This window comes from Sandaracinus amylolyticus, assembly GCF_000737325.1.
Lineage (GTDB): Bacteria > Myxococcota_A > Polyangia > Polyangiales > Sandaracinaceae > Sandaracinus > Sandaracinus amylolyticus.
In genome coordinates this window covers 5337802-5395472 of the sequence record NZ_CP011125.1, presented here as the reverse complement: position 1 = coordinate 5395472, position 57671 = coordinate 5337802, and the positions used below count along the sequence as shown (strand labels likewise).

General features: G+C 72.9%; 45 protein-coding genes (2 of these 45 only partly in view). 20 read left to right on the top strand and 25 right to left on the bottom strand.

Annotated features, from left to right (window positions below; all coding sequences use genetic code 11):
- A protein-coding gene (locus tag DB32_RS22890; RefSeq protein ID WP_053234770.1) for an NAD(P)/FAD-dependent oxidoreductase crosses the window boundary here: on the bottom strand, nt 1-527 show its 5' portion. It extends 871 nt beyond the left edge of the window; the window shows 527 of its 1398 coding nt (coding positions 1-527); the start codon lies at nt 525-527; its stop codon lies off the left edge, out of view.
- Between the two features lie 456 nt (nt 528-983).
- Between DB32_RS22890 and DB32_RS22885 the strand changes: the two genes are divergently transcribed.
- The 4 genes from DB32_RS22885 to DB32_RS22870 all read left to right on the top strand — a co-directional run bounded on the left by DB32_RS22885 (nt 984) and on the right by DB32_RS22870 (nt 5364).
- A complete protein-coding gene (locus DB32_RS22885; protein WP_169791520.1) occupies nt 984-1469 on the top strand; it encodes a response regulator in 486 nt (161 codons plus the stop codon).
- A 332-nt stretch (nt 1470-1801) separates the two neighbouring features.
- Nucleotides 1802-3628, top strand: coding sequence for a hybrid sensor histidine kinase/response regulator (locus tag DB32_RS22880; RefSeq protein ID WP_053234768.1), 1827 nt, complete (start codon nt 1802-1804; stop codon nt 3626-3628).
- A 99-nt stretch (nt 3629-3727) separates the two neighbouring features.
- Nucleotides 3728-4576 (top strand): helix-turn-helix transcriptional regulator, encoded by an 849-nt coding sequence (locus DB32_RS22875; protein ID WP_169791519.1) that lies wholly within the window; start codon nt 3728-3730, stop codon nt 4574-4576.
- Nucleotides 4576-5364, top strand: a complete 789-nt coding sequence (locus DB32_RS22870; protein WP_053234766.1) for a hypothetical protein — start codon at nt 4576-4578, stop codon at nt 5362-5364. Before DB32_RS22875 ends, DB32_RS22870 begins: the two co-directional genes overlap by 1 nt.
- 66 nt (nt 5365-5430) lie before the next feature.
- Here the strand turns inward: DB32_RS22870 and DB32_RS22865 are convergent, their stop codons facing one another.
- Together DB32_RS22865 and DB32_RS22860 are read right to left on the bottom strand one after the other, a co-directional pair.
- The gene (locus tag DB32_RS22865; RefSeq protein WP_157069303.1) at nt 5431-6279 is read right to left on the bottom strand and encodes a DUF6159 family protein; all 849 of its coding nucleotides are present in this window, start codon (nt 6277-6279) and stop codon (nt 5431-5433) included.
- A gap of 81 nt (nt 6280-6360) precedes the next feature.
- Nucleotides 6361-7596: a beta-ketoacyl-[acyl-carrier-protein] synthase family protein gene (locus DB32_RS22860; RefSeq protein ID WP_053234764.1), complete on the bottom strand. Its 1236-nt coding sequence runs from the start codon at nt 7594-7596 to the stop codon at nt 6361-6363.
- A 51-nt stretch (nt 7597-7647) separates the two neighbouring features.
- On the opposite strand from DB32_RS22860, the gene DB32_RS22855 reads away from it, so the two are divergent.
- Both DB32_RS22855 and DB32_RS22850 read left to right on the top strand, forming a co-directional pair.
- A complete protein-coding gene (locus DB32_RS22855) occupies nt 7648-9282 on the top strand; it encodes a serine/threonine-protein kinase (protein WP_157069302.1) in 1635 nt (544 codons plus the stop codon).
- Between the two features lie 64 nt (nt 9283-9346).
- On the top strand, nt 9347-9730 hold the full coding sequence (locus DB32_RS22850; RefSeq protein WP_157069301.1) for a hypothetical protein: 384 nt from the start codon (nt 9347-9349) through the stop codon (nt 9728-9730).
- Nucleotide 9731: 1 nt separating this feature from the next.
- On the opposite strand, the gene DB32_RS22845 is transcribed toward DB32_RS22850, so the two are convergent.
- On the bottom strand, nt 9732-10508 hold the full coding sequence (locus tag DB32_RS22845) for a tetratricopeptide repeat protein (protein ID WP_157069300.1): 777 nt from the start codon (nt 10506-10508) through the stop codon (nt 9732-9734).
- An 8-nt stretch (nt 10509-10516) separates the two neighbouring features.
- Nucleotides 10517-12115: a hypothetical protein gene (locus DB32_RS48460; RefSeq protein WP_053234760.1), complete on the bottom strand. Its 1599-nt coding sequence runs from the start codon at nt 12113-12115 to the stop codon at nt 10517-10519.
- Nucleotides 12116-12197: 82 nt separating this feature from the next.
- Between DB32_RS48460 and DB32_RS48455 the strand changes: the two genes are divergently transcribed.
- A complete protein-coding gene (locus DB32_RS48455) occupies nt 12198-13400 on the top strand; it encodes a beta-ketoacyl synthase N-terminal-like domain-containing protein (RefSeq protein ID WP_053234759.1) in 1203 nt (400 codons plus the stop codon).
- A 346-nt stretch (nt 13401-13746) separates the two neighbouring features.
- Nucleotides 13747-13992 (top strand): hypothetical protein, encoded by a 246-nt coding sequence (locus DB32_RS22830; protein ID WP_053234758.1) that lies wholly within the window; start codon nt 13747-13749, stop codon nt 13990-13992.
- On the opposite strand, the gene DB32_RS48450 is transcribed toward DB32_RS22830, so the two are convergent.
- Complete coding sequence (locus tag DB32_RS48450) at nt 13974-14306, bottom strand: four helix bundle protein (RefSeq protein ID WP_169791518.1); 333 nt, start codon at nt 14304-14306, stop codon at nt 13974-13976. The two genes, DB32_RS22830 and DB32_RS48450, sit on opposite strands and share 19 nt — an antisense overlap.
- 410 nt (nt 14307-14716) lie before the next feature.
- Nucleotides 14717-16909 carry a hypothetical protein gene (locus DB32_RS22820; RefSeq protein WP_053234756.1) on the bottom strand — a complete coding sequence of 731 codons (2193 nt, stop codon included), beginning with the start codon at nt 16907-16909 and terminating at the stop codon, nt 14717-14719.
- A 134-nt stretch (nt 16910-17043) separates the two neighbouring features.
- Between DB32_RS22820 and DB32_RS22815 the strand changes: the two genes are divergently transcribed.
- Both DB32_RS22815 and DB32_RS22810 read left to right on the top strand, forming a co-directional pair.
- On the top strand, nt 17044-17931 hold the full coding sequence (locus DB32_RS22815; protein ID WP_053234755.1) for a hypothetical protein: 888 nt from the start codon (nt 17044-17046) through the stop codon (nt 17929-17931).
- 243 nt (nt 17932-18174) lie between these two features.
- Nucleotides 18175-19416 carry an aminotransferase class I/II-fold pyridoxal phosphate-dependent enzyme gene (locus DB32_RS22810; protein ID WP_053234754.1) on the top strand — a complete coding sequence of 414 codons (1242 nt, stop codon included), beginning with the start codon at nt 18175-18177 and terminating at the stop codon, nt 19414-19416.
- A 423-nt stretch (nt 19417-19839) separates the two neighbouring features.
- On the opposite strand, the gene DB32_RS22805 is transcribed toward DB32_RS22810, so the two are convergent.
- Entirely contained in the window at nt 19840-20913 is a 1074-nt protein-coding gene (locus DB32_RS22805; protein WP_053234753.1) for a hypothetical protein, read from the bottom strand.
- Nucleotides 20914-21869: 956 nt separating this feature from the next.
- Here DB32_RS22805 and DB32_RS22795 point away from each other — a divergent pair.
- Nucleotides 21870-22235 (top strand): hypothetical protein, encoded by a 366-nt coding sequence (locus DB32_RS22795; RefSeq protein WP_053234751.1) that lies wholly within the window; start codon nt 21870-21872, stop codon nt 22233-22235.
- Between the two features lie 21 nt (nt 22236-22256).
- Here the strand turns inward: DB32_RS22795 and DB32_RS22790 are convergent, their stop codons facing one another.
- A complete protein-coding gene (locus DB32_RS22790) occupies nt 22257-23600 on the bottom strand; it encodes a hypothetical protein (protein ID WP_157069297.1) in 1344 nt (447 codons plus the stop codon).
- A 151-nt stretch (nt 23601-23751) separates the two neighbouring features.
- Between DB32_RS22790 and DB32_RS22785 the strand changes: the two genes are divergently transcribed.
- Nucleotides 23752-24870 (top strand): tetratricopeptide repeat protein, encoded by a 1119-nt coding sequence (locus DB32_RS22785; protein WP_053234749.1) that lies wholly within the window; start codon nt 23752-23754, stop codon nt 24868-24870.
- Here the strand turns inward: DB32_RS22785 and DB32_RS22780 are convergent, their stop codons facing one another.
- The 7 genes from DB32_RS22780 to DB32_RS22750 form a co-directional block, all read right to left on the bottom strand.
- Nucleotides 24871-26673 (bottom strand): serine/threonine-protein kinase, encoded by a 1803-nt coding sequence (locus DB32_RS22780; protein WP_157069296.1) that lies wholly within the window; start codon nt 26671-26673, stop codon nt 24871-24873.
- 275 nt (nt 26674-26948) lie between these two features.
- Nucleotides 26949-30155: an alpha/beta fold hydrolase gene (locus DB32_RS22775; RefSeq protein WP_053234747.1), complete on the bottom strand. Its 3207-nt coding sequence runs from the start codon at nt 30153-30155 to the stop codon at nt 26949-26951.
- Nucleotides 30156-30239: 84 nt separating this feature from the next.
- On the bottom strand, nt 30240-32588 hold the full coding sequence (locus DB32_RS49630) for a VCBS repeat domain-containing M23 family metallopeptidase (RefSeq protein ID WP_053234746.1): 2349 nt from the start codon (nt 32586-32588) through the stop codon (nt 30240-30242).
- The gene (locus DB32_RS46970; RefSeq protein WP_053234745.1) at nt 32588-33310 is read right to left on the bottom strand and encodes a TolB family protein; all 723 of its coding nucleotides are present in this window, start codon (nt 33308-33310) and stop codon (nt 32588-32590) included. Before DB32_RS46970 ends, DB32_RS49630 begins: the two co-directional genes overlap by 1 nt.
- Nucleotides 33311-33459: 149 nt before the next feature.
- Nucleotides 33460-34983, bottom strand: a complete 1524-nt coding sequence (locus DB32_RS22760) for a nidogen-like domain-containing protein (RefSeq protein WP_053234744.1) — start codon at nt 34981-34983, stop codon at nt 33460-33462.
- A gap of 63 nt (nt 34984-35046) precedes the next feature.
- Nucleotides 35047-36273 carry a DUF790 family protein gene (locus DB32_RS22755; RefSeq protein WP_053234743.1) on the bottom strand — a complete coding sequence of 409 codons (1227 nt, stop codon included), beginning with the start codon at nt 36271-36273 and terminating at the stop codon, nt 35047-35049.
- A gap of 1 nt (nt 36274) precedes the next feature.
- Nucleotides 36275-37672 (bottom strand): DEAD/DEAH box helicase family protein, encoded by a 1398-nt coding sequence (locus DB32_RS22750; RefSeq protein WP_053234742.1) that lies wholly within the window; start codon nt 37670-37672, stop codon nt 36275-36277.
- 184 nt (nt 37673-37856) lie between these two features.
- Between DB32_RS22750 and DB32_RS22745 the strand changes: the two genes are divergently transcribed.
- Nucleotides 37857-38846, top strand: a complete 990-nt coding sequence (locus DB32_RS22745; protein ID WP_053234741.1) for a DUF4476 domain-containing protein — start codon at nt 37857-37859, stop codon at nt 38844-38846.
- A 61-nt stretch (nt 38847-38907) separates the two neighbouring features.
- Here the strand turns inward: DB32_RS22745 and DB32_RS22740 are convergent, their stop codons facing one another.
- Nucleotides 38908-40524 (bottom strand): DUF7507 domain-containing protein, encoded by a 1617-nt coding sequence (locus tag DB32_RS22740; protein ID WP_157069294.1) that lies wholly within the window; start codon nt 40522-40524, stop codon nt 38908-38910.
- A gap of 232 nt (nt 40525-40756) precedes the next feature.
- Here DB32_RS22740 and queE point away from each other — a divergent pair, with 232 nt between their 5' ends.
- From queE to DB32_RS46965, 3 genes are read left to right on the top strand one after another with little or no spacing between them, the layout of a single operon-like run.
- Nucleotides 40757-41410: a 7-carboxy-7-deazaguanine synthase gene (queE, locus tag DB32_RS22735; RefSeq protein WP_053238917.1), complete on the top strand. Its 654-nt coding sequence runs from the start codon at nt 40757-40759 to the stop codon at nt 41408-41410.
- The gene (queD, locus tag DB32_RS22730) at nt 41410-41766 is read left to right on the top strand and encodes a 6-carboxytetrahydropterin synthase QueD (RefSeq protein ID WP_053234739.1); all 357 of its coding nucleotides are present in this window, start codon (nt 41410-41412) and stop codon (nt 41764-41766) included. Before queE ends, queD begins: the two co-directional genes overlap by 1 nt.
- Nucleotides 41767-41817: 51 nt before the next feature.
- The gene (locus tag DB32_RS46965; protein ID WP_053234738.1) at nt 41818-44265 is read left to right on the top strand and encodes a hypothetical protein; all 2448 of its coding nucleotides are present in this window, start codon (nt 41818-41820) and stop codon (nt 44263-44265) included.
- Between the two features lie 7 nt (nt 44266-44272).
- Here the strand turns inward: DB32_RS46965 and DB32_RS22720 are convergent, their stop codons facing one another.
- Together DB32_RS22720 and DB32_RS22715 are read right to left on the bottom strand one after the other, a co-directional pair.
- A complete protein-coding gene (locus DB32_RS22720; RefSeq protein ID WP_053234737.1) occupies nt 44273-45595 on the bottom strand; it encodes a sensor histidine kinase in 1323 nt (440 codons plus the stop codon).
- Between the two features lies 1 nt (nt 45596).
- On the bottom strand, nt 45597-46256 hold the full coding sequence (locus DB32_RS22715) for a response regulator transcription factor (protein ID WP_053234736.1): 660 nt from the start codon (nt 46254-46256) through the stop codon (nt 45597-45599).
- Nucleotides 46257-46377: 121 nt separating this feature from the next.
- Between DB32_RS22715 and DB32_RS22710 the strand changes: the two genes are divergently transcribed.
- On the top strand, nt 46378-46677 hold the full coding sequence (locus DB32_RS22710; RefSeq protein WP_083457645.1) for a PepSY domain-containing protein: 300 nt from the start codon (nt 46378-46380) through the stop codon (nt 46675-46677).
- Nucleotides 46678-46718: 41 nt separating this feature from the next.
- Here the strand turns inward: DB32_RS22710 and DB32_RS22705 are convergent, their stop codons facing one another.
- Entirely contained in the window at nt 46719-47204 is a 486-nt protein-coding gene (locus DB32_RS22705; protein WP_053234734.1) for a GNAT family N-acetyltransferase, read from the bottom strand.
- Nucleotides 47205-47276: 72 nt separating this feature from the next.
- Here DB32_RS22705 and DB32_RS22700 point away from each other — a divergent pair, with 72 nt between their 5' ends.
- Entirely contained in the window at nt 47277-47837 is a 561-nt protein-coding gene (locus DB32_RS22700; RefSeq protein WP_157069293.1) for a hypothetical protein, read from the top strand.
- 18 nt (nt 47838-47855) lie between these two features.
- On the opposite strand, the gene DB32_RS22695 is transcribed toward DB32_RS22700, so the two are convergent.
- Both DB32_RS22695 and DB32_RS22690 read right to left on the bottom strand, forming a co-directional pair.
- Nucleotides 47856-48569 carry a hypothetical protein gene (locus DB32_RS22695; RefSeq protein ID WP_053234732.1) on the bottom strand — a complete coding sequence of 238 codons (714 nt, stop codon included), beginning with the start codon at nt 48567-48569 and terminating at the stop codon, nt 47856-47858.
- Nucleotides 48566-50800, bottom strand: a complete 2235-nt coding sequence (locus DB32_RS22690; protein ID WP_083457644.1) for an ArnT family glycosyltransferase — start codon at nt 50798-50800, stop codon at nt 48566-48568. Before DB32_RS22690 ends, DB32_RS22695 begins: the two co-directional genes overlap by 4 nt.
- A gap of 224 nt (nt 50801-51024) precedes the next feature.
- On the opposite strand from DB32_RS22690, the gene DB32_RS22685 reads away from it, so the two are divergent.
- Entirely contained in the window at nt 51025-53115 is a 2091-nt protein-coding gene (locus DB32_RS22685) for a dickkopf-related protein (protein WP_053234730.1), read from the top strand.
- Nucleotides 53116-53145: 30 nt separating this feature from the next.
- Here the strand turns inward: DB32_RS22685 and DB32_RS22680 are convergent, their stop codons facing one another.
- From DB32_RS22680 to DB32_RS22670, 3 genes are all read right to left on the bottom strand, one after another.
- Nucleotides 53146-53910 (bottom strand): DUF1963 domain-containing protein, encoded by a 765-nt coding sequence (locus tag DB32_RS22680; protein ID WP_083458547.1) that lies wholly within the window; start codon nt 53908-53910, stop codon nt 53146-53148.
- 152 nt (nt 53911-54062) lie between these two features.
- On the bottom strand, nt 54063-54554 hold the full coding sequence (locus tag DB32_RS22675) for a VOC family protein (protein WP_053238916.1): 492 nt from the start codon (nt 54552-54554) through the stop codon (nt 54063-54065).
- A 233-nt stretch (nt 54555-54787) separates the two neighbouring features.
- Nucleotides 54788-56479, bottom strand: coding sequence for a hypothetical protein (locus DB32_RS22670; protein ID WP_053234728.1), 1692 nt, complete (start codon nt 56477-56479; stop codon nt 54788-54790).
- Nucleotides 56480-56577: 98 nt separating this feature from the next.
- On the opposite strand from DB32_RS22670, the gene DB32_RS22665 reads away from it, so the two are divergent.
- Nucleotides 56578-57671 carry the 5' portion of an alkaline phosphatase PhoX gene (locus DB32_RS22665; RefSeq protein ID WP_083457642.1) on the top strand. It continues 280 nt past the right edge of the window, so the window shows 1094 of its 1374 coding nt (coding positions 1-1094); its start codon is at nt 56578-56580; the stop codon falls past the right edge of the window.

The window sequence follows — 57671 nt, the reverse complement described above, 5'->3', positions numbered from 1 at the left end:
CCCGCGAGCTCGACCCCGGTCGGGCCCGCGCCGATCACGACGAACGTCGTCAGCTCGCGGCGACGCGCGGGATCGGGCTCGCGCTCCGCGCGCTCGAACGAGCGGAGGATGTCGTTGCGGACCTCGATCGCCTCGCCGAGCGACTTGAGACCGGGCGCGTGCGCGGCCCACTCGTCGTGGCCGAAGTACGCGTGCGTCATGCCGGTCGCGACGACGAGGTAGTCGTACGCGAGCTTCGAGCCGTCCTCGAGCCAGACCTCGTGCGCCGCGGGATCGATGCGCGCGACCTCCCCCATGAGCACGGTCGCGTTGCGCTGGTGCGCGAGCAGGCGGCGGATCGGCGACGCGATGTCGGGCGCCGCGAGCGCCGCGGTGGCGACTTGATAGAGGAGCGGCTGGAAGAGGTGGTGGTTGCTGCGGTCGACCAAGGTCACGCGCACCGGAGCGCGCCGGAGCGCGCGCGCCGTCGCGAGCCCGCCGAAGCCTCCACCGAGGACGACGACGTGAGGTTCTTCCTTGCGCAGCATGGTTTCTCCTCGGTTTCCGGCCCGTAAATGGACCCGACGACGCGGTGCGTCAAGCGCGCGTCATCGCCGGTCCTCTCCCAACATGGCAAGCGGTCCCCGGAGGCGCGAGCCGTCTTGCGCGAACCGCGCCAGCGCAGGCCGAACGCCTCATCGTAGCCGCTCGAAGAGCGCGAGCGGAGGGTCCCACGACACGCGTGCTCGCACGCGAAGAGCCTCGAATGGTCGCGCCGCTGCAACAAGAGCGGACGCGTGCAGTCGATCGCAAGAACGGACAAGCACCGCGACCGGGCTCGTGGCACCCGTGGGATGCGCATCCGCCGGGGGGCGATGCGCGAGCACAAGATCGAACAAGCGATGCGACGAGCGCGTGGCGACTTGCCGTCCTGGACGACGCGGTGGGCGCCTCTCGCGGGACGCGAGGAGGAGACCCGTCTGCGCGAGCAGTTGGGGGGTGACATGAGCCAGCGGAACGCACGTGGACTGAGCGTCGCGCTCTCGCCGAGCGACGCCGCGCCGAGCGAGGCATCGTCGGCGCCGCGCGGTCTGACGCGCGCGACCGCGCGTCGCGCGCGCGTGATGATCGTCGACGACAACGCCTGGCTGCTGCGGACCATCGCGGACGTGCTCGCGCGTGCGGGGCTCACGGTGGTGCCGCTGAGCGATGCGCGCGTCGCGCTCGAGCTCGCGTCGCGCGTCTCGTTCGACGTCGTGCTGGTCGATCTCGAGATGCCCGACGTCGACGGTGCGCGCGTGCTGCGCGACCTCTGCCGCGTCGCGCCGTCGACGAAGCGGTTCCTGATGACGAGCTCGAGCGACGAGGCGCGCATCGCCGAGCTCACGCCGTTGGTCAGGCGTGTGCTGCGCAAGCCGTTCACGCCGGATGCCCTGCTCGGGGCCCTTCACGAAGAGGGAGTGGTGCGCGAGGTCGGGACCAGGGCATGATGCGCCGAGCGAAGGGCGCGCGTCGGGGGGCGCCGCGGTCTTCGCGAGGGTCGAGGGAGAGAACGACGAGGATGCGCGTACGCGGGTGATCGGGGGATCACCGCGCGTACGGCGAACGCTGCGGGGGCGTGGGGGCGCGTCCGCAGCGAACGTCCGGCGATGCGAGCGAGGTGGGGCCTCGCGAGGATCGTCGGGTCGCGATGCCGGCCGGGGCCTGGGGGGGAACCGGCCGGCATCGCGAGCGCGGAGACACGTACCAGGGGGACCTCCGCCACGGGCGCGGGAGCGCTGGCTCCCGCGCCCGTGCGCGGCGGATTGGACAGGAGACACACGTGCATCGATCCCGAACCGCGTCGAGCTCGTCGCTGCGCGTCGTCGCGCGCGAAGAGGCGCAGTCGACCGCACCGAGCGCGGCGCTCGCGCAGCTGGTGTCGGACGCCGTGAGGATCGAGCGCGCGCCGCACGATCGCGCGCGATCGCTGAGCCGGATGCCGTGGACCGAGTCGTCGTTCGCGTCGGTACGGAGGAGCCGCGGCGCGGCGCTCACGCGCAGCAGCGAGATCGAGATCGACGTCCGGATCGAGAAGACCGCCGTTCACCCGGTGTGCCCCGCGCCCTCGTGCCCGCCGCGCAGCGAGCGACGGCGCGTGCAGGCGATGGCGAGCGCAGGCATCGCCGTGTTCGAGTGGAGCCCGAACGGCGACCGCCTCCACGTCGAAGGCGCGCTGCACGAGGGCGTCGAGGGCGCGACGTGCCGCGACGCGCTCGTGTCGTGCTTCGATCCCGCGCAGCGCGCGGCGCTGGCGCGCGCGCTCGAGGACGCCGCGCGCTCGCAGCAGCGCATCGAGATGGAGCTGCGCGTGCACGGTCGCGACGAGTGGCTGCTGCTGCGCGGTGAGGGGCGCGCGGAGCCGACGCCTCACGTGATCGGCGCGCTCGTCGACGTCACCGACGCGAAGCGGCGCAGCGAAGCGCTCGCGCAGGCGCTCGAGGCCGAGCGCGCGTCGCGGCACGAGGCCGAGCGCGTGAACCGCGCGCACGAGGAGTTCGTCGCGATGCTCTCGCACGAGCTGCGCGGGCCGCTCTCGGCGGTCCTCGGCTGGGCGCAGATCCTTCGCTCGGGGGCGTGCGATCAGCCGACGCTCGCGAAGGCGATCGAGGTGATCGAGCGCAACGCGCGGGCGCAGGAGCGCATCGTCTCGGACCTGCTCGACGTCGCGCGCGCGCTCGCGGGCAAGCTGCTGCTCGATCGCGGGCGCCTGCGCGTCGCGGATCCGGTGCGCGTGGTCGTCGAGGGGCTCCGCGCCGCGGCCGAGCGCGCGCAGGTGGAGCTCTCGTTCGGGCCGATCGCGCGGGATGCGTTCGTGCTCGCGGACGTGTCGCGCGTCGAGCAGATCGTCTCGAACCTCGTCTCGAACGCGCTGAAGTTCACGCCGCCCGGCGGGCGCGTGCGGGTGTCGGTCGAGCGCACCACGGAGGTCGCGCGCATCGTCGTGGAGGACACCGGGCGCGGGCTCGACGCCGAGGTGCTGCCGGTGCTCTTCGTGCGGTGGCGTCAGGTGCGGCGGAGCGACTCGAAGCGCGGCGGGCTCGGGCTCGGGCTCTCGATCGTGAAGCAGCTCGTGGAGCTGCACGAGGGGCGCGTCAGCGCGACGAGCGAGGGAGTCGGGCGCGGGAGCACGTTCGTCGTCGAGCTCCCGCTCGTCGGGGTGACCGAGAGACCGGACGCCGTGCTCGCGCCGATGGAGGCGAGCACCGCGCTCGCGGGTCGCCGCGTGCTCCTCGTCGACGAGGATCGCGACGCGGTCGAGCTCGCGTCGCGCGCGCTGCGCGCGTCGCACGCGGAGGTCGTGGCGACGTCGTCCGAGGACGATGCGTGGCGCGAGCTCGAGAGCGGCGGCCCGTGGGACGTGCTCGTCGCGGAGCTCGGCGCGCCCGACGAGCGCGGCCGATCGCTCGTGCATCGGTGGCGTCTGCGCGAGCGCGAGACGGGCGCGCCGCACCTGCCCGCGCTCTGCGCGTCGGTGTACGCGCGCGCGGTCGATCGTCAGCGCGCGCTCGATGCGGGGTTCGACGAGCACGTCGTGAAGCCCGTCGCGTCGCACGCGCTCGTCGCGGCCGTCGCATCGCTCGTGTCGGGAGCGCGGGTCCCTCGATGAAGTCCGCCGCTCTCGGGCCTTTCGCCGCGCTCCGCGCGCATAGGTGCTGAAGGACGCGGGGGGCAGATGCGACCGATCGGCAGTGTACGCGTCGAGTACGTGAGGGACGGGCGCGGCGTCGAGCTCGCGCGAGTCGAGCTCGGAGCGCCGAGCTGGTGGGTGAGCATGGCGGAGGGGCTCGTGCTGCTCCTCGTCGTGCGAGGGGAGGGCACGGCGCGCTGCCGCGGCGAGCGCATCGTGCTGCACGAGGGCCTCGCACGACTATGCATGCCGCACGAGGTCGCGGTCGTGGAGACCGAGCGCACTCCGATCGCGCTCGCGTTGTTCCAGGTCCCGCGCGCGCTCTTGCGGAGCGCGGCGGAGCGTGCGGAGCGCTTCGAGGTGAGCCCCACGCTCGCCGCGCTCGCCTCCGACGTGGCCTCGCGCTGGCAGCGCGATGCGCGTGACGGCATCGACGACGCGCTCACCGAGATGCTCGCGCTCCTCCCGAGCGCGCGCACGATCGCGGCGGAGCGACCGCGTCGCTCGGTGCTCGAGCCGGGCGCGGTGCGTCGCGCGCGGCTGTACCTCGAGAGCCGGTTCCGCACGACGCCGACGCTCGACGATCTCGTGGCCGAGAGCGGGGCGAGCAAGTTCCACCTCGCGCGCTCGTTCCGCGCGTACCACGGCGTGCCGCCGCACACGTACCTCAACTACTACCGGCTCGCCGTCGCGCGCACGCTGATCGCGAGCGGCGCGCGCGGCTCGGACGCGGCGGTCGCGACGGGCTTCGCCGATCAGAGCCACTTCAGTCGCTCGTTCCGCAAGCTGATCGGCGTCTCACCGCTCGCCTACGCACGCGTCGGCGATACGCGCACGACGGGTCGGGGCTCGTCGGTGCGGCGCGTGCCCGACGCGCGAAGCGGCGACGGCGGCGGACCACGCGCCTCGTCGGAAGAGGGCGCCTGATGGGCCAGCGGATCGCGCTCTCGGCGGGCGTGGCGGAGGTCGTCGCGCGCGCGTGCGAGCTCGGCGAGCTGCTCGCGGAGTCGGAGCGCGTGCACGCGCTCGCGCTCGTGGAGCGAGTCCGTCGAACGATGCGGCGCCGCGCGTCGAGCGATGCGCTCGCGTCGCTCGCGTGCGCGCTCGTCTGGGGCGGACAGCTCGGCGTCCCGCCGGAGCGGGCCGCCGTCGCGAGCCTGCGCGCGACGCGCGCGCGCATCGACACCGCGTGCGTCGAGCTCATGGCGATCGGCGCGGCCGAGGGCGCGGGCTCGGCGGCGGTGTCGCTCGCGAGGCGATCGGTGGCGCGCGCGGTGGTGCGCGCGCTCGAGCTGCCGGTGATCGCGGAGCGACGCGTCGACACCGTGCTGGCCGGCGCGCTGGTGCGCGAGCTCGTGTGGTGGCGGGCGCGCGCGGGCGTTCGCCCTCGTGCGCGGCGGCGCCCGGCGCGAGCGGCGCACGTCGTCGTGATCTCCGCGGACGCGTCGGTGCGCGATGCGCTCGCGATCCACGTCGAGAGAGCCGGCGCGAGGGCGTCGACGGCATCGGCGATCGCCGACGTGCACGTGCTGCTCGACGCGCTCTTCGTCGACGCGATCGTGTGCGGCGACGACGCGCTGCACGACGCGCTCGCGTCGGGGTGCGCGATGCGCGACGGCGCGCCTCCGATCGTCGCGGTGCGAGCGCGCGAGCTCGACGCGGTGCGCGACGCGATGATCATCGCGCAGATGGTCCGGACCTCCGGCGAGGGCTGAGCGCCCGAAACGCACGAAGGCCGCGCGGTCACCCGCGCGGCCTTCGTCGTTCGAGCTGTCGCGCGTTCAGTACGCGCCGGCCTCGAGCCCGCCGATGACGTTGCGCAGCGGCGCGGGCGCGAGCTGCGGGCTCGCGCTGCGGTTGCGCTCGCACTCCACGGCCCAGAGATAGAAGCACGTGTAGTAGACGCCCTTGAGGTAGCCCGAGACCGCCCAGAACGTGTTCGTCAGCGTGAAGAACACGAGGATGCCGGCCGCCGGGTGCACGTTCATCGCGAGCCACGAGTACGCCGCGTACGCGGGGACGATCGTCACCGCGCTCAGCAGCCACGACACGAGGCCCATGCCGACGACGCCCACGCCGACCTGCGTCGGGTCGTTCTCCATCAGCGCCTTGCTCCGCTTGAGCGCCGCGAAGAAGCCCTGCTGCTCGACCACGAGCGCCGGCATGATCACGTAGGTCGCGGTCGTCCAGATCATCCGGATGACCCCGAGGATCATCGGGCCGACGAGGCGCATGATCCCCTGGCGCTGCGACGCCAGGTTCGAGAGGAAGTCGAAGATCGCCGACACGACGGCGAACACCAGGATGCCGGGGCTCGCGCGGAGCGTGCGGCTGAACGCGGGCCCGATGCCCGCGGTGCCCGTCGTGACCTGGTCGTACACCATCGACGCGGTCAGGCCGCCGCAGAAGTAGTCGATGAAGTAGAGCGCCGTGAGCCCGACGACGGTGAACAGGTAGCCGACGGTGTACTGCCACTCGACCGGCGTGAACGCGAGGACGAGCGCGAAGAGGATGTTCACCGGGACGGCGATCGCGAGGTTCAGCGCGACGGGCGTCAGGAGCTTCGGGTTGTCCTTCACCATCCCGAGCACCTGGCCCATGAAGCCGAACACGCGGAAGAACGATCCCATCGTCACACCCCCATCAGTTTGGTTGGCGGGGGCGAGGCTATCACGATGGGCGGGACGGATGTCCAGCGTGTCCGTCGTGCGTCAGGGCATCCCGGCGCCGCGCGGGAGGCGGCCCGGCTTCGCGAAGCACACCACGGCGTCGTAGCCGCCGAACGCGAGCGCGTTGTTGAGCACGACGTCGACCTCGTGGTCCTGCGCGACGTTCGCGACGACGTCGACGGGGCACTCGGGGTCCGGCGTCTCGTAGTTCGTCGTCGGCGGGATGATGCCGGTCTGCAGCGTCATCACGCACGCGATGGACTCCATCGCGCTCGAGGCGCCCATGCAGTGCCCGATCATGCTCTTGATGCTCGTGACCGGGACGCGCTTGTCGCCGAACACCTTGCGGATGACGAGCGCCTCGACCGAGTCGTTGTTGGGCGTCGCGGTGCCGTGCGCGTTGATGTGATCGACGTCGTCGATCGTGAGCCCGCTCGACTCGATCGCCTGGCGCATCGCGGTGATCGATCCCGCGCCGTCGGGGTGCGGGCGCGTGATGTGGTGCGCGTCGCAGGCGAGGCCGTAGCCGCCGACCTCCGCGAGCGGCACCGCGCCGCGGCGCACCACGCTCCCCTCGCTCTCGAGCACGAGCATCGCCGCGCCCTCGCCGAGGATCAGGCCCTTGCGGTTCTTGTCGAAGGGCATGCACTTGTCCGGCGACATCGCGCCGAGCCGCGCGAACCCCGCGTACTCGAGCTTCTCGATGATCTCGACCGCGCCGGTGATCGCCACGTCGGCGCGCCCCGCGCGGATCTGATCCGCGGCGAACCCGATCGCGTAGTTGCCCGCGGCGCACGCGGCGGGGAGCGTCTGCACCATGCCCTTGCTGCCGAACGCGCGCGCGACGTGGATCGGCAGCAGCGTCGTGCCGTAGCGCGGGAGCTTCGCCGAGGGGACGGCCTCGTTGCCCTCGTGGATCCACGCCTTCTGCAGCTCGCCGAGCACGTTCGCCTCGCCCATCGTGGTGCCGATGACGACGGCGGTGCGCTCGCCCGCGAGCGCCTGTCCCTTGAGCCCCGCGTCCTCCGCGGCCATGCGCGCGGCGGCGATCGCGAACGCCGAGCAGCGACCGGCGCGGCGCGACTCCGCGGCGCTCATGTAGTCGCGCGCGCGGAACCCCTTCACCTCGCCCGCGAGGCTGCGCCCGATCGACGCGGTGTCGAACAGCGTCACGTCGCTGATGCCCGAGCGACCTTCGACGAGCGCCTGCCAGTACGCCCGGCGGCCGAAGCCGAGCGAGCTGACGACGCCCATGCCCGTGACGTAGACGCGACCCATAGGGAGGCGCGATATTGGCGCCCGGCCTCCTCGCGTTCAAGCGCGCGCGCCGTGCGAATTCTCGTCGACGGCGAGCCACCCGAGGCGGGCTATGATGCGCGTGTGCTCGCTGTCGGCACACGGCTCGGCGCCTACGACATCCTCGCGAAGCTGAAGGCCGGTGGGATGGCGACGCTGTTCCTCGCGCGTCGCTCGGGCGCTGCGGGGTTCCGGAGGCACGTCGCGATCAAGGTCGTGCACGAGCACCTCGCGAGCGATCGCTCGTTCGTGCGGATGTTCGTCGACGAGGCGCTGCTGCAGGCGCGCATCCACCACCCGAACGTCGTGCACGTCGAGGAGCTGGGCGAGCAGGACGGACAGCACTTCCTCGTCATGGAGTACGTGCACGGCTGCTCGCTCGCGCAGCTGATGGACGGGCTCGCGCGGCGAGGGCGCAGGCTGACGCCCGAGATGGCGTGCAACGTCGCGGCGCAGGTCCTCGCGGGGCTCCACGCCGCGCACGAGCTGCGCGACGAGCAGAGCGCGCTGCTCGGCGTCGTGCATCGCGACGTGAGCCCTCAGAACGTGCTGCTCGCGTACGAAGGGCACGTGAAGCTCATCGACTTCGGCGTCGCCAAGGCGAAGAACCGACAGTCGACCGTCGGCGGGTCGCTCAAGGGCAAGCTGCGCTACATGGCGCCCGAGCAGGCGTTCGGGCGCCCGGTGGATCGGCGCTGCGACGTCTACGCGATCGGCATCGTGCTCTGGGAGATGCTGACGATGCGCAAGCTCTTCCAAGCGGAAGAGGACCTCGCGCTGCTCGAGCTCGTGCGGCACCCGAAGGTCGATCCGCCGAGCACCTACGCGCCGGAGATCTCGCCCGCGCTCGACGCGGTGGTGATGAAGGCGCTCGCGCCGAACGTGGAGGACCGCTTCGCGACCGCGCACGACATGCGCCGCGCGATCGCGGAGGCGCTCCCGGGCGCGGTGATGATCGACGCGGCGAACCTCGCCGAGCTGCTCGCGGCGGTGATGGACGCGGCGATCGAGCGCGACCTGCGGCAGCTGCCGCCGAGCGTCTCCGCGGTGATCGAGAACGTCGAGCGTCGCGACGCGCTCGGTGCCCGCGGCGACGAGGCGCTGAAGACGATGACGATCAGCGCGGCCGGGATCGACTACGCGCCGGAGGAGGAAGCGAGCGAGCGCGTCTCGATCCCGCCGACGATCGTGCGCACGAGCCCGACGCCGGCAGCGCCGACGTTCGTGGCGCCGGAGGCGAAGCCGACGCCGCGCGCGCCGTGGATCGCGATCGCGGCGGTCGTGCTCGCGGTGCTCGTCGCGATCGGGATCGGCGCGGCGGTGGTGATGCGCCCGGCGAGCGATCCCGAGATGACCGTCACGCCGCTCGCGCCGGCGAGCCCCACGCCTGCGGTCGCGCCGGTGGTCGCGCCCCCGCCCGCGATCGCCGTGCCCACCGCGCCCACGGCGCCGCCCGCCGACGCCGTGGAGCCCGGGGCGCCGTCCGCCGTGGAGCCCGCGGCGCCGCCCGCCGACGCGGTGGCCGAGCAGGAGCGCCCGTCCGCCGAGCCCGAGGCCGTGCCACCGCGCGAGACCACGGCGCGACCGACGAGCGAGAGCGCGCCGCGCCGCGCGACGCGCGAGCGCCCGGCGCGCCGCGCGCCGGTGCCGCTGGCAGACGAGTTCTGAGATGAACGACGCCGATCCGCTTCGCGTCAGACGAACCGTTCGTCGCTGTGGGATCAGCTTTCGCGTGCGCTGTCCGCTGCAGTGGGACGCGCTCGAGCGCACCGACGATCCCGACGTGCGTCACTGCACCGCGTGCTCGGAGCGCGTGTACTTCTGTCGCGACGACGCCGAGACGGTCGAGCGCGCGCTCGCGGGGCAGTGCATCGCACGCGAGGAGCCCGACGCGTCGGAGAAGCCCGCCATCGTGCTCGGCCGTCCGGCGAGGCCCTTGGTGATGACTGCGCGCCAGAGCGCAGCGCAGTCGTGGAGCGGGCGCGAGCGCGGCATCCGCGAAGCGATCGCGGGCGACGTTCGCGCGACGCGGCGGTGCCCCGAGTGCGGCTATCCCGTCGCGGGATGGCGCGAGCACTGCTACGTGTGCGGGCACGCGCTCGGGCGCGCGCCGTGACTCAGAAGCGCGCCATGCCGTCGCCGAGGTTCCCGCTGTAGAGCGGGCCGCTCTCGCTGCTCGTCACCGCGACCGCGACGCCGATCGCCACGCCCACCACGACCGCGGCGCCGACGCCGATGCCGACCCAGAGCCACGTGTCGCCGTCGCCCTGGTCGCGCTCGTCCTCTCGCTCGACGACGAACGGAGCCGCCACGGCCACCGGCTCGGCGCGCGCGACCACGCGCGGCGCTTCGAGCGCGACCGTGCGCACCTCGCCCTCGCCGAGCGCGATCGACTGGCGCGCGACTTCTTCTCCGTCGCGCACGATGCGCGCGACGTGCGCGCCCGGATCGACCGGGATCGACGCGGCGAGCGACGTGACCGTCGTGCCGTCGAGCTGCACCTCGTCGTCGTCTTCGAGCCCCGCCGTCGCGATCGTCAGGCGCGCGATCCGCGGCTCCAGCGCCGCGAGCGCGTCCCCCGCCTGCGATCGATACCGCGCCTCGCGCCCGCTGGTCGCGAGCTCGAGGAAGCGCCGATAGCTCGCCACCGCCGCCACCAGCCGCCCCGTCTGCGCCTGCGCGCCCGCCAGGTTCAGCAGCGTGTTCGGCCGCTCCGCGATCGCCAGCGATCGCTCGAACGCCTCGCGCGCCTCGTCCCATCGCGCCTCGCGCGCCGCCGCGAGGCCCGCCTGGAAGAGCGCGCGCGCCTGCTCCATGTCGCCGCCGCCCTGCGCGTCGACCGGCGCCGCGAGCGCGATGATCAGTGCTCCGAGGATCGCTGCCAGCGTCCGCATCGTCGCCCTCACACGTCGCAGATGATCGTGCTGCCCGGCGGCGGCCGGCATCCGCCCACCGTGCACGTGCAGCTCCCGTAGCACTCGTCGGCGCCGGACCGGCACACGCCCGCGCTGCAGCGATCGCCCGCCGTGCACCAGCGCCCGTCGTCGCACGCCTGGCCGTCGGTCACGCGCGAGCAGCCCTGGCTCTCCACCGCCGGCACGCGGCCGCACACCCCGCCGCCGCACACGCGATCGTCGCAGGTGCGCGTCTGCGTGCCGCTCGTCGAGCAGCCCGCGCCGTTGCACACGCCCCACAGCGGCGGGCACTCGCGCGCGCCGCACGACACGCCGTCGGTCGCGCGCGAGCAGGGACGCGACTCGACGTACTCCGCGCCGAGCCCGCACGCCCCGTCGACGCACAGCGCGGGACGGCACGTGCGCGTCTCGGTCCCGCTCGTGTCGCAGGTGTCCGCGAAGTCGCCGCACCCGCTCCACGCGCCGCACTGCGGGTCGCCGCATCCACTGCCGTCGGTGTCGCGCGTGCAGGCCTCGGTCTCCGTGATCGCGCGCGCCGTGCACGCGCCGCCCGCGCACTCGCCCACGCTGCACGCGCGCGACCGCGTGCCGCTCTCGTCGCACGTGGCTTCGAAGCCGCCGCACGCGCTCCACTCCGCGCACGTCGCCGCCGCGCACTCGAGGCCGGTCGTCGTGCGCGAGCACGCCTGCGTCTCGTCGCGGTCGGTGGGCTCGCACGCGCCCTCGACGCACGCGAACGTGCGCGCCGTGCGGGTCTGCGTGCCGCTCTCCTCGCAGTCGGTCTCGAACGCGCACGCGCTCCACGCGCCCTCGGTGGGCGCCGGGCAGTCCGTGTCGCCGCTGCAGCCGGTGCAGCGATCGCTCGACTCGTCGCACGTCGTCGCGCCGACGCAGGGCGGCCCGTCGTGCGCGCTGCAGCGCCCGTCCTCGCAGCGGTCGAGGCCGTTGCAGAAGATGCCGTCGTCGCACGCGCCCTCCGCCGGCGCGTGCACGCACGAGCCGCCCTCGCAGCCGTCGGTCGTGCAGGGGTCGTCGTCGTCGCAGTCGCTCGGGCGGGTGCACGTCTCGGTGCCCGCGTCGGGCACGCCCGCGTCGTCGTCGAGGCGCGGCGCGGCGCCCTGCCAGCTCGGGAGCGCGTCGCCCTCGACGTCGATCGCGACGCAGCCCGCCTCGCCGCAGGTCTCGCCGTCCTGGCACGCGGCGCGTCCGAGGCACGCGCGCGCGAGGTGCAGCGTCAGCACGCGCGTCTCGCCGCGCACCAGCGTCACCCGATGCTCGCGCGACAGCACCGGCGAGCCGTCGCGCAGCGCCGCCGCGAGCACGGTCACCGGCCCGAGCGCGTCGCCGTGCGGCGCGACCCCGAGCGTCAGCGGCAGCATCGCCGCGTCGGTCGCGGCCTCCATCGACGCGCGCTCGACCTCGGCCATCCCGGAGGGACCGGTCACGGTCACCGTCACTTCGTCGAGGTCGACCCCTGGCGAGAGGTCGGTGTCGACCACGACGACGAGCTGGGTGGGTGGCGTGCTGCACGCGACGAGCGCGGTGACGCAGAACGCGACCGCGCCCGGAGGTACGACTCGGCGCATCCCATCGATGCTGCCCTCGCAGTACGAGCGTCCGCAAGTACAGGGTGGCGTCGCCGGGGGCGATCGGGTATCCGCGCACTCCATGAAGCCGCTCGCCATCACGGGTCTCGGCACCGTCTCCCCGGTCGCGCTCGATCACGCCGGGTTCCTCGCGGCGCTCGGCGACCCGCTCGCGGCGCGCGCGCGTGCCTTCGGCGGCCCGTGCGCCGCGCTGCCCGCGGAGAAGCTCCCGGGCGCCCGAGCGGCGGAGGTGCGCGGCTTCGACGCGAACGCGTTCCTCGGCGACAAGGGCCACCGCAACTTCGACAAGCTCACGAAGTACCTGATCGTCGCGGCGAAGCAGGCGCTCGAGAGCGCGGGGCTCAAGCAGAACGGCCAGTTCGTCGGCAAGCTCGGCCCCGATCAGATCGGCATCTGCAGCTCGACCGCGTACGGATCGCTCGACTCGATCACCGAGCTGAACCTCGTCGCGGAGCTCGAGGATCCTCGCTACATCAACCCGGCGCGCTTCCCGAACACCGTGATCAACGCGGCCGCGGGCTACGTGAGCATCTGGGAGGATCTGCGCGCGCCGAACGTCACGATCGTCGACGGCAATTGCGGCGCGCTCGACGCGGTGCTGACGTGCGAGACGCACCTCGCGCATCGTCGCGCGGACGCGTTCCTCGTCGGCGGCGGCGACGTCCTGAGCGAGCCGCTCTACGTCGCGATGCAGAAGCTCGACGCGCTCGCGGAGGGCGACGAGGACTGGGCGCCGGGCCAGGCGGAGAGCGCGGGCATGCACCTCGGCGAGGGCGCGGCGTACCTGTGCGTCGAGCGCCGCACCGAGGCGGAGGCGCGCGGCGCGAAGGTGCGCGCGCTGATCGCGGGCTACGGCACGGCGTTCGAGTCGCCGACGGAGGGCGCGTTCCTCTTGAACGCGTCGCCGGTCGCGGTGGCGCGCGCGATCCGTCTCGCGCTGGACGACGCCGGCCTTCCGCCCTCGAGCGTCGACGCGGTGTGCGCGAGCTGCTCGGGCCTGCGCAAGTGGGACGTCGCGGAGCTCTACGCGATCGAGCAGGTGCTCGGGCCGGACGTCGCGGTCGCGGCGCCGAAGGCGATGTGGGGCGAGTGCTTCGCGGGGGCGGGTGCGCTCGGGATGGCGTCGGCGGTCGCATGGATCTCGTCGGACGCGCCGGTGGGGCCTCTGCTGAGCGGGCACGTGGACGGCTCGTGTGACGTCGTCGTCGTGACGGCCGTGGGGTACTACGGGAACGTCAGCGCGGTGGTTCTCAAGCGAGCTTGATGGGGCCGCGCGGGGGAGGGCTTCGGTGAGGGCCGCGGGGAGGGGGCCCGTGCTCGGACAGTCCTCGCGATCCGACCTGCTTCGGGCGTGACCGTCGACGGCCGGGGCTCTCGCTCGCGCAGCGCTTCGCGCTTTGCTCGCTCGCATTCGCGTGTGTCGCGGAGGCTGGATGGCGCTGCGGAACTGCGCGCGGGCCCCCTCCCCGCGCCCCGGCTGGTAAGGCTTCGGCCGCGCGCGGGGGAATCGACGCAGCGCGGTGTGGTGGGGGAACGCGTGATGACGCGAGAGCGCTTCGCGCGCTCGCGCCATCACGCGGACCGACTCGCCTTCGGCATCGTGGAGCCGAATGGATCGGGCTCGCGCTTCGCGCCTCGCCCTGAATCGAGCGCCTCGCCCTGAATCGAGCGCGAGCGTTGGGGCCGAGACCGGGACCGAGTCCGAGACCGAGGCCGAGACCGAGGCCGAGGCCGAGGCCGAGGCCGAGTCCGCGTCCGCGACCGCGTCGGGGTTCGAGACCGAGTCCGACTCCGGTCCGACCGCGAGCGCGAACGCCACCGGGGCTCGAGTCGACTGTCACGTGCTGCAGCGCTGACGCATTCGCCAGAGCATTGCGAGCACGCGGTCGAGATCTCCATCGATCTCCTCGCAGACCGCCGCATCGAGATGGCGATACAGACGCGCGAATCGCAGCGCACGGCGCAGCTCGCTCGCGCTCCCCGCGGCAGTCTCGAGACGCAGCCGTCGATTGCCGCGCGTGTTGTGTCGTTGCTCTCCGAGATTGAGCAGCAGACTCCCCGCTGCGCGCTCCACCTGATCCGCGAGCCACCGACTTCGGGCTCTCAATCGCGCAGCGTTCTCGCCCAGTCGTGCGACCGCGCGTTCGGCCACCACCTCGACGTCGAGCACACCTTCGTTCCCGCTCATCCTCGCCCTCCTCGCTGGCGCTCTCCGGAGCACGCATCGCGAGGGCGAAGCCCGGTGCTCCGGAGAGAGACGGCGAGGAGGAAGGGTCACAGTCGCGCCCTCTCTCCCTGGCCGCACGTTCCGCCGACGAAGCGCGCACCGCTCGTGACGCCCGCAGTTCGGCGGCGCGAGCGATGCGCGCCGGCGGCGCATCCGAGCCCTCATTCACGTGCAGCGAGGACTCGGCCTCGGCCTCGGCGTCGGACTCGGCGTCGGACTCGGCGTCGGACTCGGCGTCGGACTCGGCCTCGGCGTCGGACTCGGCGTCGGACTCGGCGTCGGACTCGGCGTCGGACTCGGCCTCGGCGTCGGCGTCGGCGTCGGCCTCGGCCTCGGCCTCGGACTCGGCCTCTCTACTTCGACACGATCACCCGCTGCCCGAACGTCGTGTCGATCGCCAGCAGCGCGTTCAGCGCGCCCGGCGTCGTCACGAACACGCGCCCGGCCACGCCGTCGTGCGCGACGCGCGACGCGCGGTACTCGCTCGGCCCCGCACCCGCCGCCATGCCCGAGATCTGCGTGCGCTCGCCCGTCGCGAGGTCCACGCGATAGAGCCCCCACGCATCGCCGAGCAACGTCGGCACCACGACCCAGAGCGCGTCGTCGGTCGCCGCGCGGACGAGCCCCGTCGGCCACACGAGCGGCGGACCCGCGCCGACGTCCGGCCCCGAGATCACCCGGCGTCGCCCGCTCTCGAGATCGACCTCGAACACCGCCTCCTCGAGCTGCGAGACGACCCACGCCCGCGAGCCGTCGCGCGCGATCTCGATGTCGGCGGCCGTCGTGAACGTCGGCCCGTCGCCGCGCTCGCCGCTCGAGACCAGCGTGCGCGCGCCCGTCGTGACGTCGGCCGCGACGAGCGCGCTGCCGCTCGAGATCACCGCGCGGCGTCTCGTCGGGTCGAGCGCCAGCGCCCTGGGATGACCGAGCGCGACGCCCTGCTCGGGCCGCGTCCCATCGGACACCACGCGAAGCGCACCGCTCGCGAGATCGACGTCGACCAGCGCGCCCGCCTCGCCCAGCGAGGCGCTCGCCCACGCCCGGGCGCCCGCTGCGTCGACGTGGACCCCGCCCGTCAGCCCCGCGAGCGCGGCGTCGGCGACCGCCACTTCGTGGCGCTCGCCCGTCGCGAGATCGATGGAGATCACACGTCGTGGCTCGACCACGAACGCACGGCCGTCCTCGATCTCCAGCGAGCCCTCGTAGCTGCCGAGCGGCGGACCGGCACCGAACCCCTCGCGCGACACCCACCGCCGATCCCCGGTCGCGAGATCGATCTCGACGACCGCGTCGTTCTCGATGTCGAGCGCCCACACGACACCGGGGCGCGCCGGATCGACGCGCACCGAGACCGCGTGGCCGAGCGCCGGCCCGGTGCCTCGCCCGGCGCCCGAGATCAACGTGCGGTCACCGCGACGCTCGCCCGTCGTCTCGATGCGCAGGAGCGACGGTCCGGTGAGCGCGAGCGTGTCGTCGGCGCGCAGCACGAGGTCGTACACCCAGGAGAGCGCCGGACCCTCGCCGTGCGTCGCGTCGCTCAGGATCGTGACCGCGCCGGTCTCGAGATCGAGCGTCGACACGGCGGCCCCGTGGCCGACGACCGCTTCTCCACGGCCGCGCAGCACGTCGATCGGACCGGCCGGGTCGAGCGGCGCGAGCACGCTCCGCGCGCCGTCGACCAGTGAGATCGCGAGGACCTGCCGCCGCGAGTAGTCGGTCACGAGGAGCCGCGCGCGCTCGGGATCGAACGCGAGGTCCCGCGCCCACCACAGGCGCGCGCCACCGTCCGACACCACGCGCCGCGCGCCGCTCGCCGGATCGAGCGCGACGACGCGGTTCGCGTCGGAGTCGACCGCGTAGAGCGACGTTCCGTCGGACACGAGCCCGTCGAGGTAGGCATCGTCCCAGCGCGCGACGACGCGGCGCGTGCCGCGCACCGGATCGATCGCGGCGAGCGCGTGTCCGGAGATCGCGAAGAGCTCGCCGCCGATCGGGCCCGCGAGATCGCCGAGCTCGAACAGCGAGCCGTCGCGGCGCTCGATCTCGAGCCGTCGAGCGACGACGGCGCCGTCCGCCGCCTCGGCGATCACCTCGACGTCGTTCTCGCCCGGGGCGAGGGTGACCATCGCGGTCCACGACGCGAACGCATCATCCGTCTCCGCGAGCACGCCGTTCACGCGCACCGCGACCACGCCGCCCGCGCGCCCGAGCACCCGGAGGGTCGCCTCGGTGAACAGCGAGCGCGGCGGGGGGAACGCGATGACGAGCTCGGGCGCCGGCGGCGGCGCGGCGTCGCTCATCGCGCCGGCGTCGCCGTCGGAGCGGCCGCCGTCGTGATCGGGCGCGCCGGCGTCGTCCAGATTGCCGGCGTCGTCCAGATTGCCGGCGTCGTCCAGATTGCCGGCGTCGGTGTGGGGCGCGGCGTCGATCGGCGAGGCCGCGTCGACCGCGGGCGTCGAGCCTGCATCCGGCGCGGCGCCGCGAGCCTCTACGCAGGCGGCGAGCACGACGGCGAGGAGTCCGACGACGAGGCGCTGGGATCGCATGCGGGGTGCATCTGAGTTGGGGACGCGCGGGCGATCCGTCTCGGCATCGTGCACCGGGCGTCCTCGCCACCGAGCGCGCGCATGCGAGCGAGCGGCTTGCGCCGAGGGGGACGAGGCCGAGATGCTCCGGGCATATGTCCGGGCCGCGCGCACCTCGTGATCTCCTCGCAGCATCAAGCAGCGAGACGACGCCGTTCCTCCTCGAGCTCGCGCGCGCCCAGGCGTCACGGCGCACGCCCCGCGATCTCCTCGCGCAGCGCGAGCGCGACGGCTTCGTGCAGCCCTCCGCGCTCGACCTGCGGCTCGCGAACCGGCTCGATGCGCTCGCGCTCGACGTCGCGCACGAGTACGAGGCGCTGCTGCTCTCGCCCGTCGCGCCGCTCGGCGCCTGCTCGGTCCTCGCGCCGACCTCGCAGGACCGCACCATCAGCGCGTCGCGCGGGACCGAGGTGGTGAGCGACCCGACGAACGTGCTCGCGCTCGAGTGCGCGCGTCGGCTCGCGAAGGATCCGCGCGCCGACGTGCGCCTCTGCACCGTGCACCAGACCGTTCGTGCCCAGCCGCACCCCAAGCAGCCGGGCTTCTCGCCGCACTTCCGGATGTTCGCGATGGTCGAGGCGGGCGCCGCGCGCGCCGACGACGGCTTCGAGGTCGATGCGTTCGAGCGCTCGGTGCGCACCATCGATCGCGTCTTCGACGCGTCGTCCGCGCTCGGCTGCGCGATGCCCGGACGGCGCGCGATCGTGCGCGCGACGCCGGAGCGCGAGGTGATGGCGACGCGCGTGATCGAGCGCCTCCAGCGCGCGCTGCCGCACGTCGAGATCGTGCGCGAGCCGCTCGAGCACGCGTACTACGACGGCCTGCGCGTGCTCTTCGGCGCGCGCACCGCGACCGGCGCGCAGCCGCCGCTCGCCGACGCCGGTCGCTTCGACTGGATGACGAAGCTGACCTCGAACCGGAAGATGCGCTTCGTCGCGACCGGGCTCGGGATCCAGCTCCTGCCGATGCTGTTCCGGGCCTGAGCCCCTGCGGGAGTGCTCGTCCCGCGGGTCCCGGACGGGAGCGCGCGACGCGCGCGGACGGTAGAGACCGGCAGGACGAGCCGATGTTCGACAGCTCCCCGAACGAGCGGCGGGGGCTGCGCGGGCGGGGAGCGAGGCCCTCGCCGCGTAGGGCCCGACGCACCGGTGCGTAGAGGTCGCGCACTTGAAACGGCTGCTCTCGAAGGGTACGAAGACCGGCCGTTTTCGCCGGGGAAGAACCGAATGAGCTGGATCAAGGACAAGGCCCACGCCGAGCTCGCGCGCATCCGTGAGGCCAAGGAGAAGCAGGTCTATCCGTTCTTCCGCCCGTTCGAGACGGGGGGCCTGCACACGACGATCGCGGGTCAGCCGCTCGTCAACTTCAGCTCGAACGACTACCTCGGCCTCACCACCCACCCGAAGGTGAAGGAGGCGGCGAAGGCCGCGGTCGATCGCTACGCGTGCGGCCTCTCGAGCTCGCGCGTCCAGGCGACGACGGTGGCGCACGTCGAGCTCGAGGAGCGCCTCGCCAACTGGTTCAAGTTCCCGAAGTGCCTGGTCACGACGACGGGCTACCAGGCGATGGTCGGCACGATCATGTCGCTCGCCGACATCGACACCACGCTGGTGCTCGATCAGCTCTCGCACGCGTGCATCCTCGACGGCTCGTTCCTCGCGGCGGGCGTGCCGAAGAGCGGCGCGGAGATCCGCTTCTTCAACCACAACAGCGCGAAGTCGCTCGACCGCGTGCTGCGCACGAAGGAGCGCAAGAACGCGCTCGTGTGCATCGAGGGCGTGTACTCGCTCGACGGTGATCAGGCGAAGATCGCGGAGCTGATCGAGGTCTGCGCGAAACACGACGCGTGTCTCGTGCTCGACGACGCGCACGGCACCGGCACGCTCGGCGTGCACGGCCGCGGCATTCTCGAGGAGCACGGGCTCGAGGGGAAGTTCCCGAGCGAGAAGCTCGTCGTCGTCTCGACGTTCAGCAAGACGTTCGGCGGCATCGGCGGGATCATCCTCGGCGACGAGGAAGTGGTCGATCACATCAAGCACCGCGCGCGCTCGTTCCTGTTCAGCGCGACGCTGCCGGTGCCGATCGTCGCGGCGGCGAGCACGATCCTCGACATGCTCGAGGAGAGCGGCCCGCAGCTGGTCGGCGAGCTGCGCGAGAAGGCGGGCTACATGCGGAAGTCGCTGAAGGAGATCGGGTTCGATCTCGGGCACAGCGACACGCACATCATGCCGGTGATGTGCCGCGAGGAGCGCAAGGCGCTCTTCATGCACGTCGCGCTGATGGAGAACGGCGTGATGATGGTCCCGATCACGTATCCGGGCGTGAAGCACGGCGAGGAGCGGCTGCGCCTGAACGTGACGCGCGGGCACTCGCGCGAGGACATGGACAAGTGCCTCGACCTGCTGAAGACGTACGGCGAGGCGTTCTTCGTCTTGTCGGGTGAAGAGATCGGCGAGCTCGAGGTCTGAGGATCGGCCGCGCGGGGTAGGGCTTCGGCGAGGGGCGCGGGAAGCGGGCCCGTGCTCGGACGGTCCTCGCGATCCGACCTGCTCCGGTTTCGGTGGACGATGGCCGGGGCTCTCGTCAGCGCGATGCGCCTTCAGCGCGTCGCGCTGACTCGCATTCGGCTGCGTACAGGAGGCTGGTTGGCGCTGCGGAACTGCGCGCGGGCCCCCTCCCCGCGCCCCGGCTGGTAGGGCTTCGGCCGCGCGCGGAGGGATGGTCGCAGCTCGGTGGAGTAGGGGGAACGCGTGATGACGCGAGAGCGCTTCGCGCGCTCGCGTCATTCACGCGGACCGACTCGCCCTTCGGGCATCGTGGAGCCGAATTCTACGCGCGTCGCAGAGCTCTTCCGCGAGCACGAGTTGGCGTCGCTCACGACGGCAGAGCGCTCACGCGAGCAGAGCGACTCGCGAGCGGTGGTCAGCGATGGAAGGTGAGCACGGCGCCCGGGTCTTCGGCGTCGAACACGGCCCGGGTCGCGACCACGACACGAACGATCCCGCGCTTCGCGCGAAGCTCCCGCCCTCGACGTCCCGACCGAATACGAGCGCGCGGTCCCCGTGGGCCGCGACGAAGTCCACTCCGACGTCCGAGTACGACTCGCCGCCGGCTGGCGCGGGCGCCACGAGGTGCCGGGTCGCGAGGTCGTCGGGCGCGAGGATCGCGGCGAACGGACCGTGCCGCACGTCGCTCGCTCCGACGCGCCCGGGGCGGCGCATCGATCCGCCGACGACCACCGCGTCGTGCGACGCCGCGATCGCGCGCACGTAGGGAGGTGGCGACTCGTCGCTCGTGATCGCCGTGCTCGCGAGCACCGTGAGCGCGCGGTCGAAGCGCACGACGCCGAAGGCCTCGGTCACGCAGCCGGCCTCCATGAGCGCGTAGAGATCTCCGCCGGGATGCGCGGCGAGGCGGTGCACCCCGAAGGACCCGCGCGAGCAGTCGATCGCAACGGCGCGGGTGCGGCCCTCGGGTGTGAAACAGGCGATGAACGCATCGCCCTGCATCACCTCGGGCAGCTCGTCGGACGCCTCGCGACCCGTGCGGCTCCCGCCGAGGCACGCGTCTCCGTCGGCCGTGGCCACGAGGTCCCACACGGTGAACCCGGGCGGCAGCTCGATCGCGCCCGGCACGGCGGGCCCCGCATCGTCCGGCGTGGCGGGCCCGGCGTCACCCGGCGAGGCGTCGTCCGCTCGCGCGAGCCCGGCGTCGCCGAGCGCGGGCGACGACCGGGTCCCGCATCCGAGCACGCACGACGACAGCAACCACGCGAGTGGCCGCAGCACGAGGTCCAATGGCCGCTGCGCGATCTGCATCGCGCGAGCACACGCGGTGCACCGCCCGACCGGCTCCCCGATGAGCAGCGGCTTCTCGCCCGCAGCGCCGATCTCGGCGGTCACGCCGACCTCGATGCGCCGCCCGAGCTGACCTCTACGATCACGCGACCCGCGATCCTCGTCCACCGTTCACCGCGACGATGTGACCGACCCTGGCGTGGCCGTCGTCGTCGACCTGAGCGGTCCGCTCGACCCTCGAAGCGCTGCCGTCGTCGATCTCAGCGTTTCGCTCGACCCTCGAGGCGCTGGCGTCGTCGATCTCAGCGTCCCGCCCGACCCTCGAAGCGCTCCCGTCGTCGATCTCAGCGTTCCGGTCGACCCTCGAAGCGGCCCAACGCTGATCTCAGCGTTCCGGTCGACCCTCGAAGCGGCCCAACGCTGATCTCAGCGATCCGCTCGACCCTCGAAGCGGCCGAACGCTGATCTCAGCGGTCCCGCCGACCGTCGCGACGCCCGAAGGCCGACCTCGACGATCCCGCCACCAGCGAGCCTGCCGATCGCTCCGATCTGCGCTCGCACCGACCCACTCGGGCGCCGTGCGCGCGTCTTCGCGCGCAACGCAGCTCGCTTCGCGCCGAAACCCGGGATCGTGCGGCGCGCGCGTCACGGACGTCGCTGCCGCGCTCCCCCTCACCGACGAGCAGAGCGATGCCCCGTCCTGGACGTTCCCTTGCGATCCCGCTCCGCCCCGAGCCGATCACGTTCGGAAACTACTGCGACGGCGTCCGCCTGTGCGCGAGCCACGTCAAGCCGCTCGCGGGCTCGCTGCGCGTCGCCGCCCCCGGCGACCTCTCGCGGCGCGCGCGGGCGCAGCTCGACACGATCGACGACATCGCAATCGCGATCGACGACATTCGCACCGCACGCCAGGGATCGGCCGCCGTGAAGCCGGCGTTCGACCTCCTCGGCGCCGCGTTCGGCGCGACGCACGACACGCTGCTCGCGAAGAGCCGACTCCCGGGCCGAGCGACGGTGTCGGTGCGCGCGCCGCAGCGCTCCACGCGTGGCTGTTCCCGAACGGCCTCGGGTTCACCCGCTGGGACGCGCACGCCGCGTGGTCCGAGGCCGATCGCATCCTGCGGGTGATCGCGCAGCTCGGTCTCGAGGCCGAGCTCGACGCGATGATCGGTCCCGAGCCCCGCGCCACGGCGAGGACGTCGTGCGACGCGCTGCGCGAGGCGCTCGGGATCGGAGGCGCGCCGCGCGAGACGCCGCGCTCGAAGGCGCTCCAGGAGGCGATGCAAGCGTTCTCGCGCGAGGTCAGCCGCTACGCGCGGATGCTCGCGGCCGACGTCGACACCACCGACCCGAGCTCCGTCGAGCGGTTCCGGCACGCGGTGATGACCCCGATCGACACGTTCCGATCGCGCCGGAAGCGCGAGCAGCCCGCGCCAGCGGATCCGTCGAGCGGCCCGACCGCACCGACGCCGATCGTCGACGCGCGTTGAGTGTCAGAGCGAGCGGAGCGCTCAGATCGGAATCGACTGGCACCCGAAGATCACGTCGAGCCCCCCGCTCGTCTCCGCCGTCTCCTCGCGCGCGAACTCGCACGAGCTCGGGCACAGGATCACGCGCGTCGGGCTCGCCGCGTCGTCGTAGTGCCATCCACCGCGCGTCGGATCACACGACGCCGCCGCGCCCGCGTACGGGATCGTGGTCGAGCCCGACGCGCCGCGGATCTGCACGTTCACGCGCCGCGGATCGAGCACCGTGCCCTCGGGCGGCTCCGGCATCGCGACCTCGCACTCGATGCGCGACGTCTCCGCGACCGTGCTCGCGACGCGGTCGAGGAAGGGACCCCACGCCGGGGCGCCGTCGCAGATCTTCGCGCGCACGCCGCCGGTGCGCTGCACCAGCGTCGTGTACGTCCAGCCCGGGCTCGCCTCGTCGGTCGCCGAGAACCTGCACGCGACGTCCGGATCGGTCTCGGACCCGTAGCCGTAGATCGCGTTGAACGTGTAGCCCTCGAAGAGCGTGCCGTACGTCGCCGTGAGCAGCCCGGGCCCGAGCGCGCGGGGCGCGCCCGAGGTGCCGCCCCCGAACGGATGGAGCCCGCCGGGGTAGTCCTCGAGCGACGTCTCGGTGAGCGGCGGCCGCCCCGCGATGCACTCCGCGTCCATCTGATGCGGCCGGGCGCACGTCCTCGCGTTGTCGTCGGTCACGACGACGATCGTCTTCGTCGCGTCCTCGCGCAGCAGGTGCCGCCACGGCGCCGACCCGACGCCGCTGCCGTCCGTGTAGCCCGTGGACTGCCCCAGCGTGCCGAGGATCTGCTCGATCGGCTGGGTGCTCCGGATGTCGACCTCGACCTGGAAGAAGCGCTCGCCGTCGCCGCAGTCCGAGTCGCCCGAGAGCGGCGGCGGGATGCACACGCGGTAGCGGCTCCCGCTCAGCCCGCGACCGCGCAGGCTCAGCATGATGACGCGGTAGTCGTCGAGCTCACGGTCGGTGATCAGGTCGACGAAGTCGTTGATGCCTTCCTGCACCTGCCGGATCGCCGGCTCCATCGAGGTCGAGTTGTCGACGACCCAGATGATGTCGACCGGCCTTCGCGTCACCTCGACGAGCGAGCTGCCCATCGCGCAGCCCGCGTCGGGATCGAGCACGATCGGCGCGTCGATCGGCGCATCGGTCGGCGTCGACGCGTCGTCGGGGCCGGCGTCGAAGCCGCCGGCGTCCGCGGCGCCGTCGACTGATGCGTCGACGAGCAGCCCCGAGGCGTCGAAGCCCTCTGCGCGCTCGGTGCACGCAGGCAGGACGAAGGGAAGGGTGAGGGCGAGGAGCGCCGCGACACGACCATACGGCAAGTGCACCGATCGAGCTTATCACGCCGCCGCGACACCAAGCCGGTGACGCCCCGGCGACATCGATGCCGCGTCGGCTCCGTCTCGCGTCCGCCCTCGGTCTCGGTCTCGCCCCCGTCCTCTCGACGCGCCCGCGCGCTTTGTCTACACCGGGCTCGTCGTGCTCTCGCGCCACGTGCTCGTCACGCTCCTCGCCGCGCTCCTGGGCGCGGCCGCGGTCGCGCGCGCGCAGGAGCTCGAGGGCGGCGTCCAGCGCGCGGGTGAGCCTTCGTGGGGCGACCACGCGCACCCCGAGCGACGCCGCGCGCGACAGCTGCGGCGCCAAGGGCTCGTGAAGCTCCTCGACGCGCAGGAGTCCGATCCCGACTCGCTGGGCCCGCCGCCCGAGGTGCTCTTCGAGCAAGCGCTCGTGCGCTTCGAGCGCGCGCGGCGCGACCTCCCCGACGACCCCGATCTCCTCTACTTCACCGGCCTCGCGCTCGCGGGTTGGTTCCGGCGGGAGCCCGACGGGCGCGAGGAGCGTCGCACCGAAGAAGCGGTCGCGGCGTTCGAGGATCTGCGTCGCGCCGATCCCGACTACCACGCCGATCGCGTCGCGTTCGAGCTCGCGATCCTGCACTCGCGACGCGGCGATCACCGCGCGGCGGTCTCCGAGTACCGGCGCGCGCTCGACGCGTCGCTGCTGCCCGCCGCGCCGATGCCGCAGGCGATGACCGATCGTGAGCTCTCGCTGGCGCGGCTCTTCACGCCGGTGCCGCTCGCGACGGTGCACCTCAACCTCGCCGAGAACACGATGATGATCGGCGACCTCGAGAGCGCGATCGCCTCCTACCGCCGCGCGAGCGAGCTCGCGGGCAACGACTCGCTCGGTCGCGTGCTCTCGCTGTGGGGCCTCGCGCTCGCGCTCGACCGCAGCGGCGAGCATCGCGAGGCGCTCGCGACCGCGCGTCGCGCGATCCAGGCCGATCCCTTCGCGGCACCGTCGCCGACCGACGCGCGGCTCGGCGTCGATCGGCGCGCGCACGGACCGATGGCGGTGCTCCACAGCCGCCTCGTGTTCTTCGAGCCGGCGTACGAAGTCCACGCGTACGACGGCGTCGGCTGGGAAGCGCTGGCGCTCGAAGCGGATGCGGCGGCCTCGCGCGAGGAGCTCCTGCGTCGCGCGCGCGCTTCGTGGGCGACGTACCTGACGGGCGGCGGCAACGAAGGCCGGTACGCGGAGCACGCGACGCGCGCGGCCGAGCGCCTCGATCAGGACCTTGCGCGCCGCGGCCGCTGATCACGGCGCAGGGGGCTGGACCGCCGCGATCGGCTGGTGATCGAGGTCGGGCGGTTCGCGCGTGAGCGCGTCGGGCTCGCTCTCGCTCTCGTCGTCGGTCTCCATCGCGCGCACGGCGTCACGCGCGGCGAGCACCACCGCGGTCGCGCTCGTCGAGAGCTCCGGCGCCGCTTCGGTCTCGGGCGTCGGCGCGATCGGCGCGTCGTCGTCGGCAGGCGGAGCCGGCGCGACCGGCCGTGCACGTCGAGGCTCGCGCCGCACCTGCACCGGCGGCGGCGGTGCCTCGGCGTCGGGCTCCGCGGCAGCCGCAGGCAGCGTCACGATGACGGGCTCGATCACGGCCTCGGCCTCGGCCTCGGTCACGGCCTCGGTCACGGCCTCGGCCACGGCCTCGGTCTCGGCCTCGGTCTCGACCGGCAGCGTCGTCGCCGCGATCGGCGTCGCGACCACGTGCGGCCGCACCACGCGCGCGACCACGAACGCGAGCGTCAGCGCCGCGAGCGTGACCGCGGCGAGCCCCACGACGCGCGCGGCCGAGCGCTGCTTCCGCTGCGCGACGCGCACCTTGATGGTGTCGAGCCGCGCCGACGCGCGGCGCTTCCGCGCGTCGTGCGCGTCCTGCGCCATCGACGCCGGAGGCGGCGTCGGGATCGTGATGTCGATCGCGTCCGAGGACGCGTCGCGCTTGGGCGCGTCTCTCGCGAGCGTGCGGTGGTGCGCGATGACGCGTCGATCGGACTCGATGCCGTCGCCGCACGTGAGCGACACGAACGCCGCGACCTCGCGGTGCGTGCCCACCACGCCCGTCTCCTCCGCGACGCGCATCAGCGCCTCGAGCATCGCGTCGGCGGACTGGAAGCGTCGCTCGCGGGTGCGCTCGAGCGCGCGCGCCGCGATCTCGTCGAACGCCTCGTGCTGCGGCGCGATGCGCGAGACCCACGGGATCGGCTCGGTGAGCACGCGGCGCATCGACGTGACCATGTCGCCCTTGAAGAGCCGCTGCGCCGTGAGCCCTTCCCAGAGCATCACGCCCGCCGAGAACACGTCGGCGCGCTCGTCGACCTGCTCGCCCGCGACGTGCTCGGGCGACGAGTACGACGCCTTGCCCTTGAACTGTCCGGCCTGCGTCGTGGTGAGGCGCGCCTTCGCCTTCGCGACGCCGAAGTCCGAGACCTTCGCGACGCCGTCGACGCCGACGAGCACGTTCTGCGGGCTCACGTCGCGATGCACGATGCGCATCGGCTCGCCGTCCGGACCGCGCACCGCGTGCGCCGCCGCGAGGCCCTCGAGCATGTCGGCGAGGATGCGGACGATCACGCGCGTGGGCATCACGCGCCCTTGCTCGCGCGCGCGCTTGAGCAGCGTCGCGAGCGTGACGCCCTCGACGTACTGCATGACGAGGAAGGGGCCCGCGATCGGATCGATGCCGACCGAGAGCGTCTCGACGACGTTCGGGTGCCGGATCGCGGCGCCGAGGCGCGCCTCGTCGAGCAGCATCGTGTTGAACTCGTCGAGGTGCGTGTAGCAGTCGAGCAGCGTCTTGATCGCGGCGAGGTGCTCGAAGCCCGCGGGCCCGTGCGTCACCGCGACGTGCACGCGCGCCATCGCGCCGCGGCCGAGCTCGTGGAGCAGTCGATAGCGCCCGATGCGCTCGGGCATCGTCGCGTCCGGCGCGAGCGCGCGCGCAGCTTCGGGCGCGACCTCGACGATGCTGCTGCTCGCGAGCGAGATCTCGATGATCTCCTCGGATGGCACGGCGTCGCGCGAGGCCGGATGCGAGCTGCGTGCACCAGACGACGTCATGCAGATCCTCTCGCGAACGTCGGCGACCCACACGAACTGCTCGCGCGGGCGGACAGCGCTGGATTTCGCAGGATCCGTACCGCGCGAGATCGCGGGAATTCGCGCGTCAGCGCAGCGCGCCACGGAGCGGCGCCCGCTCTGCGCCACGCGCGGCGCAGCGCGCGCTCCTCGCGGGATGAAGGAGAGATCGACCACGGAGGGCCACGGAGGGCCGCAGAGAGGATTTCTCTGCGGCTCTCTGCGGCCCTCTGCGGTGAATTCTCTTCTGCGCCGCGTCAGCGACGACGCGCCGCCGGGCGCTTCGAGCTGCCCTTCGTGCGCAGCTCGCCGACGACCTGCTCCCACTGCGCGACGTCGAGCAGCGCGTAGCGCTCGGTCGTCGCGTCGTAGACGAACGTGCCCGCGCCGTCGTCGAGCGACACGCCCGCCTCGCGCAGCGGCGCCTTCATCGTGCGGTAGCCGTCCGTCAGCGGGATCGCCTCGACGAGCCGGACGAAGCGCGGCCTGCGCGCCGGCACCAGCGCGAGCGCGATCTCGCGCGAGAGCGTGTCGCCGTCGAGATCGACGCCGCGGCTCGGCACCATCGACGCGACGAGCACCTCGCCCGCGATGCCGGGCAGGCTCACGCCGTACGCCGCCGCGCGACGCACGCCCGGCATGCGCGCGAGCGAGTCCTCGATCGCGATCGTCGGGATCGGCCCGCCCGCGCTGCGCACGACGTCGGCGAGGCGATCGACGAACCAGTAGTCGCCGTCGGCGTCGCGACGCAGCAGGTCGCCGGTGACGAACCACGCGTCGCCCGCCTCGAACACGCCGCGCAGCACGCGCCCCGCGGCCTCGCTCTCCTCGTCGCCCTCGCGACGTCCCTCGGGGCGCGCGACGTAGCCGTCGAACGTCGCCATCGGATGCACCGGATCGATGCGCGCGATCAGCACGCCCGGCTCGTCGATGCCGCTCGTGAGCAAGCGGCCCGACTCGTCGCGCGCGAGGTCTTCCTTGTCGAAGTCCCACCCGAGCAGCGCGAGATCCGTGCTGCCCGGCAGCGGACGACCGAGCGCGCCGATCTTCGTGCCCGACGCGTTCGCGAGCACCGCGTTGCCCTCGGTCGATCCGTAGAACTCGAGCACGGACGCGCGACCGAAGCGCTGCACCAGGCGCTCCCAGACGTCGGCGCGCATCCCGCTGCCCGCGAAGAGGCGCACGGGCGAGTGCGCGTCGAGCGGCGATGCCGGCGCCTCGACGACCGCGCGCAGCATGTCGCCGGCGTAGAAGACGACGGTCGCGCCGTAGCGACGGACCTCGGGCCACATCGTCTCGGGATCGAAGCGCTTCGCGAGCGCGAGGCGCGCGCCGCCGACCAGCGCGCCGCCGACCGCGACGAGCATGCCCGCCGCGTGGTGCAGGGGCAGGCAGCAGTAGACGGTGTCGTTCGAGGTCAGCGTGCACCCGGCCGCCGCGCCGAGCGCGGAGAACGCCCAGCGTCGGTTCGTGATGCGCGCGGCCTTCGGGACCTCGTGACGCCCCGCGGTGAAGATGATGCACGCGAGGTCCGACGCGCGGCCCGCGTCGGGCTCGTACCAGGGCGGCAGCACGACGGCGTCGGGATCGATCGACTCCATGTCGAGCACGCCCTCGGGCAGCGTGGGCTTCTCGCCAGGGCCGGGGGCGGCGGGGCCCCGGCCAGGAGGACCGCCGCCGAGCGAGAGCACCGGGCCCGTGAACGCCTCGCGCGCCCGCTCCGCGTGGTCGGGGTCGGTGACGAGCAGCTCCATCGGCGCGCCGGTCTCGCCGAGCAGCCGCAGCGCGTGCTCGAGCGAGATGCGCGTGCTGTCGGGGCTCAGCAGCACAGCGACCGCGCCCATGCGGTTCAGCGCGCAGACGATCGACAGGTACGAAGGACGCGTCGTCATCAGCACGCCGACGCGCGTGCCCTTGCGGACGCCGCAGTGCACGAGGCCGCGCACGACGTTGTCGACGCGGCGATCCGCGTCGCGGTAGGTGAACGCGCGGCCCTTCCAGAGGAAGAACGTGCTCTCGGGGATCGCGGCGGCCTGATCGGCGAGCGCCTTGCCCATCGAGATGCGCGTGTGGGCCTCGATGCGGCGCAGCTTCTGGAGGCGCGGGACCTGCCAGCGCAGCGAGTCGATCACCTCGCCGACCTCGCGGCCGACGTCGCTCACGCGCGTCCACATCGCGTCGACCGCGCCGGTCGCGACGTCGTAGAACGCCTCGACGTCGATCGGCGCTTCGTCGAACTCCTCGTCGTCGATGTCGATCGGCGAGGGGCGCGAGGGCTCGTCACGCAGGCGCTCGGGGATGGCGCCGTCCGCGTCGCGCCAGCGCACCCACTCGATCACCGAGGGCCAGGTCACGGTCACCGCGCGGCTGCCGACGACGAGCCCGAAGTGCCCGGCGCGCACCGGGATCTCGTGGATCTCCGACGCGGGCGCGGCCTCGCGGATCGCGCGCACCGACGCGGCGCGCGCGATCTCGTCGGTCTCGCCGACGAAGAAGAGGATCGGGCAGGTGACGTCGGCGAGCGTGACCGTGCGCCCGTCGATCACGAAGCCGCCCGACGCGAGCCGGTTGTGCACGATGAACTCGTCGACGAACGTGCGGAACGCCGGGCCGGGCCACGCGACGAAGCCCTCGCCCGCGAGGAAGCGGCGGCGGCTCTCGCGCTTCTCGAGCGCGTTGCGGTCGTGGAGCTTCTGCACGAACTCGAAGACCTGCTGCACTTCCTTGCGGACGCTGAGCAGCTTGAAGCCGGTGCTCGTGAGGAAGCCGGGCAGGCCCTCCATCTGGCGCAGCGGGATCTCGACCGCGCGTCGCGCCGCGGCGATCACGCGCTCCGCGGCCTGCACGCCGATGCCCGGGAGGTTGCGGCGGATGTCGACCGGCGATCCGAACGTGACGATCGAGCGGATGCCCGCGCTCCGGCGCAGCGCCGCGACCTGGTAGCAGAACATGCCGCCCTGCGAGTACCCCGCGAGGTGCACGTCCTTGCCGGTGCGCTTGATGACCTCGTCGATCGCGCGATCGACGGCGCGCACGTGATCGTCGAGCGTGCGCTCCATGCCGCCGGGCGTGCGCTCGGGCGCGCCGAAGTCGACGAGCCACACGTCGAGCCCGGCACGACCGAGCTGCGTGACCGCGCTGAGCTCGGGCGAGATGTCGTAGACCTCGCTCGTGACCATCAGCGGCGGGACGAGGAGCACCGGACGCAGCGACTCGGTGTCGTCGGGGAGCTCGTCGAGCGCGCCCGGCACCGGCGCGGGCGCGAGGTAGTGGCGCAGCTTCGAGACGCGATCCTCGTACGCCACCTCGAACGCGGCGGCGTAGGGCGCGCCGAGCCGCCCGAGGCGCATCACCTCCACCGCGTTGCGCGCGCTCGCCGAGAGGCGCCCGAAGGCGCGCGAGAGACCTGGACCACCACTGCGCCGCCGACGACGACGGCTCTCACGCTCGCGATCGCTGCTCATGAAAGGCTGGGAGCTCCCCCGGGCGGGCTCGTGCCCGACGTCGGCCGAGCATAGCCGAACGTGCACGCGCGAGGTCTCTTTGGCTCAACGCCTCCGTCGCGCGATCACGAGCGCCAGCGCGACCAGCGCCGCCCACGCGCCCGCGCCGGCGCGTCCACCGCCCGCGCGACAGCCACATCCCCCCACGACCATGCTGCCGCCGCCGCTGCTCGTGCCCGCGTCGGCGCGCGGCACGCCGCCGTCCGCGTCGAGACCGGCGTCGGGCGCGACCACGAGGCACACGTCGTTCTCGTCGATCTCGCCGTCGCAGTCGTCGTCGACCTCGTTGCAGATCTCCGCGCGCGCGTCCTCGTCGATCTCGCCGTCGCAGTCGTCGTCGCGCCCGTTGCACGACTCCATCTCGGCGCGGCACGCGTGGCCCGCGGAGAGGATCGTCGCCCAGTAGCGAGGCTCGCTCCAGCTCCCGTCGTCGCGCAGCTCGTCGAGCACGATCGCGTCGCCGAAGCCGTCGCCCCGCGACGGATGGCAGCGCCATCCCGCGATCGCGCGCCCGCACACGTCCTCGAGCCCGTCGCCGTTCACGTCGGCGAGGCGGATCGTCTGGTGGTGCTTGGCCGGGCTCCAGCCGCTCTCGTCGGACCACGCGGGGCCCGCGACGCGCACGAACTCGGTGCGGTTCCACGCGTAGCACTCGATGCCCACGTTCGAGCGCACGCAGAGATCGTCCGCGCCGTCCGCGTCGATGTCGCCGACGCGCAGCGTCGCGTAGTTCGTGAGGTCGTCCCAGCCGCTCTCGTCGGCGAGCGGCGCGACGATGGTCGCGGGCTCGAACGACGTGCCGGTGGAGCGCGCGCAGCGGAGATCGGTGCTGCTCCGCGCGCAGAGATCGGCGCGACCGTCTCCGTCGAAGTCGGCGAGGCGCATCGTGCTCCAGAAGCGCATCGCGCCCCATCCCAGCGCGTCGCTCCACTCGGGGCCGGCGACGCGCGTGGGGAAGCCGTTGCCGTCCGAGAGCCAGCACTCGACCCCCGCGCCGGCGCGCGCGCACACGTCGGCCAGGCGATCGCCGTTCACGTCGCCCATGCGGATGGACCCGTAGTGGCGCGCCGCGCCCCAGCCGCTCGCGTCGGACCAGCGCGGGCCCTCGACGCGCATGTCGAAGCTCGTCCCGTTCGAGAGCCAGCAGCCGAAGCCGGCGTTGTCGCGCGCGCAGAGATCGTCGCGGCGATCGCCGTTCACGTCGGCGAGGCGGATCGTCGTGTAGAAGCGCGGGTTGGCCCAGCCGTTCTCGTCGCTGATCCCGTCGCGCCAGGTGGTGTGGGTGGCGAAGCCGTCGGCGGTGGCGAGCGCGCAGAGGAAGCCCGCGTTGGCGCGCGCACAGACGTCGGCGCGACCGTCGCCGTCGACGTCGCCCATGCGCAACGTCGTGTAGTTCGTCACGTCGGTCCAGCCGCTGGGATCGCTCCACGGGATCGCCGCAGTCGGTGCGTCCCAGCCGCTCCCGTTCGCGCGCCAGCACCGCACGCCGCCGTAGCCGCGCGCGCAGAGATCGGCGCGCCCGTCGGCGTTCACGTCGGTCGTGCGCGGCGGCGCGTACACGCTCGGCTGCGCGTGCAGCAGATCGATCTCGCAGACGTCGGCGTCGTCGGGCGTGCCGTTGCAGTCGTCGTCGCGCGTGTTGCAGACCTCGGCCGAAGGACGCGGCGCGCTGCACGCGCCCCACGCGCCGCCGGAGCACGTCTCGGTGCCCGCGCCGCACTCGGTCGAGCACGCGCGCGAGAGCGACTCGTCGGCGCGCCCGTCGCAGTCGTCGTCGCGCCCGTTGCACGACTCGGCGCTCGGGGTGCAGCCGCAGCTCGTGCCGGGCGCCTCGCGGTACGCGCCGGTCGAGACCCAGATCGTCGCCGCGCTCGCGCAGCGACCGGAGTAGGGATCACGCTGCGCAGCGCTCGCGGTGCGCCGGTAGCCGTAGTGCAGGTGCGGGCCCGAGCTGCTGCCGCTCGACGCGGTCTGACCGAGCACCTGACCGCACGAGACGCTCTGCCCGGTGCTCACACGCAGCGAGTCGAGGCGCATGTGGCAGTAGATCGAGCGCGATCCGTCGCTGTGCTCGATCTGCACGTAGTTGCCGCAGCGACCGCCGCAGGTGTTGCCCACCGCGCCGTAGTTCGCGCAGCCGTTGTGGGTCGCGATCACGCGGCCCGACTGCGACGCGAGCACGGTGGTGCCGAACGGCGTGCCGAAGTCCGAGCCGGTGTGCCCGTCGTAACAGGCGCCGCCGCACGTGTAGTCGGAGCAGCCGGAGCCACCGCCGTTGTTGTCGAAGCCGTAGTTGAGCCGGTAGGACTCGGCGTAAGGCCGGCGATGGCGGACCTGCGCGGACGCTGGGATCGCGAGCGCGAGCACCGCGATCGTGGCGAGCGCGAAGCGCATCACCGCGCTCCTTCGAGCACGCCGTCGCCTTCGCCGATCAGCAGCGTCGCGGGGCCGCGCTCGTCCTCGAAGTGCAGCGTGCCGTCCGCGGTCCAGCGCGGCGCGACGGGCGCGGTGGGGAAGCGCTCGCTCGGCGGGAGCGCGCGCGGCGCGCCGCCGCGGGTGTCCACGCGGTAGAGCAGCGGCGATCCGCGCACGCCCGAAACGAACACGATCTCGGTCGCATCGGGCGAGAGCGCCGGCGACCACGCCGGCGCCATGCCCTGCGTCAGCGCGCGCGCCTGGCCGCTGCGCGCATCGGCGATCGCGAGCTCGAGCTCGGGGAACTCGCCGCGGACGTAGGCGACGCGCGTCCCGGCGATCGAGAGCGGGCCCTCGACCTGCGTGTCGAGCTCGATGGTCGCGCCGTCGCGATGCGCGACGAGCACGTGGTCGGCGCGCAGCACGACGAGCCCACCCGCGACGAAGCGCGCGTCGAGCACCGATGCGCCGTCGAGCGATCCGTCGAGCCCGCTGGTGCCGAGCGTGAGCACGCGATCGGCGTCGGAGTCTTCGGGCACCGGCGCGAGGCGGCCGATCAGCGTCGCGCCGTCCTCGCGCCGATCGAGGAGGACCTCGCCTTCGTCGAGCAGGGGCGCGGCCTCGTGCGCAGCCGGCGCATCGGGGCGGCTGCACGCGGCGAGCGCGAGCACGAGGCACGAGAGGATCGCGGTCCGAACCATGCGTTCCGCGCATAACAAGCGGCGTGCCCATACGCGCGGCGCATGGAGGCCGCGGATCGCTTCCGCGACGCGACGTTCGCGCGCCAGGGTGTCGCGACCGAGCGCGCGAGCCGACCACGAAGTGGACGGTGCGCGCCGGAGGCAGCAGCTCAGCGCGGGACGCCTCCGCGCACCTGGAAGCGCCAGAGCCCGGGCGGTCCGACGTTCGACGTCGTGCAGAGGTCGAGCACGGTGGGCGTGCCCGAGCCGGGCAGCGCGAGGTAGTCGATCGTGTTGCCGGCCTCGAACCCCGCGCTCGCCTCGTCGCCACCGAGCCCTCCGGTGCCGCCGCTCGCGTCGCCGCTCGTCCACTGGCACTGGGCGTATCGGAACTCGACGTCGAAGTCGCCGGGGGCGACGTCGCTGCGGTTCGTGAGCACGACCTGGAAGCTGTTCAGCCGATCGACGTGCGAGTTGTAGTAGCCGACGAGCCGCCACGTCGCGACGAAGCGCGATCCGTCGATGTCCCAGTGCACGTCGTTCGACGCGGGGCGGCCTCCGCCGCGCGTGTCGACGTCGCCCCAGAACGGCGCGATCAGCGCGGTGCGCGGGCTCGGCGCCGTCGCCCGCGGGAACTCCGGCGTGAACGTCGAGAGCGCGCCGCCGAACGAGAGGTTGCCGTTGTTGTTCACGAAGAGCGTCGTGTACGTCGTCCCGTAGAGCGTCAGCCCGCTCGGGAACGCCGCGCTCAGATCGATCGCGGGCGACGAGCCGTCGTCGCCCACCGCGACGACGCCCTCGGGCGCGCCGAGCCCCTCGAGCAGACCCGTGCGCGTCACGACGCACGGTCCCGCCTGGTAGCCGCACGCGTCGTCGCACGTGAGCAGGCGCGCCTCGTCCGCGCCGCAGCCGGTGCTCGAGTACGTCGTGCTGCCCGGGAGGCACTCGCCCTGTCCCGTGCACTCGCTCGAGGGCACCCACTCGCACGTGCTGTTGCAGCGCTGCGTCTGGGTGCCGCAGCGGCCGCACGGCGCGGTCTCGGTCGTGCCGGGCACGCACACGCCGGCCTCGACGCACTCCTCGTACATCCAGCGGTGATCCGTCGTGCAGAAGCGCTCGACCGTCCCGCACATCGTGCCGCACGGGACGTGCTCGATCGTGCCCGGCGTGTCGCAGCGGCCTTCGCACTCGCCGATCGGCTCGAACGTGCATGCGGCGTTGCACACCGCGTCGCGCATCCCGCCGGGCTCGCAGCCTTCGTCGGTGCGCGTCGTCGCGCCCGGCGCGCACTCGCCCTCGCCGGTGCACGCGCTCGGCGGCGTCCACTCGCACGCGTCGCTGCACCGCTCGGTCTGCGTGCCGCAGTTGCCGCAGGGCGTCTCGCGCGCATCGCCGGGCACGCACACGCCTTCGTCGCGGCACTCGCCCTGCGTCCAGGTGCCCGAGACATCGCAGAAGCGATCGGTGGTCCCGCAGCGACCGCACGACGTGGTCTCGATCGTGCCCGGCAGGCACGACGAGGGCTCGACGCCGGTGTCGCTCGGCGGCGCCGACGCGTCGCGCTCGTCGCTGCTCGCATCGTGGGCCGCGGCGCCGGCGTCGTCCTCTGGAGCATGGCTCTCGCCGCAACCGAAGAGCACGAGTGGCGCGGCGAGCACGAGAGCGGCGAGCGCACGGGACGAACGGTCGGACATCGGCACCTCTCCCGTAGAGAGGGCGCCAGATCGCGGTCCGCCGTCAATCCCTCCCCCGGACGCTCAGCGGCGGCGCAGCGCTTCGAGCTTCTCGAGCAGCGCGCCGATCGGGATCACGCCCTTGAACACCAGGAGCGCGGCGGGCGCGTCGTCGGGGAGCACGGCCTCGCTCACGCGGAGGCGCTCGCTGACGCAGAAGAGCACCGGCTCGGACAGGCCCTTCTCGGCGAGCTCCACGCGCTTCCACACCGCGTCGCGGCTCCAGTAGCCCATCACCTCGACGAGCACGCGCGCGCCGCTCGCGCGGTGCGTGCACACGAGGTCGGGCACGCACGCGCCGACGCCCGGAAGATCGAGGATCACGTCCGCGACCTCGGCGCGCCACGCGCCGCCTTTCTCCTCGATGCGCGCGCGCAGCGCCTCGGCCTCGTCGCTCAGGCGCGCGGGGATCTCGTCGCGGCCTCGCTCCTTCGGCGAGCCCAGCGCCGATCCTTCCATCACGAAGCGCAGCGGCAGGCGCTCCTTGCCCCAGCGCACGTCCGCGACGACGCGATGCGTGCCGCTCGATGCGATCGCGGGCAGCGCGAGCGCGAGCGCGAGGCCGTACTTCGTGACCGACTCGAACAGGCTGAACGGCCCGTCGATGTCGAGCCGCCACTTGCCCGGGCCCTCGGCGCGGATCGAGTAGAGCAGCCGCAAGAACTTCAGCTTGCGGAAGAGCGCGCGCATCGCGGCGGGCTCGATGTCCTCGAGGATCGCGACGACCTTCGTCGCGCGCAGCAGCACGGCCTGCGCCTGCGCGAGGTCGTAGCCCTCGACGAGCGCGCGCGGGCCGGGCGCGCGCACTTCGCGCAAGAGGTGCGCGCTGCGGAGATCGCCATAGAGCGCGCGGTCGAGCGTCTCCGGGTCCATGCCGTGCTTCGTCGCGACGTCGGCGAGCACCGAGGAGCGATCGAGCAGCGCGTCGTCGCCGAGCGCACGACGCGCCTCGGTCGCGCGACGGAACACCTCGGCGCGCAGCGCGGGCGCGTCGTCGCCCACCTCGCTGTCGAAGACGAGCGCGTCCTCGACGAGCTTCGTCATCCCGTCGAGCAGCTTGCGATCGCGCGGCTCGACCTCGATCGCCTGCCACGCCTGCTCGAGCTCCTCGCGCGGGCGACCGACGTGCTCCTTCGCGAGCTCGACGACCATCTCCGCGAGCTCCATCGCCTGCTCGCGTCGCGCGCCGAGCCCCACGAGCTTGAGCTCGTCCTTCTGCCTGCGGGCATGGACCAAGTCGGGCGTGAGCATCTCAGCCTCGGAACGAGCGCACGCGACCGCTCTGCGAGTACGCGCTGTGATCGCGACGGCGCTCGCTCGTGTACGCCTCGCCGGTGTCGGCGGTGACGAGCTCGTAGAGCGTCGCGAGCTTGCCTTCTTTCTTGCGCAGCACGCGGCCGAGGCGCTGCACGTGCTCGCGCACCGAGCCCGATCCCGACACGACGATCGCGACGTTCGCGTCCGGCACGTCGACGCCCTCGTTGAGCACCTTGCTCGTCGCGACCGCGGAGTACGTGCCGTCGGACAGTCCGGCGAGGATCGCGCTGCGCTCCTTCACCTTCGTCTGGTGCGTGATCGCGGGGATTAGGAACCGTCGCGACAGCGCGTAGCAGGTCGCGTTGTCCTGCGTGAAGAGGATCGCGCGGTCGTTGCGGTGCAGGTGCAGGAGGCGCTCGACCCAGTCGAGCTTCGCGGGCGCGGTGAGCGCGAGCTCGCGCTGGCGTCGGTACGCCTGCATCGCGCGGTGGCCCTCGGCGCTGCGCGCGGAGAGCATGATGAACTTCCCCCAGCCGTCGGGCTGGCTCATGCGGATGCCGCTCTTCGCGAGGAACGCGCGGTAGACGCTGCGCTCGGCCTCGTACTCGTCGCGCTCCTCGGGCGTGAGGTGCACCGGGATGCGCACCACGTCGTAGTCCGCGAGGAACTCGCCCGAGAGCTCGACGATGTCGCGTCGATAGACGGTCTTGCCGATCAGCTCGTCGAGCAGCGTCTCGCGTCCGTCCGCGCGCTCCGGCGTCGCGGTGAGCCCGAGGCGGAACGGCGCGATCGCGAGCTGCGCCGCGAGCGCGTAGGTCGGGCCCGGCAGGTGGTGGCACTCGTCGAACACCACGAGCCCGAAGCGGTTCCCGATGTGCTCGACGTGCATGTACGCCGAGTCGTAGGTCGTCACCGTGATCGGCTGCACGTCGTGCTCGCCGCCGCCGACGAGGCCGATCTCGCGATCGAACGTCGAGCGCAGCAGGTCGTACCACTGGCGCACGAGGTCGAGCGTCGGCGCGATCACGAGCGTCGATCGCTTCCACAGCTCGATGCCCATCACCGCGACGTGCGTCTTGCCCGCGCCGGTCGGGAGCACGACCACGCCGCGCCCGCGCGCCCGCTTCCACGCCGCGATCGCCTCGCGCTGGTAGGGCCGCGGCTCGCGCTGGATCACGGGGGCCGCGTCGATCTCCTCGTACGCGCGCGCGTCGTCGTCGACCTCGATCTCCGCGGCCTTGAGCGCGAGCACGACGTCGGCGTACGCGATGCCGGGCGCGCGGTGTGATCGCGTCCGCGCGTCCCACACGCACGTCGCCGGCAGCGCGGGTGTGCCCTCGGGCAGCCCGTGCACCTCGATCGTGCCGCTTCGGAACGCGAGTCGGACGCGCACGCGGCGCAATGTACCAGGCGTTCGGAGCACGCGTGCTCGGTCGCGCACCTCGTGGGCGACGGTGCGCGCGAATCCGTGAAACGCCCGAAGAAATGGGCATTCCGCCAGGGCTGCATCGCGAGTGCACACTTGGCGCGGTCGCGCCGTTGTGAGAATTTCGCGCCCCGGAGCAGGAGGACGCGCGGTGACGGCAACGCAGGCGACGGGCGCGAAGGTGGCCCTCGGGATCTCGGCGCTCGTGATCGCGCTCGCGACGGCGTCGGTCTCGCCTGCCTCCGCGCAGGAGGCGCTCGCCGACGCGCAGGCCTGTTACGCGGGCCGCTTCGATCGCTGCGCGTTCGCGGGCGACGCGTACCACGAGGGCACGAGCGTCGCGGTGAGCTTCGAGATGGCCGCGCAGCTCTATCGCTACGGGTGCAACGGCGGCGACATGCGCTCGTGCCGCGCGATGGGGTGGATCCACCAGCAGAGCCCCGGGCACGGCGTGCCCACGAGCCTCTCGGAGTCGCACCGCTTCTACGCGATGGCGTGCACCGGCGGGTATGCGCTCGGCTGCTACGACCTCGGCACGCTGTACTGGACGGGGCAGGGCGTGCCCGTGAGCTGGCCGACGGGCCAGTCGTACTACGAGCGTGCGTGCGGCATGCGCCACGCCGATGCGTGCCGCGAGGTCGCGTACATCTACGGGCGCGCGATGGGCGTCGCGCGCGACTACCAGCGCATGGCCGCGCTGCTGCGTCAGGCGTGCGATCTCGGCAACAGCACGGCATGCCAGGAGATGGTCGATCCCGTGGGCGCGGCGACGCGCGCCGACGCGGAAGAGGGCACCGGGACGAGCGGCAGCGGCGGCGCGCAGGCAGGGCAGGGCGGTGCGCCGGTGATCGTCGTCGGCATGCCCGAGCCGCAGTTCCAGGATCTCGTGCAGCGCTTCCGCCGCGACACGCGCACGTACGCGCAGACGGCGCTCGCGCGGGATCTCGCGAGCGGCGGCGTGACGCTGAGCTGCCAGCAGATCGCGACGCTCATGCAGACGAGCGCGATCGACAGCACGCGGGTGCAGCTCGGCACGACGCTGTGGCCGCGCGCGGTGGACCCGCAGAACTTCTACCTGCTGCCGCAGGCGCTCGAGTACGAAGGCTCGCGCACGCTGCTCCGGCAGCAGACCGGGCACTGACGGAACGACGAAGGGCCGGAGCGCGCGAGCACTCCCGCCCTCCGATCGCATCACCGCGTCCTCAGCCCGGCGTCGTCGGCTCCGGGCAGAGCGCGCACGTCGCGAGGTCGCTCGAGTCGGTGACCGGCGTCGTGTCGCCGACGGTCGGCGTCGCGGTCACGCTCGCGGTGTCCGAGAACTCCGCCAGCTCGGGGTCGGCGTTCGACTCGCTCGGCGTGCAGGTGACCTCCCAGTCGGCGCACGCACCGACGGCGAGCGACGCGATCGTGTCGGTCTGCGAAGGCCCGCTCCCGCAGTCGTCCGTGACCGTGATGCCCGCGAGCGGGACGTCGCCCGTGTTGCAGACCTGACCCGAGCCATCGATCAGCACGACCACCTGACCGCCGATCTCCGCGAGCCGCGGCTCGCACACCTTGCTCACGGTGACCGCGGGGTTGGTGTCCGCCGCTTCGCAGACGTCGCTCGTCTCGTCCTCCGCGACGACCTCACCTCCCGGCACCGCCGCGGCCGTCACGCTCGCCGTGTTCGTGAAGGGGCCGTTCTCCGCGCTCTCGAACGAGCCGTCGATCGTGACCGGGGTCGCGCCGAGCGGATCTTCGAGCGTCGTGGTGGTGCCCGCGAGGTCGTCCGTGATCGTCACGTCGTGCAGCAGGCCGCCGCCGATGTTCGTGACGGTGATGTGGTAGTCGAAGACGAACCCGGTGCCCGCCTCGTTGAGGCGGCCCTGATCGCACGTCTTCGTGATCTCGATGCCGCACGCCTCGAACGCGCCGAGGACCCAGTCCTTGAGCACCGCGTCGACGCTGGTCGACGCGCGCGTCGTCGCCATGAACGACGAGAAGCAGGGCGCGCCGTTCTCCGCGCCCGCGAACACCTCGCTGATGTTGACGCCGCCTTCGACGAACGAGAGCGGCGGGAACGGGCCGTCGGCGGTCTCGCCCTTCTGGACGTACGTCCACGGCGAGGCGGCCTCCACGACGTTCGTGGTGGCGCAGACGGTGTCCTGCGACGGGCTCAGGCAGTCGGCGCTGCCCTCGAAGAACACGTCGAGCGTGCCGTTGATCTCGCCTCCGGTGCCGACCCACACGAGCACGCGCACGTTGGGCACCGTGCCGCCGTTCGAGTAGTCGATCTGCACGAGCAGGTCGCCCACCGTGTGCTCGCCGTCGAACGTGCCGTCGGCGTTCGCGGTCACGCTCTGCTGGAAGAACCAGAAGCCCATGTTCGCGTCGCCCGCGGTGTCGACGCGGTCCATGCCGAAGTAGAGGATCGTGTCGCCCGAGTCCTCGTCGATGTAAGCCGCGGCGTAGGCGTTCGTGATGTCGTCCTTGTCGGGCACCGGACCGCTCGCGCGATGACGCCATCCCGTGATGTCGAGGTCGTCCTTGCTCCCGCCGCCGCGGAAGATCGTCTGACCGCTGCCGTCGGGGAGCACGCCCGTGTGATCGAACGCGTCGCCCCCGTCGCCGCCGGGCAGCGGGAGGTTGACGTCGTCCCAGTCGTCGCCGTCCTCCGCGCCGCCGACGGCGTTGCGATCGAGCTCGAAGAGCCCCTCGTCGTGCACCGACTCGACGGCGACACCGACCGGTGCCGGCTCGGCCGCGCTGCACGCGGCGAGCGCGAGCATGCACCCCGCGAGCGCCATCGAGCGCGCCCGCCTCCCCCTTCGCTTGTCCATCTGTAGCCCTCCACTCGTTTCGAGCTCCCCGTCGAAGGAAGAAGTGATCGTCCGACTCGCCGCGTGGCCCTGCGCTACGTCGCGCGAGTGCGCACACGACCTCATCGACGCTCCTCGATGCCCCACAACGTCGCGCGGTGAAGGCTCGCGGAGCGGCGAATCCGACCGTGTGCTCGCCGTGAGCAGGCCCCTCGCGCCCGGTGGCGCGCGGCGCTACACCCTCCGCCCCGCGATGGCCTACTCGGTCAAGGAGATCTTCTACACGCTGCAGGGCGAGGGCGCGCGCGCCGGTCGTCCCGCCGTGTTCTGCCGCTTCGCGGGCTGCAACCTGTGGACGGGCCGCGAGCAGGATCGCGCGCGCGCCGTCTGCCAGTTCTGCGACACCGACTTCGTGGGCATCGACGGCGTCGGCGGTGGGCGCTTCGCGGATGCCGATGCGCTCGCCGACGCGGTCGCGTCCAAGTGGCCGGGCGGCGGCGCGCCGTACGTCGTGTGCACCGGAGGCGAGCCGCTGCTGCAGCTCGACGCGGCGGCGATCGGCGCGCTGCACGCGCGCGGGTTCGAGATCGCGATCGAGACGAACGGCACGATCGAGGTGCCGCCCGGCATCGACTGGATCTGCGTGAGCCCGAAGGCGGGCTCGGAGCTCGTGGTGCGCGAGGGGCACGAGCTGAAGCTCGTCTTCCCGCAGGAAGGGCTCGACCCGGCGTCGCTCGAGTCGCTGCGCTTCGAGCACTTCTACCTGCAGCCGATGGACGATCGCACGCTGGTCGGACCGGGCGCGCGGAGCACGAGCACGAGCACGAAGCGCGCGATCGAGCACTGCCTCGCGCACCCGCGCTGGAGCCTCAGCCTCCAGACCCACAAGCTGTTGGGGATCCCGTGATGGAGATCTGGAAAGAGTTCTCGTTCGAGGCCGCGCACCGACTGCCGAACGTCCCGCCCGAGCACAAGTGCGCGCGCCTGCACGGCCACTCGTACCGCGTGCGTCTGACCGTGCGCGGCGAGCTCGATCCGCAGCTCGGCTGGGTCGTCGACTTCGACACGATCCGCGAGGCGTTCGAGCCGGTGCGCGCGCAGCTCGATCACTACTACCTGAACGAGATCGAAGGTCTCTCGAACCCGACGAGCGAGCTGCTCGCGCGCTGGATCTGGGCGCGCACCAAGCCGCGCCTGCCGCAGCTCGCGCGCGTCGAGGTGATGGAGACCTGCACGAGCGGCGCGCGCTACGAAGGCGCCTGAGACGGTCGCGCCGGTCAGGGCGGCGCGTTATGGTCCGCGCGCTCTGCGCGCATGACCGCTCGCCCTCATCCTCGCGATCCCAGCCCACGCGTCGCGATCGCGATCGGTGTCCTCGCGCTCGCGGCGGCGGTCGCGAGCGTCATGCCGCAGCTCCACGCGAACACGTGGATCTTCCGTGACGGGCGCTTCTACGTGAACGTCGCGACGACGATCGTCGAGGACCTCACGCTCGATCAGCACGCGTTCGCGTCGTCCTGGTACACCGGCACGCTCGGCTGGAACCGCGATCTCGATCCGGGCTGGAGCAACGTCGCGCTCGGCGCGCGCGGAGAGCACTGGCCGAAGCACCCGTGGATCCACCCGCTGATCGCGAGCCCGGTGTACTTCGCGGTCGGGCTCCCGGGCACGCTCGCGTGGAACCTCCTGATGTTCGCGCTCATCGCGAGCGGCCTCTACCGCTTCGCGCGCGCGTACGCGCCGCCGGCGCCTGCCGCGCTCGCGGTGGCGCTCTTCGTGATGGGCACCGCGATCCTGCAGTCGGCCTACGACTTCAGCGTCGACGTGCTGATGCTCGCGGCGTTCGCGCAGGGGCTCGCCGCGGTGCTCGTGGGGCGCGGCGTCCTCGCGGGCGCGTGCATCGCGCTCTGCGTGATCATCAAGCCCACCGCGCTGATGCTGATGCCCGCGCTCGTGCTGACGATCGCGGAGCGACGCGACGGCACGACGCTGCGGCGCTCGCTCGCGGCCGGCACGATCGCGCTGCTGACGTACGCCGGGATCAACTGGTGGATGTACGGAAAGCCCTGGTGGTCGGGCTACAACCGTACGCTGGTGACGCAGGGCGGCCGGCCGGTCGTCGCCGATCACCTCGACGCGTTCGCGACGCCCTTCGCCGAGGGGTTCGAGCGCATGTGGAGCGGCTACTACGGCCTGGTCCACACGTTCACCGCGATGGTGCTCGCGGTGCCCGGTCTGCTCGTGCTCCTGCGACGTCGCCCGCTGCACGCGATCGGCGCGATCCTCGGTGTGAGCGCGAGCCTCGTCGTGTTCGCGAAGTACGCGTACGAAGGGCATCGCTTCCACTGGCCCGCGCTCGCGCTGCTGGTGCCGTCGATCGCGGTGACGCTCGAGGTCGTCGAGCGCGCCGTGCGCACGATCGCGATGCGGGTGCGCCGGGTGTCGCATGCGCCGCGCACCGCGGGGCTCGTCGCGGCGATCGCGGTCGCGGGCGGTGCGCTGGTCGCGCTTCCGTTCGGTCCGCGCCCCGAGGCGCGCGCGCTCGGGGCGGGCGCGTGGGGCGAAGGCGCGATGGAGGTCGCGCGCGCGATCGGGCTCGAGGGCACGAGCGCGGCGATCGCGGTCGTGCTGGTCCACGTGATCGTCGCGGGGCTGCTCGCGGCGCGCGTCACGCGGATGCTCGAGCGCGTGGTGCCCTCGCCGATCGCCGCGTTCGCGGTCGGTGCGTGCGCGCTCGTGCCCGAGGTGCGCGAGGCCTGCCTCGCCGGCGGGCCGGTGCTGATCGTGAGCGCGCTGCTCGCGCTCGGCCTCGAGCGGCTGGGCGCGGATCGACGCGCGATCGGCGGCGTCGCGATCGCGCTCGCGGCGATCGTGTGGGCCGTCGCGCCCGCGAGCGAAGGAGAGGGCGCGTCGGCGGTCACGATGCTCGCGCGCACGTTCGACGAGCCTTCGGCGATCCGTCTGCTCGCGCCGTGGCTCGTGCTCGCGATCCCGGGGATCGCGCTGGCCGCGCGACGCGACGTGCGTGCGGGCCTCGCGCTGCTCGCGCTCGCGCTGTTCGCGGTCCTTCCGCGCGCGGGCGCATGGGCGCCGATCACGACGATCGCGCTCGCGGCCCCCGCCGCGGTGAGCGCCGATGCGTTCGCGACGTGGGCAGCCGATCGAGCGCGCGCGATCGACGCGCGTCGCGCGGGAGCGCTCGTGCTCGCGACGATCGTGGTGCTGCTCGTGACCGGCGGCGTGCGTCGTGGCGTGCAGGCGCGCGAGCCGTTCCGCGTCGCGTCGTCCGAGGGCGTGCGCCGCGCCGTCGTGATGCACGGCGAGGTGCCGTGTGACTTCCTCGCGTGGGAGCACATGAGCTGGGAGTGCTCGCACTTCGACAGCGGGCTCTACGGCATGGTCGGGCTCGCAGTGTCGGATCCGCCGCGCGTCGGTGGCGAGGCGCGCGAGCTCATGGTCGTGCCCACCGGTCGCTCGGGACAGGAGCGGCGCGTCATCTGGAACGACGTGCGCGCCGGGCGCGAGCTCGCGATCCGCTGGGCCGTCCCGGACGGGCTGCGCGGTGACGCGCTCGTCGTGGTGCGTGTCGACGAGCGCGAGGTCGGCCGCTTCGAGGTGCCCGCGCGCGATGACGCGGCGATGCACGAAATCGTGATCCCGACGCCCGATGTGGGCCAGACCGCGCGGCTCGAGATCGCGGTCACGCCGAGCACCGGACGCAGGCACCAGGCGACCGTCGCGCTCGACGCGATCTGGCGCTGACCGACCGTCAACGACGCGGGCTCCAGCGCGGCAGGAGCACGCGGAGGTGCACGCCGCGCTCGCTGGGCACGAGCTCGACGCGTCCGCCGTGCGCCGTCGCGACGTGCGCGATCAGCGCGAGCCCGATGCCGTGTCCCGGCGTGCCCGACGCGCGCGCGGCGCGCGACCGATAGAACGCGTCGAACACGCGCGCGCGATCCTCGTCGGCGATCCCCGGCCCGCGATCTCGCACCTCGATGCGCGCTTCGTCGCCTGCCCGCGAGACCTCGAGATCGACGAGATCGTCCGAGAACTTCAGCGCGTTCGAGAGCGCGTTCGAGACGAGCGCCTCGAGCAGCGCGGCGTCACCGGCGACGATCACGTCGTCCTCGAGCGCGAGCCGCACCCGCGAGGGGGCGCCCGCCCGAGCGACGACTTCGCGCGCGACGTCACCCAGATCGACGGCCTCGGCGTGCGCGCGATCGATCGGCTCCGCGCGCGCGAGGACGAGCAAGCGCTGCACGAGCTCGACGAGGCGCGCCACCTGGGCCCGCGTTCGCTCGAGCGCCTCGCGATCGGATCGCTCGGTGAGCAGCTCGAGCTCGCCCGCGACGTGTGCGAGCGGCGTGCGCAGCTCGTGCGCCGCGTTGGACGCGAAGCTCCGCGCCTGCGTGAGCGCGATCGCGAGCCGCTCCACCAGCTCGGCGATCGCGGCGCGCAGATCCTCGAGCTCCGCGTCGTGCTCCGGCGTCGCGATGCGATCCACGCGCGGTGCGCCGGGATCGATCGCGCGCACCCGATCGCGCAGCGCGCCGAGCGGTGCGAGCGCGACGCGCGCGATGCGCGACGCTGCGACGCCGCCGGCCAGCGCGCCGACGAGCGCGCCGGCGAGCAGCGCGATGACGAGCAGCGACCGATGATCGCGCGCGGCGCCCTCGCTCGCCGCGAGCGTGAGCCGCCGCGCGCCGAGCGCGACGGTGCATGCGCGCAGCGCGCCCGCGTCGTCGCACGAACCGACCGGGAGCACGGCCAGGTCGCGATCTCCGCCCAGCGCCTGTCCTTCGCCGTCGTGCACCACGACGCGCGCGTCCAGCACCGGCAGCTCGTCGAGCTCGTCCGCGAGGATCGCGTCCAGCTCGGCTCGCTCTCCGTCTTCCTCGGCCTCGCGCTCTTCGTCGTCCACCTCGTCGGCGAGCGTCCGCGCGTGGGCGAGCAGCGCGTCGTCGTCGTGCGCGCGCACGAGCTCCTCGGCGGTCCACCCCGCGACGATCGCAGCGACCGCGCCCGCGAGCGCGGCCGCACCGGCGCTCGCGAGCGCGACCCGCGCGCGCAGGCTGCGAGGACCACGCACGTCAGGTCTCTCCCAGCGCGTAGCCCTGGCCGCGCAGCGTGCGGATCACGCCGGCGCCGAGCTTGCGGCGGATGCGCGCGATGAGGACGTCGAGGCTCGCGCTCGCTTCGTCGGTGATCTCGCCCCACACCGCGTCGAGGATCTCACCGCGTGCGATGACGCGCCCGCCACGTCCTGCGAGCAGCTCGACGATCGCCCACTCGCGCGTGGTGAGCGGCACCTCGGCCCCGTCGCGCCGCGCGCGCCGCGCGCCGAGATCGAGCTCGATGCCGCCCGCGCGATGCACCACGCCGCGATCGACCGGACCGCGCCGGCCGAGCGCGCGCACCCGCGCACGGAGCTCGGCGACCGCGAAGGGCTTCGCGACGAAGTCGTCGGCGCCCGCGTCGAGCCCGGCGACGCGCTGCGGGACCTCGCCGTGTGCGGTGAGCAGCAGGATCGGCACGCGCTCGCCCTCGTCGCGCAGCGCACGGCACAGCGCGACGCCGGTGCCGTCGGGGAGCTCGACGTCGAGCACGATCACGTCGGCGCCTCCCGCCGACAGCGCGCTGCGCGCGTCCGCGCACGACCGCGCGCCCTGCACGCGATGACCGTCGCGCTCGAGCGCACGCACCACGAGATCGAGGAGCTCGGGATCGTCGTCGACGACGAGGACGCGCATCGCTCCGTCCTACCGCTCTCCGCGCCTCGTTTCGAGCGGGTCGTTCAGCTGCCGTTCGGATCCGCGCGCGCGTTCAGACGGCGTTCGGACGTGCGGCGCATCGTGGCGCCAGGAGGTCGCGATGAATCGGATGAAGAAGATCGCGGTGGTGCTCTCGATGATGGTCGCATTCGCGCTGGGCGGCGGCGCCGCGGCGGCGCAGTCGTCGCCGCGACTCGCGATGGAGGGCGCGCGCCGCATCGCGGTCGAGCACGTGCCGGGCGCGCAGGTCGAGTCGATCGAGCAGGACGAGGAGGCCGGTCGCGTCGTCTACGAGGTCGAGCTGCGCGACGCGCAGGGGCGCGAGCACGAGCTCGTGATCGACGCGAACGACGGACGCGTGATCCGCAGCGAGGTGGACGACGAGCAGGACGACGACTGATCGTCTGCTACGGAATCCGTAGCGCTACGGATTCCGTAGCATCACAGCTCGCGCTCGTAGAACGTGTCGCAGCCGTGGTGCCCGGTCGCGCCTCGGCTGCACCCGATGCGGCGGAACCCGAGCTTCTCGTAGAGGCGCATCGCGCCGTCCATGCCGGTCAGTGTCTCGAGGTACATCCGGCGATAGCCCATCGCGCGCGCGGCCTCGATGCAGCGCTCGAGCACCGCGCGCCCGATCCCGCGGCCGCGCAGCTCGGGCAGGAAGTACATCTTGCGCAGCTCGCAGGTGTCGGCGTCGCCTCCGTCGAGCGGCGCGACGCCGCCGCCGCCGAGGACGCGTCCGTCCGCCTCGACGACGAAGTACACGCAGCGCGGCCGCGCGTACGCGCGCGACATGAACGAGACCTCGGGGTCGTGGATCGCGAACCCCGGACCGTCGGCGCCGAACTCCGGCATGACGCTGCGGATGACGCTCGCCACCTGCGCGTCGTCGCGCGGCTCGATGGTGCGGATCGTCGGTGCGCTCATCGTGCGGTGAGTGATAGCGCGCCCGCCTTTCGCTTGCCGATCCCGCGCGGGCGCACGATCTTTCCGATCTCGATGCCCGCCGAAGTGCGCGCGAGCTGGTCGAAGGTCGCCGTGTCCCGCGCGAAGCGCGGGCTCACGGGCGGCGAGCGCGAGCGAGCGCTGCGCGAGCTGGAGGTGGTGCGCGCGCCGCTGCGCGAGACCGGGATCCTCGGGTGGGTCTCCGCCGAGCTGCACGCGGACGTGTGCCGCGCGATCGTGCGCGGGCTCGGTCCGGATCGCGCGCGCGTGTTCTGGGCGGACCTGACGACCGAGTCGATGCGCGCGCCCTTGATGCGGCCGATCGTGAGCGCCGCGCTCTCGATCGACGGCCGTCGGCCCGAGTCCCTGATCCGTCGCGCGCCGCGCGTCTGGGAGCTCGTGACGCGCGGCGCGGGCGAGCTCACCGCGACGAAGATCGACGACGGGATCCACCTCGACTACGCGCACCTGCCGCGTGCGTTCTGCGAGACCGCGTTCCTGCTGGCGCAGGTCGGCACCTGCGATGCGTGCCTCGCCGCGGTGGGCGCGACCGGCGACGCGAGCATCGAGCTCGATCCGAGCGGCGCGCGCGCGCGGATCACCGTTCGCTGGTGACGCTCAGCAGGAGCACGCTCACCAGAAGCACAGCGTCGCGCCGCGCACGCCGCTGCCGGACTGCGCGCCGTCGACCGTGCCGCCGAGCGCGAGGTACCACTTCGCGTCGGGCGCGCCTTCGTCGTCGGTCGGCGGGTTGATGCGCAGCGTGCCCGTCCCGCAGAGCCCGGCGTCCGCCTCGACGAGATAGACGATCTGATCCGCGATCACGATCGTGCGCTCGTGGCATCCGCTCGCGGGCACGAAGTTGCGCGCGCTCGACGGATCGACGCGCGCGCTCTGGCTCGCGCGCACCGTGAGCGTGGTGTCGACCAGCATCACGTCGGCGTCGTGCGAGCTCGAGCCCGCATCGCCACCGTCGGCGTCGGCCGTCGGCGAGTCGGAGATCTGCAGCACGGTGCCCGTCGGATTGCAGATCTCGAGGGTGATCACGACGCCGTCGCTCGATCCGAGATCGAGCGTCGCGACGTTCTCGCGCGGCGCGCCGAGCGTCACGGCGTCGCACGTGATCTCGGTCGCGCCCGGCTCGATGCGGCATCGCTCGCTGCAGCCGTCCTCGTTGGTGCGCGCCGCGCGCGCATCGTCGGGCTCGCCGCACGGTCGCGCCTCCGCGCCCGCGGCGATGCCGCCGGTGTCGCTGCCGCCGAAGCGCACCGGCTCGCCGCCGAAGAAGGAGACCTCGCACCCCGCGCACAGCGCGAGGGCCACCACGATCACGACACGTCCGCTCATCGTCCCTCGAGCTCGCACTCCCACACGCTCGCGAGCGGCGCGCCGCGTACGTCCACGTGGTGGACGCGCTCGCAGCCCGGCGGCGGAGGATCGCCGTACAGGTGATAGTTCGTGACGACGTACTCCGCGGGCACGCGCGAGCGGAACGGCACCTCGACGAGATCGTCGCGCAGGCGCGGCCGCACGTCCCAGTTCGACGTGTCGATGCGCACCCGCGTGCCCTCGCGCGCGTGCTCGTTGAGCCACGCGACCGCGTGGCCCGCGCCCTCGGCCCACCACGACACGTCGAAGAGCTGGCGCTCCGCGACGCCGCCGGGCCCGCCGACGAGCTCGGAGTAGTAGTCGAGCGGGAAGGGCTCGACCGAGCGCAGCTCGACGAAGCCGTAGAGCGCCATCGCCGCGGCCGGCGCGAGCGCGAGCGCGGGGGTCGCGCGCGACGCGCGCCCGATGCGCGACGCGAGCGCGGCCCCGGCGCGCGAGAGCGCGACGCCGCCGAAGAGCGCGAGCATGGGCCAGCACTGCACGACGTAGCGCGCGAGGTCCTGTCGGAACGACGAGAGCCCCTGGAGGAACGGCGCGAGCAGCGCGATCAGGACGAGCACGCTCGCCGCGCGCCACGCCTTTCGTCGCACGCCGATCACGATCCCGATCGCGCCGGTGATCACGACGAGCAGCGGCGTCGTGACGACGAAGAGCACCGGGTAGTACGAGAAGGGCGGCCCGACGATGCGCTCGCCGAGGAAGTACTCGGTGGGCAGGCGACCGCCCCAGTGCCCGAACGTCTGGCGCAGATGGCCCGCGGGATCGGTGTGGATCCACGGCCAGAGCGCGATGCTGATCCCGAGGCCGATCGCGCCGCCGATCAACGCCGCGATCGGGATCGGCCACGTGCCGCGCGCGATCTCGCGACGTCGCGCCCAGACGAGCGCCCACGTGATCGGGATCGTGATCCACAGGAACGTCAGCCGCGAGAGCAGGCCCGGGAAGAACAGCAGCCCGCCGACGAACGCAGCGAGCGAGTCGCCGTGCACCAGGCGATCGCGGTAGCTCGCGCCGAAGCGCACGCTGCGCAGCCACACCGCGAGCGCGAGCAGCGTCGCGCACCAGAAGAACACGACGATCGTCTCGTGCCCCACGAGCCGCCCGTGCGCGACGACGTGCGGCATCGAGACCATCAGCAGCGCCGCCGCGATGCCCGCGCGACGATCGAAGAGCACGCGGCCGATCGCGTAGACGAGGCCGACCGACACCGCGCTGAGCACGGCGCCCACGTGCCGCGCTCCGTCGACCCCGCCGAGCGCCCCGCCGAGCCCGTAGATCCACTTCGTGATCGGCGGGTGCTCGTGGTTGAAGCGGAACGCTTCCGCGCTCCAGTCGCCGAGCAGCGCGTTGCGCACCTGCTGCTCGCCCGCGTTCCAGTACCAGAGCTCGTCCCAGGCGAGATCGGTGTCGGCGATGCGCGTCGATCGCACCAGCACCGCGAGCAGCGTGACGCCCACGCCCATCGCGACGTCGATCACCGCGAAGCGCCGCAGCGGGCTCTCGCCACGACGCCGCCACGCGCGGATCGCGAGCCACCCGAAGAGCCCGCCGAGCGCGAGGAGCAGCGCGAAGTCGCGCGCACGCTCGGGCGCGCGCCGCGTGAGCGATCCCGACTCGAGCGCGCGCTCCGCGTCGAAGCGGCTCACGAAGAACGCGTCGCGATCGAGCGGGAGCACGCCCGCCATGTACGGGTCGCGACGATCCTGCATGCGCACCCGCAGGTACCCGCCGCCGCCGCGGTTGATCCAGCGCACCTCGACGCGGTGCACGCCGGGATCGATCTCGCGGGTCTCGCCGCGCGTGCTGCGCGCGTGGGCGCCCGGATGATCGACGAACCGACGCTCGTCGAGGAGCACGAAGCCGTCGTCGTCGGACTCGATCTCGAGCTCCAGGCGAGTCGGTCGCGCGACGGCCCACCACGCGCGCCACGACACGCACTGCTCGGGGTGCTCCTGCTCGGGCGCGAAGGGCTCGACGTCGAACGAGCGCACCGCGTTGCGCGCCCACGCGGGATCGTCGAAGTCGCACTGCGAGCCGCCGCTCGAGAGGCGCTCGAAGCCGTTGGCGCGCGTCGGTCGGGTGACCGCATCGAAGATCGACAGCGCACCTGCGATCGACGCCAGCGCGGCCGCGGCGAGGAGCAACGGCGCGAGCCGAGCGAGGAGGGCGAGGGCGGGAGTTCGGCGCATGCGCGGAGCCCCGCGCGAGCAGGGCCGGCCGGGTGTACCACACGGGGTCGCCGATGCGGCTGCTGCGGTCGCGAGTCGCCGGGGACGCGCGTGCCCGCTGCTCGGGCCGGCAGACCCTGGGCGTCGTGTCGGAAGCGGCCACGATGCGCGCGCGCGACGTCGGATCGTGTGGGATCCGCGCTGGGATCGGAGCTTGCTGTGCGCGGCGATCGAGGAGACCGCGCATGCATCGCTTCCTTTCGATCTCGATCGCGCTCGTCGCGATCGCAGGCTGCAACGGCACGATGAGCGGCACGTGCTCGAGCAGCGGCGAGTGTCGCGCCGGCGAGTCGTGCGTCGACGGTGTCTGTCGCGTCCGGGGTGACGGCGCCGTGGGCGACGCGAGTGATCCGCGCGCGCTCGCGTCGGTGCGCGTCGAGCCCGCTACCGCGACGATCACGTCGATCGACGACGCGCCCGCGACGCAGTCGTTCCGGCTGATCGCGACGCGCAACGACGGCACCGAGCACGACGCGACCGCGACGGCGTATTGGTCGACGGGCAGCATGCGGCTCGGCGCGATCGCCAGCACCGGCACCTTCACCGCGAGCGGCGTCGCGGGCGGCGTGGTCACGGTGAACGCGCGCCTCGCGAGCGGCAGCGACGTGCTGAGCGCGAACGCGACCCTCGAGATCGTCGTCGAGCGCAGCGTGTTCGGCGAGGGCGTCGATCCCGCGACCACGCCGGGCCGCTTCGGCGCGCCGGTCGCGGGCGATCCGAGCGCGGCGACGATCGTCTATCCGCTCGAGGGCGCGGTGATGCCCCAGAACGTCGCGCCGCCCGACGTGCAGTGGCAGCCGGTGGGCGCCGCGGGCGACGTGTTCCGGGTGCGCCTGACCAAGCCCCACGCGACGATCATCGCGTACCTCGCGCACGCCGGCGACGCGTTCCGCCATGCGTGGCTCGTCGATCGCGACGCGTGGCGCGCGATCGCGGAGAGCGATGCGGACGACGACGTGCGCATCGAGATCGATCGGCTCGAGAGCGCGACGTCGCGCGTGGTCGCGGGTGCCGCGCCGCGCTCGATGCGCCTCGCGCGCGGCAGCTTGTTCGGCCGCGTGTACTTCTGGGATCTCAGCGCGGGCCGCACCGAGTCCATCGACCCGGTGAGCGCGGCGCGCGCCGTCGTCGTGCCCGCGCCGGCGCCGGCGCCGAGCGGCGGCCGCTGCATCGCGTGCCACACGGTGTCGCGCGACGGGCGCTGGCTGTGGGGCGTGCGCGAGGGCGACAACGCCGGGATGCAGTTCGATCTCACGACGCCGCTCGGCGCAGACCCCGCGCCGACGCGCAACTCGCCGGTTGCGGCTCCGATCACGATGGGCACCTACGATCCGACGGGCACGATGCTGATCGGATCGGCGGGCTGGAGCGGCCCGATGGTGATCGTCGATGCCTCGACGGGCACGTCGGTCGGCGCGGCGGGTCTGCCGGGCGCGGGGACGAGCTTCCCGTCGTGGTCGCCCGGTGAAGGCGATCGCATCGCGTTCATGGGCGAGGTCGCGGTCGCGCCCGACTCGCACCCGATCGACGGCGACGTGTACGTGATGCCGCGCACCTCGACGGCGCCCCTCGCGTTCGGCGCGCCGACGAAGATCCACGAGGGCAGCACGCTCGCCGGCGCGCCCGAGGGAGGCACCGCGGACTCGCACCCGGTGTGGTCGCCCGACGCGCAGGTGCTCGTCTTCCAGCACGGGCCGCGCACGTTCAGCTTCGTGCCCGGCACGCACGACGTGCCCGCGGGCGCGCTCTATCGCATCGCGCCCGACGGCACGAACCTCGTGCGCCTCGACACGCTGAACGGCGGACCGACGGGCGCGAGCTCGTACTTCCCGACGTTCGCGCCGTACGTCACCGACGAGCGTGAGGGCGCGCGCTACTACTGGGTCGCGTTCTACTCGCGTCGCGACTACGGCAACACGATCGCGGGCACGCAGGGGCGCGGTCTGCGCCAGCTCTGGGTCGCGGCGATCGACGCGACCGCGCCCGCCGGCAGCGATCCGTCGTTGGTGCCGTACTGGCTGCCCGGGCAGAGCACGGGCGTGCACAACATCGCGGCGTACTGGGCGCCGGAGCCGTGCCGCGTGACCGGGAGCTCGTGCGCGACGAGCGCGGAGTGCTGCTCCGAGACGTGCGAAGAGGGCCCCGACGGCGCGCCCGTGTGCGTGCCGCCGCCGGAGACGGAGTGCCGTCGCGGCGGGATGACGTGCGGCAGCGACGAAGACTGCTGCGACGGCGCGACGTGCATCGGCAACGTGTGCATCGAGCCGCCGGTCTGAGCCGACGCGCGGCGCACTCCGGCTCGAGATTCACCCTGCATCCGAGCCGAGCGAGATCGCGCCCGGGTGTGCACGCCCGGGCTCGAGAAAGAGCATCAAGCAGTCACCGTCGTGCCAGTACCACGCGCGCTCGTCATCGGATCCCAGCGAGAGCAGCGGAATCTGGCCTGTCGGAGTCGGGTCGTACGCGAGCGTGCAATGTTGCGGATATCCGAAGAGATAGTCGCGACCATGGAGAGTCGCGCGCAGGACATCGTACGTCTCGTGCTCGTCAGTGGTGAAAGGCCAGTCTCGAACCTGATATTCGTCGCGAGGAATATCGATGGTCGGAGTGAACGCGATCGCCGCGGGAGCACCGAAGTCGACTTCGGGCGGCGGTTGACGCGGACTGCTCTCGACGTGCGCTGCTGAGAGGAGCGCGACCGCGTATCGCGGATCACCCCAGAAGATCTCACCGCGAGGGTCCATCTCACGCGTCGGGTCGTCAGCCACGAAGAGCGAGAGCACGCCGTCGCTCGGTAGGACATCCCGCCACGGTTCGGCGAACGATGCGCGGCGAGACGGCAGGTCGGCGAGATCGATCTGCGCGAGGAATCGATAGGGACCCTTGTCGTGTCGCGGCCATTCGACGTCGACGGGAAGATCGGGAACGCCTCCAAAACGACTCGCGCCCAATCGGATCTCCTCGGTCGTCGTGGTGATCGCGATGGCGGGCCGGTGCCAGCGTCGGAACCACTCCGTGTGTGCTCGGAGGCGCGTTCGTTCGACGCGCGTCAAGAGCTCTTCCAGGGTCATGTCGTTCACGTGTGCCGGAGCATAGGTCGACGCGAGCGACACGCACGTTGAGGGCGGTGGCGCTCGTGACAGACGCGTCGCCTGCTAGACGATTGCGCGGCGCAGTGCGTGACGCGCGAGGTCGATCGACGGCCTCGCGCGTCGGGTGTCGTTCACTCCGCGCGGTAGGCGCGCTCGAGCGTCGCGATGTCGAGCTTCACCATCTTCAGCATCGCGTCGGCGACGCGCTTCGCGCGCGCCGGGTCGTCGTCGCGCATCAGCTGGTCGAGCACGGCCGGCACGATCTGCCAGCGGACCCCGTAGCGATCGGTGAGCCAGCCGCACGCCTGCGGCCGGCCGCCGCCCTCGAGCAGCGCGTTCCAGTAGCGATCGAGCTCGGCCTGGCTGTCGCACTCGACGACGAGCGAGATCGCGTCGTTGAAGTCGTGGTGCGGTCCGGCGGTCATCGCCTGGAAGCGCTCCCCGAACAGCGTGAAGTCGACGATGCTGACCGAGCCCGGAGGCCCGCTCGGCGACTCCGCCGGCAGCGGCGTGACGCGATCGACGCGGGAATCGGGGAAGATCGAGGCATAGTGCCGCGCGGCTCCCTCCGCGTCCTTCGCGTACCAGAGGTGCGTGTAGATCTTCTGCTTCTTCGCGGTCATCGGTGTGTCCCTCTCGTCGGTCGTGCGCGCGTGGCGCTCGATGGAACGACGAACGAGATGCGCCCGGCCCGACACCGCCGCGATCTTTTTTTCGGCGCCGATCAGCGCGGCTCGATCCGGACCGTGTCCGCCGCGACAGACCATCCCGTCGGAGGATCGAGTTCGCCGCCGCTCGCCCCGTCGGCCAGGACGAGGACCTGACGCCGTCCGAGCACACGTCTGGGCGCGCCGAGCTACCGCGGTCGCGCGAAGAGCGTCCAGCGATCGCTCTCGAACACCGCCTCCGGCGGGCTCGCTGCGCCACGGAAGATCGAGCGCGGCGCGTCGCGCCCCGACTCGTGACGCACGAGCCAGTAGTCGAACGACTCACCCCACACCGCGTGGTCGTAGCGCTGCGGCGTCCACTCGAAGCGCGGAGGGAAGGGCGGCGGCGCCGCGCCTTCCGCGTACTGCACCGGCGACTTCGGGAACTCGACGAACGAGAAGCACGCGAGCCCACCGACGCGCGCCTGGAAGTACTGGTGCGCGTGCAGGTAGATCGGCAGCGGCACGACCTCGCTCTGCGGATCGAAGATCAGCCCGAGCAAGCGCCCACCGGGCTCGGTGTGCTCGAGCGCCGCGGAGAGCTCGCCCATCTCGCGATCGGTCTCGCCGAAGCGCTTCGCGTGCACCTGACCGGTCGCGATCGCGAGCGCCATCAGCGCGGGCGCGACGACGAGGCTCGCGCGCATCGGCAGCGCACCGCGCGGTCCGAGCACTGGCAGCAGCGCGAGCGCGAGCGGAAGGAAGCGATGGTTGATCGGCTCGATCAGCCGGTACGAGAACGGCGCGAACAGATAGAGCGCGAACGTCAGCAGCAGCACGAGCTCGGGCGCGACCGTGCGCGGCATCGGCCACTCGGGCGACGACGCGATGATCCGCCGCCACCACGGACCGCTCGTCGTCGTGCCCTCGACGCTCGCGGGGACCACCACCGCGTCGCGGCCTCCGCGCAGCGCGATCACGACGAGAACGCCCGCGAAGAACGCGACCGCGAGCGTCACGCCGCTGCCGTCGCGGTAGACGTCGAACGAGTGCCCGAGCCAAGCGCGCACGGTGTCCGCGACCGGCGTGAAGATCGGCGCCGCGCCCTGTGCCGCGACCTCCGCCGCGTGCCCGCTGCGCGAGCCCGCTTCGCCCCGCTCGATCACGCCCGACTGGCGCAGCCACCACGCCATCGCGATCACGCTCGGCAGCGCGGCCACGATCGATCCGACGAGCGCCCGCACCGCGCGCGCGCGCCCCACCGCGGGCGCCATCGCGACGAGCTGCACGATGCACGCGAGGCCCATCCACGCGTAGAGCTGCGCGTGCGCGTAGAACGTCGCGAGCGCCGCGAGCGCGAGCCACATCGCGCGTCGCGCATCGGGCCGCTGCACGAGCCGCGCGTGCGTCCCGAGCGCGACGATCGCGAGCACCATGCCCGCTGCGTAGTTGAGGAACCCCCAGAACACGTAGGCGTGCATCGCGATGGGCGCCGCGAGCGCGCCGAGCATCGCGGGCCGACCGTGCACGCGCAGGTACCAGCCCACGGCGAGCGGCAGCGTCGCGATCGAGAGGATCGCCGTCGCGCGCCCCGCGCCATCGACGCCGAAGATCGACGCGAGCCAGTCGCCGAGCACGTAGAGCAGCAGGTACTGGCTGCGCGCGTACTCGACGACGAAGAAGCGATCGAAGATCGCGTCGCCCTGACCGTGGATCGCCGCGATGGTGCCGAGGTGCTGCGGGTAGTCGACGAAGGGCAGCCAGCGCACCGTGGCGAGCGGCATCGTGAGGGCGATTGCCGCGACGCCGAGCACGATCGCCGCGATGCCGTGCTCTCGCGCCCACGCCCGCGCGCGCTCGAGCCACACCCCCGCGCTCTTCCCGTTGCCGTGCGTCGCCAACGTCGCGCGTCGTAGCGCACGTGGCCCGACCCTGTCACGCGGCGGTGCCCATCGAGCACTGGCCAGGGCACGCCTCGGGGACCATTCTGGTCCGTCCGATGCGAGCTCCTCGCAGCAGTCCCGCGGAGCGCAGTCCGGTCGACGCGTGCACCGCGGCAGCGGACGACGCCGCCGGCGCGGATCGTCGTGGCCTCCTCGGTCGGCGCAGCTTCCTGTACGCGGGCGGCGCCGCGGCGGCGCTCGCGGCGGGGTTCCCGCTGGTGCAGACGTTCGGCGCGCGCGACGAAGCGCGCCCGTGGCGTCCGGGGCCCTACGGCCCGCTGCGTCCCGACCCCGAGGGCCGGCTCGATCTGCCGGAGGGCTTCTCGTACCGCGTGATCTCGCGCACCGGCACGACGATGAGCGACGGACTGCGCGTCCCGGCACGCCCCGACGGAATGGCGTGCTTCACGCTCCCCGACGGATCGCTCGCGCTGCTGCGCAACCACGAGAACCCCGCGCACGTCGGGCTGCTCGGACCGTGGACCGACGGCGTCGCGCCCGAGTCGTACTCGCAGGAGGGCATGGGCGGCGTGACGCGCGTGGTGCTCGACCCTGCGACGCTCGAGGTGCGCTCGACGAACCTCGTGCTCGGCGGCACCACGCTCAACTGCGCGGGCGGCCCGAGCCCGTGGGGCTGGCTCAGCTGCGAAGAGGACTACGACGCGCGCCACGGCCTCGTGTTCGCGTGCGATCCCACCGCCGCGCGCATCGCAGCGCCCCAGCCGATCCGCGGCTACGGCCGCTTCCGTCACGAGGCCGCGTGCGTCGATCCGCGCACGTCGATCGCGTACCTCACCGAGGATCGCGAGGACTCGTGCCTCTATCGCTTCGTGCCGCACGATCCCGCGCGCCCGTTCGACGGCGAGCTCCAGGCGCTCGCGATCCGCGGCCGCCCGCGCGCCCGCACCGGCACCGGTCTCCGCGCCGGTGAGCGCCTCGAGATCGCGTGGGTGCCCGTGCGTGATCCCGATCCCGGCGACGACGTGCTGCGCCACCTCGCGCAGCAGGACGGTGCCGCCTCGTTCGTGCGGGGCGAGGGCATGGCGTTCGATCCGCAGCGCGGCGCCGTCGTGTTCGCCGCCTCGGCGGGCGGGCCCGACGCGAACGGTCAGCTCTTCCGCGTCGAGCCCGAGGGCGACGGAGGCGAGCT

Bases quoted from the DNA above. Each gene is read 5' to 3' on its own strand.
- DB32_RS22690 (WP_083457644.1), bottom strand. From the start codon at position 50,800: ATGCGCCGAACTCCCGCCCTCGCCCTCCTCGCTCGGCTCGCGCCGTTG.
- DB32_RS22760 (WP_053234744.1), bottom strand. From the start codon at position 34,983: ATGTCCGACCGTTCGTCCCGTGCGCTCGCCGCTCTCGTGCTCGCCGCG.
- DB32_RS22775 (WP_053234747.1), bottom strand. From the start codon at position 30,155: ATGAGCAGCGATCGCGAGCGTGAGAGCCGTCGTCGTCGGCGGCGCAGT.
- DB32_RS22830 (WP_053234758.1), top strand. From the start codon at position 13,747: ATGGATCGGGCTCGCGCTTCGCGCCTCGCCCTGAATCGAGCGCCTCGC.
- DB32_RS22715 (WP_053234736.1), bottom strand. From the start codon at position 46,256: ATGCGCGTCCTCGTCGTCGACGACGATCCCGAGCTCCTCGATCTCGTG.
- DB32_RS22695 (WP_053234732.1), bottom strand. From the start codon at position 48,569: ATGAGCGGACGTGTCGTGATCGTGGTGGCCCTCGCGCTGTGCGCGGGG.
- queE (WP_053238917.1), top strand. From the start codon at position 40,757: ATGGCCTACTCGGTCAAGGAGATCTTCTACACGCTGCAGGGCGAGGGC.
- DB32_RS22815 (WP_053234755.1), top strand. From the start codon at position 17,044: ATGTCCGGGCCGCGCGCACCTCGTGATCTCCTCGCAGCATCAAGCAGC.
- DB32_RS22685 (WP_053234730.1), top strand. From the start codon at position 51,025: ATGCATCGCTTCCTTTCGATCTCGATCGCGCTCGTCGCGATCGCAGGC.
- DB32_RS22885 (WP_169791520.1), top strand. From the start codon at position 984: ATGAGCCAGCGGAACGCACGTGGACTGAGCGTCGCGCTCTCGCCGAGC.
- DB32_RS22705 (WP_053234734.1), bottom strand. From the start codon at position 47,204: ATGAGCGCACCGACGATCCGCACCATCGAGCCGCGCGACGACGCGCAG.
- DB32_RS22870 (WP_053234766.1), top strand. From the start codon at position 4,576: ATGGGCCAGCGGATCGCGCTCTCGGCGGGCGTGGCGGAGGTCGTCGCG.
- DB32_RS22820 (WP_053234756.1), bottom strand. From the start codon at position 16,909: ATGCGATCCCAGCGCCTCGTCGTCGGACTCCTCGCCGTCGTGCTCGCC.
- DB32_RS22700 (WP_157069293.1), top strand. From the start codon at position 47,277: ATGCCCGCCGAAGTGCGCGCGAGCTGGTCGAAGGTCGCCGTGTCCCGC.
- DB32_RS46970 (WP_053234745.1), bottom strand. From the start codon at position 33,310: ATGGTTCGGACCGCGATCCTCTCGTGCCTCGTGCTCGCGCTCGCCGCG.
- DB32_RS22810 (WP_053234754.1), top strand. From the start codon at position 18,175: ATGAGCTGGATCAAGGACAAGGCCCACGCCGAGCTCGCGCGCATCCGT.
- DB32_RS22865 (WP_157069303.1), bottom strand. From the start codon at position 6,279: ATGGGATCGTTCTTCCGCGTGTTCGGCTTCATGGGCCAGGTGCTCGGG.
- DB32_RS22740 (WP_157069294.1), bottom strand. From the start codon at position 40,524: ATGGACAAGCGAAGGGGGAGGCGGGCGCGCTCGATGGCGCTCGCGGGG.
- DB32_RS22860 (WP_053234764.1), bottom strand. From the start codon at position 7,596: ATGGGTCGCGTCTACGTCACGGGCATGGGCGTCGTCAGCTCGCTCGGC.
- DB32_RS22680 (WP_083458547.1), bottom strand. From the start codon at position 53,910: ATGACCCTGGAAGAGCTCTTGACGCGCGTCGAACGAACGCGCCTCCGA.
- DB32_RS46965 (WP_053234738.1), top strand. From the start codon at position 41,818: ATGACCGCTCGCCCTCATCCTCGCGATCCCAGCCCACGCGTCGCGATC.
- DB32_RS22845 (WP_157069300.1), bottom strand. From the start codon at position 10,508: ATGCGGACGCTGGCAGCGATCCTCGGAGCACTGATCATCGCGCTCGCG.
- queD (WP_053234739.1), top strand. From the start codon at position 41,410: ATGGAGATCTGGAAAGAGTTCTCGTTCGAGGCCGCGCACCGACTGCCG.
- DB32_RS48455 (WP_053234759.1), top strand. From the start codon at position 12,198: ATGAAGCCGCTCGCCATCACGGGTCTCGGCACCGTCTCCCCGGTCGCG.
- DB32_RS22710 (WP_083457645.1), top strand. From the start codon at position 46,378: ATGAATCGGATGAAGAAGATCGCGGTGGTGCTCTCGATGATGGTCGCA.
- DB32_RS22755 (WP_053234743.1), bottom strand. From the start codon at position 36,273: ATGCTCACGCCCGACTTGGTCCATGCCCGCAGGCAGAAGGACGAGCTC.
- DB32_RS48460 (WP_053234760.1), bottom strand. From the start codon at position 12,115: ATGCGCCGAGTCGTACCTCCGGGCGCGGTCGCGTTCTGCGTCACCGCG.
- DB32_RS49630 (WP_053234746.1), bottom strand. From the start codon at position 32,588: ATGCGCTTCGCGCTCGCCACGATCGCGGTGCTCGCGCTCGCGATCCCA.
- DB32_RS22780 (WP_157069296.1), bottom strand. From the start codon at position 26,673: ATGACGTCGTCTGGTGCACGCAGCTCGCATCCGGCCTCGCGCGACGCC.
- DB32_RS22675 (WP_053238916.1), bottom strand. From the start codon at position 54,554: ATGACCGCGAAGAAGCAGAAGATCTACACGCACCTCTGGTACGCGAAG.